Origin of the sequence: Novosphingobium capsulatum NBRC 12533 (assembly GCF_001598375.1) — a bacterium.
GTDB classification, from domain to species: Bacteria; Pseudomonadota; Alphaproteobacteria; order Sphingomonadales; family Sphingomonadaceae; genus Novosphingobium; species Novosphingobium capsulatum.
The window spans coordinates 338,580-393,076 of record NZ_BCYV01000006.1; the positions used below are offsets into that span (position 1 = coordinate 338,580).

55 protein-coding genes, 1 tRNA gene and 1 pseudogene (2 of these 57 cut by a window edge) are annotated in these 54,497 nt (G+C 66.6%); 18 read left to right on the plus strand and 39 right to left on the minus strand.

What is annotated here, in order from left to right; translation table 11 throughout:
• From SCA01S_RS05200 to SCA01S_RS22515, 11 genes are all read right to left on the minus strand, one after another.
• Positions 1 to 827, minus strand: partial view of a TonB-dependent receptor gene (locus SCA01S_RS05200; protein WP_062783730.1) — the 5' end (the start) only. The gene continues 1,237 nt to the left of window position 1, outside the view; only the first 827 of its 2,064 coding nucleotides appear in the window; it begins with the start codon at positions 825 to 827; its stop codon lies off the left edge, out of view.
• 322 nt (positions 828 to 1,149) lie between these two features.
• Entirely contained in the window at positions 1,150 to 1,563 is a 414-nt protein-coding gene (locus SCA01S_RS05205; RefSeq protein ID WP_062783537.1) for a DUF3035 domain-containing protein, read from the minus strand.
• A gap of 3 nt (positions 1,564 to 1,566) precedes the next feature.
• Positions 1,567 to 2,085: a signal peptidase II gene (lspA, locus tag SCA01S_RS05210; protein WP_062783539.1), complete on the minus strand. Its 519-nt coding sequence runs from the start codon at positions 2,083 to 2,085 to the stop codon at positions 1,567 to 1,569.
• On the minus strand, positions 2,082 to 4,838 hold the full coding sequence (ileS, locus tag SCA01S_RS05215) for an isoleucine--tRNA ligase (RefSeq protein ID WP_062783541.1): 2,757 nt from the start codon (positions 4,836 to 4,838) through the stop codon (positions 2,082 to 2,084). Before ileS ends, lspA begins: the two co-directional genes overlap by 4 nt.
• 249 nt (positions 4,839 to 5,087) lie before the next feature.
• The gene (locus SCA01S_RS05220; RefSeq protein ID WP_062783545.1) at positions 5,088 to 6,140 is read right to left on the minus strand and encodes a glycerophosphodiester phosphodiesterase family protein; all 1,053 of its coding nucleotides are present in this window, start codon (positions 6,138 to 6,140) and stop codon (positions 5,088 to 5,090) included.
• Between the two features lie 109 nt (positions 6,141 to 6,249).
• The gene (locus SCA01S_RS05225) at positions 6,250 to 7,179 is read right to left on the minus strand and encodes a bifunctional riboflavin kinase/FAD synthetase (RefSeq protein ID WP_171794908.1); all 930 of its coding nucleotides are present in this window, start codon (positions 7,177 to 7,179) and stop codon (positions 6,250 to 6,252) included.
• Entirely contained in the window at positions 7,176 to 7,688 is a 513-nt protein-coding gene (locus SCA01S_RS05230; RefSeq protein WP_062783548.1) for a dihydrofolate reductase, read from the minus strand. Before SCA01S_RS05230 ends, SCA01S_RS05225 begins: the two co-directional genes overlap by 4 nt.
• 3 nt (positions 7,689 to 7,691) lie before the next feature.
• Positions 7,692 to 8,762, minus strand: a complete 1,071-nt coding sequence (locus SCA01S_RS05235) for a 5-(carboxyamino)imidazole ribonucleotide synthase (protein ID WP_062783551.1) — start codon at positions 8,760 to 8,762, stop codon at positions 7,692 to 7,694.
• On the minus strand, positions 8,759 to 9,256 hold the full coding sequence (gene purE / locus SCA01S_RS05240) for a 5-(carboxyamino)imidazole ribonucleotide mutase (protein WP_054131784.1): 498 nt from the start codon (positions 9,254 to 9,256) through the stop codon (positions 8,759 to 8,761). Before purE ends, SCA01S_RS05235 begins: the two co-directional genes overlap by 4 nt.
• Positions 9,257 to 9,288: 32 nt before the next feature.
• Positions 9,289 to 9,975 carry a 2,3-diphosphoglycerate-dependent phosphoglycerate mutase gene (gene gpmA / locus SCA01S_RS05245; RefSeq protein ID WP_062783733.1) on the minus strand — a complete coding sequence of 229 codons (687 nt, stop codon included), beginning with the start codon at positions 9,973 to 9,975 and terminating at the stop codon, positions 9,289 to 9,291.
• Positions 9,976 to 10,050: 75 nt separating this feature from the next.
• Positions 10,051 to 10,215, minus strand: coding sequence for a hypothetical protein (locus SCA01S_RS22515; protein WP_167542861.1), 165 nt, complete (start codon positions 10,213 to 10,215; stop codon positions 10,051 to 10,053).
• A gap of 150 nt (positions 10,216 to 10,365) precedes the next feature.
• On the opposite strand from SCA01S_RS22515, the gene SCA01S_RS05250 reads away from it, so the two are divergent.
• Positions 10,366 to 10,440: transfer RNA gene (locus tag SCA01S_RS05250), tRNA-Thr, on the plus strand.
• 37 nt (positions 10,441 to 10,477) lie between these two features.
• On the opposite strand, the gene SCA01S_RS05255 is transcribed toward SCA01S_RS05250, so the two are convergent.
• Complete coding sequence (locus SCA01S_RS05255) at positions 10,478 to 10,774, minus strand: GNAT family N-acetyltransferase (RefSeq protein ID WP_022676789.1); 297 nt, start codon at positions 10,772 to 10,774, stop codon at positions 10,478 to 10,480.
• Positions 10,775 to 10,846: 72 nt separating this feature from the next.
• Here SCA01S_RS05255 and SCA01S_RS05260 point away from each other — a divergent pair, with 72 nt between their 5' ends.
• Both SCA01S_RS05260 and SCA01S_RS05265 read left to right on the plus strand, forming a co-directional pair.
• A complete protein-coding gene (locus tag SCA01S_RS05260) occupies positions 10,847 to 11,863 on the plus strand; it encodes a threonine aldolase family protein (RefSeq protein WP_062783554.1) in 1,017 nt (338 codons plus the stop codon).
• Positions 11,860 to 12,783 carry a DMT family transporter gene (locus SCA01S_RS05265; RefSeq protein ID WP_062783556.1) on the plus strand — a complete coding sequence of 308 codons (924 nt, stop codon included), beginning with the start codon at positions 11,860 to 11,862 and terminating at the stop codon, positions 12,781 to 12,783. Before SCA01S_RS05260 ends, SCA01S_RS05265 begins: the two co-directional genes overlap by 4 nt.
• Here SCA01S_RS05265 and SCA01S_RS05270 read toward each other — a convergent pair.
• On the minus strand, positions 12,693 to 13,517 hold the full coding sequence (locus SCA01S_RS05270; RefSeq protein WP_062783736.1) for a Rossmann-fold NAD(P)-binding domain-containing protein: 825 nt from the start codon (positions 13,515 to 13,517) through the stop codon (positions 12,693 to 12,695). The two genes, SCA01S_RS05265 and SCA01S_RS05270, sit on opposite strands and share 91 nt — an antisense overlap.
• 223 nt (positions 13,518 to 13,740) lie before the next feature.
• On the opposite strand from SCA01S_RS05270, the gene pepN reads away from it, so the two are divergent.
• Positions 13,741 to 16,350, plus strand: a complete 2,610-nt coding sequence (gene pepN, locus SCA01S_RS05275; RefSeq protein WP_054131787.1) for an aminopeptidase N — start codon at positions 13,741 to 13,743, stop codon at positions 16,348 to 16,350.
• Positions 16,347 to 17,108 (plus strand): peptidoglycan editing factor PgeF, encoded by a 762-nt coding sequence (pgeF, locus tag SCA01S_RS05280; protein WP_054131788.1) that lies wholly within the window; start codon positions 16,347 to 16,349, stop codon positions 17,106 to 17,108. Before pepN ends, pgeF begins: the two co-directional genes overlap by 4 nt.
• Positions 17,109 to 17,114: 6 nt before the next feature.
• On the opposite strand, the gene SCA01S_RS05285 is transcribed toward pgeF, so the two are convergent.
• The 6 genes from SCA01S_RS05285 to SCA01S_RS05310 form a co-directional block, all read right to left on the minus strand.
• Positions 17,115 to 17,540: a GNAT family acetyltransferase gene (locus tag SCA01S_RS05285; RefSeq protein ID WP_062783559.1), complete on the minus strand. Its 426-nt coding sequence runs from the start codon at positions 17,538 to 17,540 to the stop codon at positions 17,115 to 17,117.
• Between the two features lie 7 nt (positions 17,541 to 17,547).
• A complete protein-coding gene (locus tag SCA01S_RS05290; protein WP_062783562.1) occupies positions 17,548 to 18,363 on the minus strand; it encodes a siderophore-interacting protein in 816 nt (271 codons plus the stop codon).
• A 115-nt stretch (positions 18,364 to 18,478) separates the two neighbouring features.
• Positions 18,479 to 19,897 (minus strand): alpha,alpha-trehalose-phosphate synthase (UDP-forming), encoded by a 1,419-nt coding sequence (locus tag SCA01S_RS05295; RefSeq protein WP_174544783.1) that lies wholly within the window; start codon positions 19,895 to 19,897, stop codon positions 18,479 to 18,481.
• On the minus strand, positions 19,879 to 21,708 hold the full coding sequence (locus SCA01S_RS05300) for a glycoside hydrolase family 15 protein (protein ID WP_245652448.1): 1,830 nt from the start codon (positions 21,706 to 21,708) through the stop codon (positions 19,879 to 19,881). Before SCA01S_RS05300 ends, SCA01S_RS05295 begins: the two co-directional genes overlap by 19 nt.
• 11 nt (positions 21,709 to 21,719) lie before the next feature.
• Complete coding sequence (gene otsB / locus SCA01S_RS05305; RefSeq protein WP_062783568.1) at positions 21,720 to 22,493, minus strand: trehalose-phosphatase; 774 nt, start codon at positions 22,491 to 22,493, stop codon at positions 21,720 to 21,722.
• Positions 22,494 to 22,616: 123 nt separating this feature from the next.
• A complete protein-coding gene (locus SCA01S_RS05310) occupies positions 22,617 to 23,045 on the minus strand; it encodes a MerR family DNA-binding protein (protein ID WP_062783570.1) in 429 nt (142 codons plus the stop codon).
• Positions 23,046 to 23,132: 87 nt separating this feature from the next.
• Between SCA01S_RS05310 and SCA01S_RS05315 the strand changes: the two genes are divergently transcribed.
• Complete coding sequence (locus SCA01S_RS05315) at positions 23,133 to 23,873, plus strand: glutaredoxin family protein (protein ID WP_062783573.1); 741 nt, start codon at positions 23,133 to 23,135, stop codon at positions 23,871 to 23,873.
• A gap of 58 nt (positions 23,874 to 23,931) precedes the next feature.
• Here SCA01S_RS05315 and guaA read toward each other — a convergent pair whose 3' ends face one another.
• Positions 23,932 to 25,503, minus strand: a complete 1,572-nt coding sequence (gene guaA, locus SCA01S_RS05320; RefSeq protein ID WP_022676802.1) for a glutamine-hydrolyzing GMP synthase — start codon at positions 25,501 to 25,503, stop codon at positions 23,932 to 23,934.
• 623 nt (positions 25,504 to 26,126) lie between these two features.
• On the opposite strand from guaA, the gene gluQRS reads away from it, so the two are divergent.
• From gluQRS to SCA01S_RS05345, 5 genes are read left to right on the plus strand one after another with little or no spacing between them, the layout of a single operon-like run.
• Entirely contained in the window at positions 26,127 to 26,996 is an 870-nt protein-coding gene (gluQRS, locus tag SCA01S_RS05325) for a tRNA glutamyl-Q(34) synthetase GluQRS (RefSeq protein WP_245652449.1), read from the plus strand.
• Entirely contained in the window at positions 26,993 to 27,226 is a 234-nt protein-coding gene (locus tag SCA01S_RS05330) for an HIG1 domain-containing protein (RefSeq protein WP_062783576.1), read from the plus strand. Before gluQRS ends, SCA01S_RS05330 begins: the two co-directional genes overlap by 4 nt.
• Positions 27,227 to 27,244: 18 nt before the next feature.
• Entirely contained in the window at positions 27,245 to 27,805 is a 561-nt protein-coding gene (locus SCA01S_RS05335; protein ID WP_054131796.1) for a cob(I)yrinic acid a,c-diamide adenosyltransferase, read from the plus strand.
• Between the two features lie 41 nt (positions 27,806 to 27,846).
• The gene (locus SCA01S_RS05340) at positions 27,847 to 28,716 is read left to right on the plus strand and encodes a 3-hydroxyacyl-CoA dehydrogenase NAD-binding domain-containing protein (protein ID WP_062783745.1); all 870 of its coding nucleotides are present in this window, start codon (positions 27,847 to 27,849) and stop codon (positions 28,714 to 28,716) included.
• A 59-nt stretch (positions 28,717 to 28,775) separates the two neighbouring features.
• A complete protein-coding gene (locus tag SCA01S_RS05345) occupies positions 28,776 to 29,096 on the plus strand; it encodes a hypothetical protein (protein ID WP_022676806.1) in 321 nt (106 codons plus the stop codon).
• A gap of 112 nt (positions 29,097 to 29,208) precedes the next feature.
• On the opposite strand, the gene dapE is transcribed toward SCA01S_RS05345, so the two are convergent.
• The 7 genes from dapE to rpmH all read right to left on the minus strand — a co-directional run bounded on the left by dapE (position 29,209) and on the right by rpmH (position 34,558).
• Entirely contained in the window at positions 29,209 to 30,360 is a 1,152-nt protein-coding gene (gene dapE, locus SCA01S_RS05350) for a succinyl-diaminopimelate desuccinylase (RefSeq protein ID WP_157088859.1), read from the minus strand.
• Positions 30,357 to 31,025, minus strand: coding sequence for a glutathione S-transferase family protein (locus SCA01S_RS05355; RefSeq protein WP_022676808.1), 669 nt, complete (start codon positions 31,023 to 31,025; stop codon positions 30,357 to 30,359). The genes dapE and SCA01S_RS05355 overlap by 4 nt, the downstream gene beginning before the upstream one ends.
• Before the next feature lie 173 nt (positions 31,026 to 31,198).
• A complete protein-coding gene (gene yihA, locus SCA01S_RS05360) occupies positions 31,199 to 31,825 on the minus strand; it encodes a ribosome biogenesis GTP-binding protein YihA/YsxC (RefSeq protein WP_107716539.1) in 627 nt (208 codons plus the stop codon).
• A 35-nt stretch (positions 31,826 to 31,860) separates the two neighbouring features.
• A complete protein-coding gene (gene yidC / locus SCA01S_RS05365; protein ID WP_062783584.1) occupies positions 31,861 to 33,666 on the minus strand; it encodes a membrane protein insertase YidC in 1,806 nt (601 codons plus the stop codon).
• A gap of 43 nt (positions 33,667 to 33,709) precedes the next feature.
• Positions 33,710 to 33,919 carry a membrane protein insertion efficiency factor YidD gene (gene yidD, locus SCA01S_RS21660; protein WP_082208922.1) on the minus strand — a complete coding sequence of 70 codons (210 nt, stop codon included), beginning with the start codon at positions 33,917 to 33,919 and terminating at the stop codon, positions 33,710 to 33,712.
• A gap of 4 nt (positions 33,920 to 33,923) precedes the next feature.
• Positions 33,924 to 34,403 carry a ribonuclease P protein component gene (gene rnpA / locus SCA01S_RS05370; RefSeq protein ID WP_369801279.1) on the minus strand — a complete coding sequence of 160 codons (480 nt, stop codon included), beginning with the start codon at positions 34,401 to 34,403 and terminating at the stop codon, positions 33,924 to 33,926.
• 20 nt (positions 34,404 to 34,423) lie between these two features.
• Positions 34,424 to 34,558: a 50S ribosomal protein L34 gene (gene rpmH / locus SCA01S_RS05375; protein WP_028657364.1), complete on the minus strand. Its 135-nt coding sequence runs from the start codon at positions 34,556 to 34,558 to the stop codon at positions 34,424 to 34,426.
• Between the two features lie 201 nt (positions 34,559 to 34,759).
• On the opposite strand from rpmH, the gene SCA01S_RS05380 reads away from it, so the two are divergent.
• Positions 34,760 to 36,082, plus strand: coding sequence for a sensor histidine kinase (locus tag SCA01S_RS05380; protein WP_022674471.1), 1,323 nt, complete (start codon positions 34,760 to 34,762; stop codon positions 36,080 to 36,082).
• 31 nt (positions 36,083 to 36,113) lie between these two features.
• Here the strand turns inward: SCA01S_RS05380 and SCA01S_RS05385 are convergent, their stop codons facing one another.
• From SCA01S_RS05385 to SCA01S_RS05400, 4 genes are all read right to left on the minus strand, one after another.
• A complete protein-coding gene (locus SCA01S_RS05385; protein ID WP_084390781.1) occupies positions 36,114 to 37,415 on the minus strand; it encodes a serine hydrolase domain-containing protein in 1,302 nt (433 codons plus the stop codon).
• Between the two features lie 107 nt (positions 37,416 to 37,522).
• Entirely contained in the window at positions 37,523 to 39,907 is a 2,385-nt protein-coding gene (locus tag SCA01S_RS05390) for a TonB-dependent receptor (protein WP_082350092.1), read from the minus strand.
• A gap of 115 nt (positions 39,908 to 40,022) precedes the next feature.
• The gene (locus tag SCA01S_RS05395) at positions 40,023 to 41,180 is read right to left on the minus strand and encodes a helix-turn-helix transcriptional regulator (protein ID WP_062783590.1); all 1,158 of its coding nucleotides are present in this window, start codon (positions 41,178 to 41,180) and stop codon (positions 40,023 to 40,025) included.
• 101 nt (positions 41,181 to 41,281) lie between these two features.
• Complete coding sequence (locus tag SCA01S_RS05400; RefSeq protein WP_062783593.1) at positions 41,282 to 41,746, minus strand: hypothetical protein; 465 nt, start codon at positions 41,744 to 41,746, stop codon at positions 41,282 to 41,284.
• Between the two features lie 171 nt (positions 41,747 to 41,917).
• Between SCA01S_RS05400 and SCA01S_RS05405 the strand changes: the two genes are divergently transcribed.
• Positions 41,918 to 43,078, plus strand: a complete 1,161-nt coding sequence (locus tag SCA01S_RS05405; RefSeq protein ID WP_062783596.1) for an aminotransferase class I/II-fold pyridoxal phosphate-dependent enzyme — start codon at positions 41,918 to 41,920, stop codon at positions 43,076 to 43,078.
• Positions 43,079 to 43,121: 43 nt separating this feature from the next.
• Here the strand turns inward: SCA01S_RS05405 and SCA01S_RS05410 are convergent, their stop codons facing one another.
• The 3 genes from SCA01S_RS05410 to glmM form a co-directional block, all read right to left on the minus strand.
• Positions 43,122 to 44,360, minus strand: a complete 1,239-nt coding sequence (locus tag SCA01S_RS05410; protein ID WP_022675442.1) for a DUF3422 domain-containing protein — start codon at positions 44,358 to 44,360, stop codon at positions 43,122 to 43,124.
• A gap of 66 nt (positions 44,361 to 44,426) precedes the next feature.
• Positions 44,427 to 44,651: a DUF1272 domain-containing protein gene (locus tag SCA01S_RS05415; protein ID WP_022675443.1), complete on the minus strand. Its 225-nt coding sequence runs from the start codon at positions 44,649 to 44,651 to the stop codon at positions 44,427 to 44,429.
• Positions 44,652 to 44,665: 14 nt separating this feature from the next.
• Positions 44,666 to 46,006, minus strand: a complete 1,341-nt coding sequence (gene glmM / locus SCA01S_RS05420) for a phosphoglucosamine mutase (RefSeq protein ID WP_028657638.1) — start codon at positions 46,004 to 46,006, stop codon at positions 44,666 to 44,668.
• A 79-nt stretch (positions 46,007 to 46,085) separates the two neighbouring features.
• Here glmM and SCA01S_RS05425 point away from each other — a divergent pair, with 79 nt between their 5' ends.
• Complete coding sequence (locus tag SCA01S_RS05425) at positions 46,086 to 47,375, plus strand: dicarboxylate/amino acid:cation symporter (RefSeq protein ID WP_082350093.1); 1,290 nt, start codon at positions 46,086 to 46,088, stop codon at positions 47,373 to 47,375.
• A 136-nt stretch (positions 47,376 to 47,511) separates the two neighbouring features.
• Positions 47,512 to 48,126, plus strand: coding sequence for a superoxide dismutase (locus SCA01S_RS05430; protein ID WP_022675669.1), 615 nt, complete (start codon positions 47,512 to 47,514; stop codon positions 48,124 to 48,126).
• A gap of 75 nt (positions 48,127 to 48,201) precedes the next feature.
• Here SCA01S_RS05430 and SCA01S_RS05435 read toward each other — a convergent pair whose 3' ends face one another.
• The 3 genes from SCA01S_RS05435 to SCA01S_RS22085 all read right to left on the minus strand — a co-directional run bounded on the left by SCA01S_RS05435 (position 48,202) and on the right by SCA01S_RS22085 (position 50,456).
• On the minus strand, positions 48,202 to 49,473 hold the full coding sequence (locus SCA01S_RS05435) for an AI-2E family transporter (protein ID WP_245652450.1): 1,272 nt from the start codon (positions 49,471 to 49,473) through the stop codon (positions 48,202 to 48,204).
• A 187-nt stretch (positions 49,474 to 49,660) separates the two neighbouring features.
• Positions 49,661 to 50,287, minus strand: coding sequence for a sigma-70 family RNA polymerase sigma factor (locus SCA01S_RS05440; protein WP_028657704.1), 627 nt, complete (start codon positions 50,285 to 50,287; stop codon positions 49,661 to 49,663).
• The gene (locus tag SCA01S_RS22085; protein WP_157088860.1) at positions 50,280 to 50,456 is read right to left on the minus strand and encodes a NepR family anti-sigma factor; all 177 of its coding nucleotides are present in this window, start codon (positions 50,454 to 50,456) and stop codon (positions 50,280 to 50,282) included. The genes SCA01S_RS05440 and SCA01S_RS22085 overlap by 8 nt, the downstream gene beginning before the upstream one ends.
• A gap of 373 nt (positions 50,457 to 50,829) precedes the next feature.
• Here SCA01S_RS22085 and SCA01S_RS23010 point away from each other — a divergent pair, with 373 nt between their 5' ends.
• Both SCA01S_RS23010 and SCA01S_RS05445 read left to right on the plus strand, forming a co-directional pair.
• Complete coding sequence (locus tag SCA01S_RS23010; protein ID WP_327195882.1) at positions 50,830 to 51,372, plus strand: hypothetical protein; 543 nt, start codon at positions 50,830 to 50,832, stop codon at positions 51,370 to 51,372.
• Positions 51,323 to 52,534, plus strand: a complete 1,212-nt coding sequence (locus tag SCA01S_RS05445) for a CHASE domain-containing protein (RefSeq protein WP_369405405.1) — start codon at positions 51,323 to 51,325, stop codon at positions 52,532 to 52,534. The genes SCA01S_RS23010 and SCA01S_RS05445 overlap by 50 nt, the downstream gene beginning before the upstream one ends.
• 122 nt (positions 52,535 to 52,656) lie before the next feature.
• Here SCA01S_RS05445 and SCA01S_RS21665 read toward each other — a convergent pair.
• Both SCA01S_RS21665 and SCA01S_RS05455 read right to left on the minus strand, forming a co-directional pair.
• A pseudogene (locus tag SCA01S_RS21665) lies at positions 52,657 to 53,458 on the minus strand (response regulator).
• A 122-nt stretch (positions 53,459 to 53,580) separates the two neighbouring features.
• A complete protein-coding gene (locus tag SCA01S_RS05455) occupies positions 53,581 to 53,937 on the minus strand; it encodes a response regulator (protein WP_062783602.1) in 357 nt (118 codons plus the stop codon).
• 283 nt (positions 53,938 to 54,220) lie between these two features.
• Here SCA01S_RS05455 and SCA01S_RS05460 point away from each other — a divergent pair, with 283 nt between their 5' ends.
• On the plus strand, positions 54,221 to 54,497 hold the 5' portion of the coding sequence (locus tag SCA01S_RS05460) for a Crp/Fnr family transcriptional regulator (protein WP_051146283.1). It continues 416 nt past the right edge of the window; the window shows 277 of its 693 coding nt (coding positions 1-277); it begins with the start codon at positions 54,221 to 54,223; the stop codon falls past the right edge of the window.

Sequence of the window (54,497 nt, forward strand, 5' to 3'; positions counted from 1 at the left end):
CCGTAGCGCGCGTCATAGTGCGTGACGGCCAGGCCCACGTGGCTCTTGTCGCCAGGCAGGAAATACGAGCCACCAACAGAGCCGCCCCAGCCGTTGAACCAGGAGTTCTGCTGGGTGCCGAGCGGGGTGTCATAGTTGTCGGTGGTGCGCCAGAACCCGTCGGCATGCAGGGCCAGCTGGCCAGCCTTGCCATCGACCAGCGCTGCGGTTTCGACGCCCTTGTTCACCGTGGTGTAGCTGGTGCTGGCTTCGGCCGAGATCGCCTCGGTCGGCAGGGTGGTGGGCACGCGGTTGTTGATCGTGTTAACCACGCCGCCGATCGCCTGGCTGCCATAGCGCAGCGTGGCCGCGCCGCGCACCACTTCGATCGAGCGGGCCGAGAGCGGATCGATGGGAATGCCGTGGTCGGGGCCGATGTCCGACACGTCGGAGCTGGATGTGCCGTCTTCGAGCAGGCGCACGCGGTTGCTGTCCATGCCGCGAATGATCGGGCGGCTGGCGCCAGAGGCAAAGCCGGTGGACGACACGCCGGGCACATCGCGCAGGGCATCGGCAATGCTGGCACCGCCAGCGCGCGAGATCGCATCGGCATCGACGCGCGCGGAAACCGTGGGCGTATCATCGATGGTGTGGCCAAACGGCGTGGCGGTGACCACGATCGGCATGGCATTGCTGCTGCCGCCGCCCGCCGTGCCGCCATCGGCCGCGCCGTCGCTGGCAGGCGCGTCGGCCGCTGGGGCATCAGCCGCCGGCGACGGGGCATCGGCCCAGGCCACAGCAGGGGCCAGAGCCAGGACCGCTGATCCCAGCATCAGGATGGAACGCATCGAAATCTCCTCCATAAACCTTGCATGCACCCACGCTGGCGCGCTGTTGGCAGCGCCGCCTGACGCAGGCGTGGTGTTCGTCGGCCTCTCCGCCGGGTTCGTTCCCCTTGTTCGGGAACGATATAACATTTCATTGTTGCAGCCAGCAAGGGCCGCTTGCGGCGCTTTCTGGCCCTATTTTACCTGAACGTAACATGAAGCAATGTCAGGAAATGCTGCTACCGGCGTCACTTACCGCAAGGGCGGCGGCGCGGCGGGGCATGAAAAAGCCCGCCGGGAATGCCGGCGGGCCTTTTGCAAAACATGTCCTGGCGCGGCGCGATCAGCCCGGGATGGACGCGCGGGCAGCGGCGCCATCGCCCTGCGGCGCGGCGAGGATATCCTTGACCTGGGCGCCCTTGGCGACGGTCTTGGTCTGCGGATCGCCCACCGTGCTGCGGATGCCGACGGCCGAAGCGCCAGCCTTGCCCAGGGTGTCGGTCTCCACCGCGCTGCGCGGTACGGGGCCGCCGAACAGGGCATCGAGCGCCTGCTTCGACGAATCGACATCCTGCGGACGCGGCGCGCCGGGGTTGGGCGGGGTCAGCGCGAAATCGGGCGGAACGACCAGCGGCGCCTGGCGGCTGACGGCGAATTCGTCAGGGCGCACGCGGTTGAACAGCGAGCTGTTGGAGCTGCACGCAGCCAAAAAGCTCCCGGCCGAAACGAGAAAGGCAAGGGCGACGGCTTTGCGCATTACTTAAATCTCCGTTGGGCTGGGGCTGCCCGGCTCGCGCTTTTCGCGCGAAAACAGCGAACGGGCAAGCAGGATCAGCACGCCCAGCGTGATTGCCGCGTCCGCCAGGTTGAAAATCTGGAAGGGCCGAACCTCGCCGAAATGCAGATCGGCATAGTCGATCACATAGCCACGGGTGAAGCGGTCATAGATGTTGCCCAGCGCCCCGCCCAGGATCACGGCCAGGCCAGCCAGTTCGCCCATGGCCTTTTCGCGCAGCATCCAGATCGCCACGCCCAGCGCGATCAGCCCGGTCATGGCCAGCAGCGCCAGCCGGCCCTCGCTGGAACTGGCGCTCAGCAGGCCCAGCGACACGCCCAGGTTCTGCGTCCAGCGCAGGCTGAAAAAGCTGGTGATGTAGATCGCGCCCTGTTCGGGCAGGGCCAGCGGCCCGGCGATCCACGCCTTCACCCCCCGGTCCACCGCAAAGGTGGCCAGGGCCAGGGCGAACCCGGCCAGGCGGTTGCGCGTCAGCAGGCTCACGCGGCGTGCTCGTCGATGGCGGCAACCACGCTTTCGCAGCGGCCGCACAGCGCGCCGTCTTCGGTCACTTCGGGAAGGTGGCGCCAGCAACGGCCGCACTTGTGGTCATCGGTTCGGGTCACGGAAAGCTCCTGCCCACGCGCAACTGTCGCGCTGATGAACAGTTCCGCCAGGCCGCCTTCGGCTTCGGGGGCGTCGGCCGGCACGGTGACCTTGGCTTCCAGGCCCGAACCCAGCACCTTTTCGCGGCGCAGCGGCTCGATCGCCTCGTTCACGCTGGTGCGCAGCGCGCGCAGGCGTTCCCATTGCGCCGTGTCGGCCTCTGCCGCCGGCAGTTCGGGCCATTCCAGCAGGTGGACCGAGGCGCCGGGATAGCGGCTCTGCCACACTTCCTCGGCCGTGAAGACCATGACCGGCGCGCCATAGCGCACCAGCGCGTGGAACAGCACGTCGAGCACGGTGCGATAGGCGCGGCGCTTGGCATCGGCCGGCGCATCGCAATAGAGGCTGTCCTTGCGGATATCGAAGAAGAACGCCGACAGGTCTTCGTTGCAGAACTCGGTCAGGCTGCGGACATAGGTGTTGAAGTCATAGTCCGCCACGGCCTGGCGCAGGGTGGCGTCGAGCCCAGCGAGGCGCGCCAGCATGTAGCGTTCCAGTTCGGGCATGTCCTGCGGTGCCACGCGCTCGTCTTCGCTGAACCCGTCGAGCGCGCCCAGCAGATAGCGATAGGTGTTGCGCAGCTTGCGATACTGGTCGGCCACGCCGGCGAGGATTTCCTTGCCGATGCGGTGATCCTCGGTGAAGTCCACCGACAGCGCCCACAGCCGCAGGATATCGGCGCCGTAATCGCGCATCAGGTCCAGCGGGCTGATCGTGTTGCCCAGCGACTTGGACATCTTGAGGCCCTTGGCGTCCATGGTGAAGCCGTGGGTGAGCACGGCATCATAGGGCGCACGGCCGCGCGTGGCGCAGCTTTCGAGCAGCGAGGACTGGAACCAGCCGCGATGCTGGTCGCTGCCTTCCAGGTAGAGATCGGCCGGCCAGCGCAGTTCGGGCCAGCGCCCGGATTCCAGCACGAAGGCATGGGTGGAGCCGGAATCGAACCACACGTCGAGAATGTCGGTGATGCGCTCGTAATCGTCGGCACTGTAATCGGCGCCGAGGTATTCCTGCGCGCGCTCGTCGTCCCACGCGTCGACGCCTTCGGCCATGATCCCGGCGATGATCCGGGCGTTGACCGCGGGATCAGCGAGGTACTGGCCGGTCTGGCGGTTGACGAACAGGGTGATCGGCACGCCCCAGGCGCGCTGGCGCGACAGCACCCAGTCAGGCCGCCCTTCGACCATGGCGCCGATACGGTTGCGGCCCTTTTCCGGCACGAAGCGGGTGGCCGCGATCGCCGCCACGGCCTTTTCGCGCAAGCTGCCGCCTTCGCGGGCTTGGTCCATCGGCACGAACCACTGCGGCGTGCAGCGGAAGATCACCTTGGCCTTGGACCGCCACGAGTGGGGATAAGAATGCTTGTAGTCCGCGCTCGCGGCCATCAGCGCGCCCACTTCGGCCAAGGCCGCGCAGATCGGGCCATCGGGCGCGTTGAACTTGGGATTGATCACGCTGCCTTGGCCGGCCAGCCAGCCCCAGTCTTCGCGATACTTGCCATCGGCAGTGACAGCGAACTTGGGCTCGATCCCGTGCGCCTTGCACAGCTCAAAGTCGTCCTCGCCATGGTCGGGCGCCATGTGCACCAGGCCGGTGCCCGATTCGGTGGTGACGAAATCGCCGGCGAGCAGCGGGCGCGGCTCGGCAAAGAAGCCGCCCAGCGCGTGCATCGGGTGGCGGGCGACGGTGCCGGCAAGGTCAGCGCCTTTGCCGGTCCACAGCGGGGCTTCGAGTGTCAAGCCAAAGCGCGTGGCTGCCGCCTCGGCGAGCAGCGCGGCGAGCAGCACGCGCTTGTCGCCTGCCTGCACCAACACGTATTCCACCTCGGGCCCATAGGCGAGCGCCTGGTTGACCGGGATCGTCCACGGAGTGGTCGTCCAGATCACCGCATAGGCACCCTTGAGCGCTTCGATCGGCGGATCCGTGATTTCAAACGCCACGTCGATCTGGGTGGAAACGATGTCCTCGTATTCCACTTCGGCTTCGGCCAGCGCGGTCTTTTCCACCGGGCTCCACATCACCGGCTTGGCGCCGCGATAGAGCTGGCCGGATTCGGCGAACTTCAAAAGTTCGCCCACGATCGTCGCTTCGGCCTGGAAATCCATGGTCAGGTAGGGCCGGTCCCAGGCGGCGTTGATGCCCAGGCGCTTCAGCTGCTCGCGCTGCACGTCCACCCACTTCTGGGCATAGGCGCGGCATTCGGCACGGAATTCCTTCGGGGGAACCTCGTCCTTGTTCTTTTTCTTCTTGCGGTATTCTTCCTCGACCTTCCACTCGATCGGCAAGCCGTGGCAGTCCCAGCCGGGCACATAGGGCGCGTCCTTGCCCAGCAGGGTCTGGGTGCGCACCACCATGTCTTTGAGGATATGGTTCAGCGCATGGCCGATGTGCATGTCGCCATTGGCATAGGGCGGGCCATCGTGAAGGATGAACTTTTCCCGGCCTTCGCGCGCGGCGCGCAGCTGGCCATAAATGTCTTCATCCTGCCACCGCGCGAGAATCCCCGGCTCCTTTTGCGGGAGCCCGGCCTTCATGGGAAAATCGGTCTTCGGCAGGAAGACGGTCGATCGATAGTCGCGCGTTTCGGTCATGATCGGCGGGCCTTAGCGATCTGTGCGGATTCCTGCAAATGCCGGATGCAGGCAAATGCGGGCCATGCCGCTTCTCACTCCCCCTCACATCCATCATTCCACGTCACCCCGGGCTTGACCCGGGGTCCCGCTATTCTTCGACGAACAGCGCAAGGTGGCCAAAAGAAGCTGGACCCCGGATCAAGTCCGGGGTGACGAACAGGTTGGGGTTGGGGTTGGGGTTGGGAGTGGGGGCGACACTGCCTCCCATCATGGCGTATTCTCGTCGCGGTCCTGCGCGGCCACGGCCTCGGCATTGGTGCGCGCGTCCATGTCGGGGCGCAGGGCGGGGCCGACGGTCCAGAAATTGTCGATCAGCACAGTGCCGTGGAACGATGCGGGCACCTGCGGCAGTTCGCGCGCGTGGCGCAGGCCGGTGCCCAGGGCATCGCCGCTGCCTTCGCTGGCCACCGCCATGACATGGCCGCCCACGCCCTCGATCCGCTGCTGCACGCGGTTGGGCCAGCCCCACAGCGTCATCGCGCCCTTGGGAAAGCTGTCTTCGAGCGCGGCGATCATCGTGGCGCCCTGGCAGCTGGCCGGCACCAGCGAGGTCCAGCCCTTCCAGCGATAATCGTTGGTGCAGGTGCGGCTTTGGACAGGGTCGATCGTCCAGGCGCCGGGCAGCGCCTGGTTCACCGCTGCCACCAGCGCGGCATTGCCGACAAAGCCCTCGCCCAGCGTGCGTGCATCGTGGCCATTGCGCTTGAGCGCGTCGACCAGCAGCGGCACGGCGGCCACGTCGTTGCCGGGAAAGCGATAGATAAAGCGGCCGCTCGCGCTTGCGGCCAGGATCTCGTCGAGCGAGGGGATCAGCCCGCGCCCCTTGCCGCGCAGGGGAAAGGTCTTGCCGCCATCGGCGCTATAGCCATAGCCCGCGTCGAGCCGGGCCAGCCCGGCCATGGTCATCTGCGTGACCGGGCCGGTCGCCTCGGTGCGGCAACCCAGATCGGCGTCGGGATAGAGCGCGAGATGGTTGTCGGCCGTGCGCACCACGTCGATCGCCACGTAATCGGCGCCCATGCGCCGTGCGGTAAACACCGAGCGGGCGGTATCTTCCAGAATGGCATGGAGCGGGGGCAGGATTTCCCGCGCCGGGCAGGGGGCATTGCGCCCGCCCGGCTTGTAATCCTGGGTGATGCCGCCGTTGGCGATCAGCCGCGGCCGTCCGGGCGCGGCGGTGACGATCCAGCTGGCATTGACGAAGGTGAGCACCAGAAAGGCCAGCGCCCCGGTAAACAGAGCGCCCCGCAACCACACCATGCCATGTCCTTTCCACCCAGCCCGATAAGATCGGGCCCCGCGCGATCAAGCCGTGGCGGGCTGGCCTGTCAACCAGGCAGCCGCCAATCGCGTCGAAACGGAGGAAAAATCAGGCGTTTTCCAGCAGCCGGCGCGCTTCCAGGCAATCGCGCGCCATTTGCGCCACCAGCGCATCCAGGCTGTCGAACTTGGCCTCGGGGCGCAGGAAATGGTGGAAGCTGACTTCGATTTCCTGGCCATAGAGATCGCCGGTGAAATCGAAGAAGTGCGGCTCCAGCAGTTCCTTGGGCGGATCGAACGTGGGGCGGATGCCCACGTTGGCCGCACCCAGCAGCTCGCGCCCATCGCACAGGCGGCCCTTGACGGCATAGATGCCATAGGCCGGGCGCAGATACTTGCCCATGGCCAGGTTGGCGGTGGGGAAATTGATCGTGCGGCCCACTTTGTCGCCATGCTGGACAATGCCGCGAATGGCAAATGGCCGCGTCAGCAGCGCCGCCGCCGTGGCGCAATCGCCGGCCTTGAGCGCTTCACGCACGCGGCTGGATGACACCACCACGCCGTCGCGCTGCACCGGGCCAACCGCGCGGGCGGCAAGCCCGTATTGCGCGCCCAGTTCGCGCAGCACGGAGATGTTGCCGCCGCGCTGCTTGCCAAAGGTGAAATCCTCGCCGGTCACCACGCCGGCGGCGCCGATGCGATCGGCCAGCAGTTGGCCCACGAAATCCTGCGCGCTGGTCTGGGCCAGGGTGGCGTCGAATTCGAACACCAGCATGGCATCGGCGCCGGCGGCGGCGAACAGTTCCTGCCGCTGGTCGAGCGAGGTGAGGCGGAACGGCGGCGCCTTGGGATCGAAATGGCAGACCGGATGGGGATCGAACGTGGCGATCATCACCAGGCGGCCTTCGGCCCGCGCCCAGCGCACCGCTTCGGCCACCACGGCCTGGTGGCCCAGGTGGAACCCGTCGAAATTGCCCAGCGCCACGATGGCGCCGCGCCAGTTTTCAGGCACGCGCTCGCGTGCATAGAGCCGGATCATGGCGTGCTGCCTTCTTGTTGTGCATCGGCCCGTTCCAGCGTGACAAAGGCAAAGGCCGGATGGCCGGGGCCGGCCTCATGCTCGCTGCGGGCAATCTCGTGCCAGGCGGCATCGGGATAGGGCATCGTCGTATCGCCGCCAAACGCGCCATGCACCTCAGTCAATTCAAAGCGGCTGGCCAGCGGCGCAAACAGCGCGAGCATTTCCGCCCCGCCGATCACCGCGGCTTCTGCCTCATCGGCCACGCTCGCCAGCGCTTCGTCCAGGCTGTGCACCACCTGCGCGCCCGGCGCCGACCAGGCCGCATCGCGGGTCAGCACCACGTGGCGGCGGCCAGGCAGCAGGCCGGGCAGCGATTCGAAGGTCTTGCGGCCCATGATCATCGGCTTGCCCATGGTCAGGGCCTTGAATCGCTTGAGATCGGCGGGAATGTGCCAGGCGAGCTTGCCCTTGTCGCCGATCGTGCCGTCCTGGGCCCGCGCCACGATCAGGAACAACGCCGCGCCCATGGCTTACTTCACCAGCCGGGTAACATGGCCCATCTTGCGGCCCGGGCGCGTTTCCGCCTTGCCATAGAGGTGCAGGTGATTGGCCGGATCGGCCAGCAGTTGCGGCCAGGCATCGGCCGCTTCGCCGATCAGGTTGTCCATCACCGCGCCCTGGGTGACGAGTTCGGTGCTGCCCAGCGGCAGGCCGAGGATCGCGCGCACGTGATTCTCGAACTGGCTGGCGATGGCTCCTTCGATGCTCCAGTGCCCGGAATTGTGCACGCGCGGCGCCATTTCGTTGAACACCGGGCCATCCTGCGTCGCAAAGAATTCCAGCGTCAGCACGCCGACATAGTCCAGCGCGGCGGCCACTTGCTTGGCCAGCGCGCGCGCGGCGGGCACTTGCGCGGCGATCTCGGCCGGGGCGGGCACGGTGGAGCGCGCCAGGATGCCGTCTTCGTGCTCGTTGCGGGCGCTGTCCCAGAACTGCACGCTGCCATCCTGGGCGCGCACCAGGATCACCGAAAATTCGCCGAAGAACTCGACGAAGCCTTCGTAGATCAGCGGCACGGCGGGCAAGTCCAGCCCGGCGGCGTCGGCCGGCGTCATGATGCGCCACTGACCCTTGCCGTCATAGCCATCGCGCCGGGTCTTGAGAATGCCGGGGGCACCGATCGTTGCCACGGCGCGGGCAAGATCCTCCGCCCCGTCCACCTGCATCCACGGCGCCGGGCGGCCGCCCAGCGTTTCCACGAACGATTTCTCGTTCACCCGGTCCTGCGCCACTTCCAGCGCGCGCGCGGGCGGGAACAGCGCGGCATGGGGCAGGATCGCTGCCAGCGGCGCGGCCGCCACGTTCTCGAATTCATAGGTAACGACCGCGACTTGCGCGGCAAAGGCAGCCAGCGCGGCTTCATCGTCATACGTGCCCTGGGTATAGGCTGCGCTTACCTGCGCCGCGACGGATTCCGCGCGCGGTTCGGGGGCATAGACATGCGCGCAATAGCCCAGCTGCGCGGCGGCCAGGGCCATCATCCGGCCCAGTTGCCCGCCGCCCAGGATGCCGATCGTCGCGCCAGGGCCAAACGTCTTCATTGCGGACGCTCGGCCACGGCATCCGTCTGCGCCTGGCGGAACGCGATCAAGCGCTGTGCCAGCGCCGCGTCGGTCGTCGCCAGGATCGATGCCGCCAGGATGCCGGCATTGGTGGCGCCCGGCGCGCCGATCGCCAGGGTGCCCACCGGAATGCCGCCCGGCATCTGCACGATCGAGAGCAGGCTATCCATGCCCTTGAGCGCCTTGGATTCCACCGGCACGCCCAGCACCGGCAGGTGCGTCATCGACGCGACCATGCCCGGCAGGTGCGCCGCGCCGCCGGCCCCGGCGATCACCACCTTGAAGCCGGCGGTATGCGCGGTCTTGGCAAAGTCCACCAGCCGATCAGGCGTGCGATGGGCCGAAACGATGCGGCATTCGTGGGCCACCCCCAGCTTTTCCAGCACGGCGGCGGCGTTCTTCATCGTTTCCCAGTCGGACTGGCTGCCCATGATGATGGCAACCTGCGCGCCAACTTGCGCACTTTCACTCATCCCAAATCCCCCATCGGGCGTCGGTGCGCTCCTCAGCGCTCCGACAGGTAATAGCGTTCCACTTCGGCCAGGTTGTCGTCCAGTTCATAGACGATCGGCTGGCCTGTGGGGATTTCGAGGCCGGTGATATCGGCATCGGAAATGCCCGACAGGTGCTTGACCAGCGCGCGCAGCGAATTGCCATGGGCCGAAACGATCACGGTTTCCCCGGCCTTGAGCGCGGGTACGATCAGCTCTTCATAAGCCGGCAGCACGCGGGCGATGGTGTCCTTGAGGCTTTCGGTGGCGGGCACGGGAATGCCGGCATAGCGCGGATCGCTGGCCAGATCGAACGCGCTGCCTGCTTCGAGCACCGGCGGCGGAATGTCGAAGCTGCGGCGCCATACCTTGACCTGCTCGTCACCATGCTTGGCGGCGGTTTCGGCCTTGTCGAGGCCGGTCAGCCCGCCATAGTGCCGCTCGTTGAGGCGCCAGTCCTTGGTTTCGGGCACCCACAGGCGGCCGGCCGCTTCCAGCGCCAGGTGCAGCGTCTTGATCGCGCGGGTCTGGAGCGAGGTGAACGCCACGGTGGGCAGCACGCCCTTGTTTTTCAGCAGCTGGCCGGCGGCAAAGGCTTCGGCCGCGCCCTTTTCGGTCACATCCACGTCCCACCAGCCGGTGAAGCGGTTTTCCAGGTTCCATTGCGACTGGCCGTGACGAATCAGGATCAAACGGGGCATCGAGGCTTCCTGCTGCAAGAAAGGAGACAAGAGAACGCGGCCCCTAGCGGGCCGGGGGCGATTTGGAAAGGCGAGTCACGCCGATTCGCCGCCATTCTCCCCGCGCTGCGGCGCCATTTCTTCTTGGGTCTCTGAAAGCGCGCGCGCCTGTGCTTTGCGGCGGCGCAGGTTCTCGCGCAGGCGCTGGGCAAGGCGCTCTTCGCGGCGGGCGGCAGGCGATGGGGTTTTCGACAGGTTCATGGCCATGGTTCTTTGCCGCGCGAATTTTTTGCCGGCAACCCCGCTTGACTTTGCCAACCCGTGCGGCCAATAGCGCGCCTCCACCGGCGGCAAGGCCCCGATGGCACGAAGCCGAGGCGCCCGGCGCCCCGGCTTTCGCGGAAATGGTGTGCTGCTGTAGCTCAGTGGTAGAGCGCATCCTTGGTAAGGCTGAGGTCGGGAGTTCAATCCTCCCCAGCAGCACCATTTCCCGGCAAACCCAGCCAGATCAGAACGTTCGCGCTCAGGCCTGCAGGTCGGCCCATTCGGGATGGCGGCGGAACTGCGCGGCAACATAGCTGCACGCCGGCACCACTTTCCAGCCCTGCTCACGCGCGTCGGCAATAAGCGCGTCCACCAGCCGCGCGGCCACGCCGCGCCCACCGATGGCGCTGGGCACCAGGGTGTGATCGGCCACGACCACGCCGGGCGCTGCCTCGCGCCAGGTCAGCACGCCTTGCGCGGATTCGTTGGCCACGCTGGCATGATAGGCGCCGTGGCTGCCCTGGTTGTCGTGGGTGATGGAAACGGTCTGGTCCACGGCGGTTCTCCCTGCACCCTGCAACAACGGGTGGCTTGACCGCACAACGCCTTCGCAGGCAGTGCGGTTTCCATGCATTTCTTCTCTGACAACGCCGCGTCCGTCCACCCCCGCGTCTGGGCCGCGATGCAGGCCGCCGACGCGCCCGACTTTCCCTATGATGCCGATGCGCAGAGCCGCGCGCTGGACGAGGCGTTTTCCGCGCTGTTCGGCACGCCCTGCGCCGCGCTGTGGGTGGCCACCGGCACGGCGGCCAATTGCCTGGCACTGAGCGCGATGGTGCCGCCGCACGGCGCCGTGGTCTGCCACCGCGAGGCGCATATCGAGATGGACGAGGGCGGCGCGCCGGGCTTTTTCACCCATGGCGCCAAGCTGATCCTGGCCCAGGGCGATGGCGCGCTGTTGACGCCCGAAAGCATTGCCGCCGCGATCGATCCGATTCGCCCCGGTGTGCACCAGGTGCAGCCGCATGCCATCTCGATCACCCAGGCCAGCGAATATGGCCGCGCCTATCGCCCGCACGAAGTGGCCGCGATCGGCTCGCTGACACGCACGCGCGGCCTGATGCTGCACATGGATGGCGCGCGCTTTGCCAATGCCGTGGCGTTCCTCGATTGCGATCCTGCCGCGCTCACCGCGCAGGCGGGCGTCGATGCCTTGAGCTTTGGCTTCGTCAAGAACGGCGGCCTGGGGGCAGAGGCGATCGTGCTGTTCGACGAGGATCTGGCCGATGTGATCCGCTTCCGCCGCAAGCGCGCCGGGCATCTGCAATCCAAGGGCCGCTATCTGGCGGCGCAGATCTTGGCCATGCTGGAGCATGACCTGTGGCTGGCCAATGCCCGTGCCGCCAATGCCGCCGCGCAGGAACTGGCCACGGCCTGCGCCGGACGCCTGCTGCACGCGGTAGAGGCGAACGAGCTGTTCGTGACGCTGAGCGATGTGGAAAAGACCACGCTGCGCGGCATGGGGTTTGATTTCTATGATTGGCCCGCGCCAGTCGGCACGCCGGGTGCGGCCCGGCTGGTGACGGCCTGGAACAGCGATCCGGCCCATGTTGCCGCGCTGGCCCGCGCGATTCGCACGCTGTGAGCGCAGCCTCTCCCGCCCCGCCGGAAAGCCTGTGGCGGCCGCGCGTGGTTATCCCGTTCCTGGCCGTGGCGCTGATCTGGGGCTCCACCTGGCTGGTGATCAAGGGGCAGGCCGGCAGCGTGCCGCCAAGCTGGTCTGTGTGCTATCGCTTTGCCTTGGCGGCGCTGGGCACCTTTGTGCTGGCCGTGCTGCGCAGGGATCGCCTCGCGCTCGATCGCCAGGGCTGGACCCTGGCCCTGGGCATCGGCTTCTTTCACTTCACGATCAATTACCAGTTCCTTTATCCCGCCGAACAGCACCTGACATCGGGCCTGGTCGCGGTGCTCTATGCGCTGCTGATGGTACCCAATGCCGTGCTGGCCCACGTCTTTCTGGGGCAACGCGTGCCGCGCGGGTTCTGGGCCGGTTCGGCCGTGGCGCTGGCGGGGATCGCCCTGCTGGTCCTGCACGAAGTGCGCGTGGCGCCGGCTACCACCACGCCGTGGCTGGGCATCGCCATGGTGACGGTTTCCATCCTGGCGGCATCGGTGGCCAACGTCATCCAGGCCTCGGGCCCGGCGCGGGCGCGACCGGTGGTGCCGATCCTGGCCTGGGCCATGACCATCGGCGCGCTGATCGACGGACTGGTGGCGCTGGCGCTGGCCGGGCCGCCGACGGTCGACTGGACCTGGTCCTATGTCTCGGGCGTGCTCTATCTGGCGATCGTGGGTTCGGTGATCACCTTCCCGCTCTATTTCCAGCTGCTCAAAGACATGGGCGCGGGCCGCGCGGCGTATAATGGCGTGCTGGTGCCGGTGGTGGCCATGGCGCTGTCGACCGTGTTCGAGGATTATCGCTGGTCGCTGCTGGCCGCAGGTGGCTCTGCGCTGGCGATGGTCGGGCTGGTCATGGCGCTCAAGGCGCGCAACCCTTCGCGATAGGTGGGATAGACCGGGCGCCAGCCCAGCACGCGGCGCGCCTTGCCCGCGGCAATGCGCCGGCTTTCGGCATAAAACCCGCGCGCCATGGGCGAAAGCTGCGCTTCATCGGCGGTAAGCAGCGGCGGCAGGGGCAGGCCGGTAAGCCGCACGGCCTCTTCCACCACGGTGTTCTGGCTGGCCGGTTCGTCGTCGGCCAGATTATAGACGCCGGGCGGCCCGGCAAAAGCGGCGATCGTGGCGCCGGCAATGTCGTCGACATGGATGCGGCTGAACACCTGGTCGTGGGCGATGATGCGATGCGCAGTGCCCTCGCGCAGCTTGTCGATCACGCTGCGCCCCGGGCCATAGATGCCGGGCAGGCGCAGCACGCGCACGCGAGGGTCGAGCGCCTGCCACGCCAGGTCTGCCGCCACGCGCGCGGAACGCCGCCCGCCGCCGATCGGTGCGGTTTCATCCACCCAGGCGCCGCGCGCATCGCCATAGACCCCGGTGGACGACCAATAGCCGATCCACGCGCCCGGCCAGTTGGCCAATGCCGCGCCATAGGTTTCCAGCACCGGATCGCCGCCTTCGCGCGCAGGCGGCACCGAAGACAGCACATGGCTGGCCTGCGCCAAGGCGGCATTGACGGCGGCGCTGTCGGCAAAGGCGATCGTGCCGGCGCGGCCCGTGCCGCTGACCTGCCAGCCTTGGGCGCGCAGGGTCTTGGCCAGGACTTGCGCGGCATAGCCCATGCCGAAGATGAACAGGTGGCCTTCGTGCGCTGTATCTGCTTGTTCCTCGTCACCCCGGACTTGATCCGGGGTCCCGCTGTGTTTGCTATCGGTCATCGGTTGCGCGAGGCCTCCACCACCCCAGCCCCTTCTTGCGAAGCAGAGAGGGCTTAAACCCGGCAATTATCCCCTGTTTCCGATTTGCTCAATTGCCCCAAGGCCTGCGGCTTCCTAAGTCAGGGCCATGAAGGATTCAGCCAGCCAGCCGCCCGTCGTGATCCAGCGCGCCGATTATCGCCCGCCCGCCTGGCTGGTGCCCGATATCGCGCTCGATTTCCTGCTCGATCTTGCCGCCACGCAGGTGACGGCGACGCTCGATGTGGAGCGCAACGCGGCTGGCGATGGCGGGCCGCTGCGCCTCAATGGTGATGGCCTGGTGGCGCAGAGCGTCTCCGTGGATGGCGAACCGCACAGTGCCTGGACCATGGACGGCGACGATCTGGTGGTGGAACTGCCGGGCGATGCGCACCAGGTGACGATCGAAACCACGATCGATCCCACCGCCAATACCCAGCTGTCCGGCCTCTATGCCTCGGGCGGGCTGCTGTGCACGCAGTGCGAGGCCGAGGGCTTTCGCCGCATCACCTTCTTCCCCGATCGGCCCGACGTGCTCAGCCGCTACACCGTCACGCTCACGGCGGACAAGGCGGCGTTCCCGGTGCTGCTGTCGAACGGCAACCCGATGGACAGCGGCGAGGAAGACGATGGCACGCACTGGGCGATCTGGCACGATCCCTGGCCCAAGCCGTCGTACCTCTTTGCCCTGGTGGCCGGTGATCTGATTGCCACGCGTGATCGCTTCACCACCATGTCGGGGCGCGAGGTTGACCTGGCGATCTGGGTGCGCGCGGGCGATGAAACGCGCACTGCCCATGCGATGCGCGCGCTGATCGCCTCGATGGACTGGGATGAAAAGGTCTATGGCCGGGAATACGATCTCGACCTGTTCAACATCGTGGCGGTTTCCGATTTCAACGCCGGGGCGATGGAGAACAAGGGCCTCAACATCTTCAATACCCGCTATATCCTGGCCGACCCGGAAACCGCGACCGACGCGGACTACGACGGCGTCGAAGGCGTGGTGGCGCACGAGTATTTCCACAACTGGTCGGGCAACCGCGTGACCTGCCGCGACTGGTTCCAGCTGTCCCTGAAGGAAGGCTTCACCGTGCTGCGCGACCAGCAGTTCTCGGCTGATCAGGGCTCTGCCCCGGTCAAGCGGATCGAGGATGTGCGCGTGTTGCGCAGCGCCCAGTTCCCTGAGGATTCGGGGCCGCTGGCGCATCCGATCCGGCCCGATTCCTATCAGGAAATCAGCAATTTCTACACGGCAACCGTCTATAACAAGGGCGCCGAGGTGATCCGCATGATGACCGTGCTGGCCGGGCCGGAGCGGTTCCGCGCGGGGACGGACCTTTATTTCGAGCGCCATGATGGCGAGGCCGCGACCTGCGAGGATTTCGTCACCGCGATCGAGGATGGCGCCGGGCTCGACCTTAAGCAGTTTCGCCGCTGGTACGAGCAGGCCGGCACGCCGCAGGTGGACGTGGGCATGACCCACGATGCCGCCAGCGGCACGGTGACCCTGGCGTTCAAGCAGACCGTGCCGCCCACGCCGGGCCAGCCGGTCAAGCAGCCGATGGTCATCCCGCTGCGCACGGCGCTGTTCGATCGCGCCACCGGCCGCCATGGCGGCGAACACCTCATCGTGCTGGCTGATGCGGCGCAGACCTTTACCTTTGACGGCTTTGCCCAGGCGCCGGTGCTGTCGATCAACCGTGGGTTTTCGGCGCCGGTGGCGATCAATGCGCCGCAAAGCGTGGAAGACCTGGTGTTCCTCGCCGGCCACGATGACGATGCCTTTGCCCGCTATGAAGCGATGCAGCAACTGGTGGTGCAGCATCTGGTGGCAGCGGTCGAAGGGCGGCTCGATGATGCATCGCGCGAGGCTGGCCGCGCCGCGATCGGCGGGGCGCTGGGCGCGATCCTGGCCGATACCGCGCTCGATGACCTGATGCGCGGCGAACTGGTCATGCTGCCGGGCGAGGCCTATCTGGCCGAGCAGATCAATCCGGTCGATCCGGCGCGCGTCCATGCCGAACGCGAAGCACTCAAGGCCTGGCTGGGCCGTGAACTGGGCGACGCGTGGCGCGGCCTGCACGATCGCTGCACGGCGGTGCCCTATGGCCTCGACGCTGCCGCACGCGGCGCGCGCAAGCTCAAGACCCAGGCGCTGGTCTATCTCGCTGCTGCCGATCCGGTCGAGGCGGCGCAGCGCGCCAAGACGCAGTATGACGCGGCCGACAACATGACCGATCGCCAGGGCGCGCTGATGGTGCTGTGCGGGCTGGACGTGCCCGCGCGCGATGAAGCGCTGGCGCATTTCCACGCTCGCTTTGCCGAGAACCGGCTGGTGATCGACAAGTGGTTCTCGCTCCAGGCCGGCTCGCTGCACCCGCGCGCGCTCGATCATGTCCGCGCCCTGGCGCAGCATGCCGATTTCACCCTGACCAACCCCAACCGCGTGCGGGCGCTCTACATGGCCTTTGCCGCCAATGCCCAGGCGTTCCATGCGGCCGATGGCGCCGGCTATGCGCTGATTGCCGATCTGATCCTGGCACTCGATCCGATCAACGGCAACGTGGCGGCACGGTTCGTGGCGCCGCTGGGCCGCTGGCGGCGGATCGAGCCGGTGCGCGCCGCGCTGATGCGTGCCCAGTTGGAGCGGATCGCCGCCGCGCCGCGCCTGTCGCGCGATGTGCGCGAACAGGTGAGCAAGAGCCTGGACGGATGAGCGTCGAGGTTCTCACCCACCCCGCGCTGGACGGCGCCGCCCATGGTTTCCTCGGGCGGCGGGGCGGGGTTTCTGCTGGCATTCATGCCGGGCTCAACGTTGGCTGGGGCAGCGAGGATGACCCGGCCGCCACGGCCGAAAACCGCCGCCGCGCGACTGCTGCGGTGCTGCCGGGGGCCACGCTGGTCTGCGCCTATCAGGTGCATTCGGCCGATGTCATCACCGTGGACCAGCCGTGGGACGAAGCGGACCGCCCGCGTGGCGATGCGCTGGTTACCCGCCAGCGCGGCGTGCTGCTGGGCATTTTGACCGCCGATTGCGCGCCGGTGCTGTTTCACGATCCCCATGCCGGGGTGATCGGCGCGGCCCATGCCGGCTGGCGCGGCGCGTTCGATGGTGTCACCGATCGCACGGTGGCGGCGATGGAGGCTCTGGGCGCCGATCGCGCGGCGATCGTGGCGGTGGTCGGGCCCTGTATCGGCCAGAAAAGCTATGAGGTGGATGCCGGGTTCGAAGACCGCTTCCTGGCCCAGTCAGCCGAAAACGAACGCTTTTTCCGCGCGGGCAAGGCGGGTCACGCCTGGTTCGACCTGCCTGGCTATGTCGCGCATCGGCTCCACGCGTTTGGCGTGGGCGTGATCGGCATGCTGGACGAAGATACCTACGCCCAGCCCGACCGCTTCTTCTCGTTCCGCCGCGCCACCCATGCCGGAGAGCCGGGCTATGGCCGCGAGATTTCGCTGATCGGGCTGAAGTAGGGCACCTTACCGCCCGTCGAGGCGGCGGCCCAGGGTTTCCACCGCCTGGGGTTCGTATCCCAGGGCGGCATAGAAGGCCTTGGTCGCCAGGTTATCAGCGCGCACCATCAGCATCAGCTTGGGGCAGTCGCGCGCGGCAAGCCACTGTTCGGCCGCCTGCATCAGCGCGCGACCCAGGCCCTGGCGCTGAAACGCTGGGGCCACGCCCAGGTAATAGACCCAGCCGCGATGGCCGTCATAGCCGACCATGATCGTGGCCGCGGGCGTCCCCTCCTGTTCGGCCAGGATCACGGTGCAGGCCGGGTTTGCCATCGCCAGGTGATAGTCGGTGGCCGGATCGTTCCACGGCCGGGTCAGCCCCGCCGCCTGCCACAACTTGATCACGGCGTGGGCGTCGGCAGGGCCGGCTTCGCGCAAGACAGGCTGGGCCATGGCGCGGTCAGTGCCCGCCGGCCGCGTCAGCCTCGCCCAGGTTCTTGGCCGAGGAATCCGCTTGGCCCGCCACCCAATAGCCGGCCGCCTTGATCCACCGCTTGTCGAGGCCGCGCGTTTCCACCAGGTATTCGCGGGCGGCGCGGGCCACGCCGGCTTCGGCCGCAATCCACACGAAGGTGGCGGGCGGCAGGTCGATCTGCGCCAGCGCCGCGATGATCGGCGCAGGATCGGTGGCGGCCGCAGCGTCGCGATGCAGCCAGTGCGTTTCCAGCGTGGCGGCGGTGGCAAAAGTCTGTTCGTCGGCGGCGCCGGGCACGGCACCGATCACCGTGGCATGCACCCCGGCGGGCAGTTCCTCCACGCGGCGGCCGATCGCCGGCAGCGCGGTTTCATCGCCTACTAGCAGCCAATGGGCAATCGGCCCCTCGATCACCTGCGAACCGCGCGGGCCGCCGATGCGGATGGGATCGCCCACCTGGGCCGCGCGCGCCCAGTCAGACACCGGGCCGCCTTCATGGTCGAAGAAATCGATGGTCAGGGTGCCGGCGGCGGCATCGTGGTGGCGCGGCGTATAATCGCGCATGATCCGCTCATCCGGCCCGCCTTCGACGAAAACCTTGATGTGATCATCGGGCGCGCCGCTGACAAAGCCGGCCAGTTCGGGCCCTTCGGCCACGATGCGGATCATGTTGGGGGTCAGCCGCTCATGCCGGGCGATGCGCAGCGTGCGCAGCGTGGTTTCGTGGCGCATGCGGCGCAGCACCGGCGCGTCGGCAGGATCGGAGGGCGGGGTGGTGGTCTGGCTGGCTTGGCTGGTCATCGGGGTGCCTGTCTGTGCGGAGTGGGGCAGGGAATTGCTGTGAACGAGTTCTAAGATATATCTTTGATCGCTCTTTGGCAAGCCCTACCCGCATGTCAGGCCGCGACGGTCACCATCACGCCGCGCTCAACGCTGGTTCCTGCGCCTCGCCGGGATCGAGCGCGGCCATGAACTGGCCCAGCCACCACATCACGTCCTGCTCAAGCACGGTATCCATCAGCGCGCGCCAGCGTTCCTGGCGTTCGGCCAGCGGCATGGTCAGCGCCTGCCCCAGGGCATCGGCAATCTCTTCGGGGCTATAGGGATTGACCAGCACTGCCTGGCTCATCTGCGCGGCCGCTCCGGCAAAGTTCGACAGCACCAGCACGCCCGGATCGGCCGGGTCTTGCGCCGCCACGAATTCCTTGGCCACCAGGTTCATCCCGTCGCGCAGGGGCGTAACCAGGCCCACCTTGGCGGCGCGATAGACGCCGGCGAGCACATCGCGCGGATAGCCCTTGTTGACATAGCGCAGCGGCACCCATTCCACGCTGGAAAACTCGCCATTGATCCGCCCTGACAGCGAATCCAGGCTGGCGCGAATTTCCTGGTAGGTCTGCACGCTTTCGCGGCTGGGCGGGGCGATCTGCAGCAGGAAGACCTTTTCGTGCAGGTCTTCGCGTTGCGAGAGCAGGCGTTCATAGCCGATGAAGCGTTCCTGCAGGCCCTTGGAATAGTCGAGCCGGTCCACGCCCACGATCATCGCGCGGCCGCCGGCACTTTCCTCCATGCGCTGGCGCATCGCCTCGGCCACCGGGCCATTGGCGGTGTCGGCAAATTCCTGGGCGTCGATGCCGATCGGGCAGACCACCGCGCGCAGGGTGCGGCCATTCCAGGTGACGGTGTTGTCTTCGCCGATGGTCGCGTCCATCTGCGCGCGGACGTAATCGATGAAGCTTTCCAGCCAATCCTGGGTGTGAAAGCCCACCACATCATAGCCGAACAGCGATTCGACCAGCTCCTGGTGATTGGGCAGCGACACCATCAGCCGCATCGGCGGCCAGGGGATGTGCAGGAAAAAGCCGATGCGGTTGGCCACGCCCCGTTCGCGCAGGCGCTGGCCCAGCGGGATCAGGTGGTAATCGTGCACCCACACCAGATCGTCCTTGGCGATCAGCGGCAGCAGCGTATCGGCAAAGCGGGTGTTGACGCGTTCATAGCCATCGACGAACCCGCGCTCGAACTCGGCCAGGCTCACGCGATAGTGGAACAGCGGCCACAGCGTGCGGTTGGCAAAGCCATCGTAGTATTCGTGGATGTCCTGCGGTTCCAGATCGACCGTGGCGGTGGTGACGCCGGCCGATTTCTGGAAATTGATATGGCCGGTAAAGCTTTCGGTCTCCCCGCCCGACCAGCCGAACCAGATGCCGTCGCTTTCGCGCAGCACGGTGGACAATGCGACGGTCAGTCCGCCCTGGTTGCCCGGCTCATCCTCACTGGGCGGCTGGACACGGTTCGAGACGACGATCAGGCGCTTCACCTTATGGCACTCCATGGCTTGCTCAGCAGGCCGGCACAGTTGATCATGCCAACGAGCGAGTAGGTCTGCGGGTAATTGCCCCACAGCTCCCCGGAAACGGGGTCGATATCTTCTGACAGCAGCCCGGCCGCGGTGCGGCGGGCCAGCATTTCTTCGAACAGTTCGCGCCCTTCCGGCGCCCGCCCGGTGGCATGGAGCGCTTCGATCAGCCAGAACGTGCAGACGTTGAAGGCGGTCGTCGGCAAGCCGAAATCATCCTCGCTGGCATAGCGCAGCATATGGCTGCCACGGCGCAGGCCTTCTTCCACCGCGCGCAAGGTGCCCTGGAAACGCGGATCGTCGGGCGGCAGGAAGCGCATGTCGAGCAACTGGATCAGGCTCGCGTCGAGATCGTCACCGCCGAACGTGGCGGAAAAGCGCTGGGTATCCGGGCGCCAGGCGCGCGTCTCGATCGTGGCGCGGATGGCATCGGCGCGGTTCTGCCAGAAATCGGCGCGTTCGGGCAGGCCCAGTTCGGCCGCGATGTTGGCCAGCCGGTCGCAGGCGGCCCAGCACATCGCCGCCGAATAGGTGTGTACATCGGCGCGGGTGCGAAACTCCCACAGGCCCGCGTCGGGCTGGTCATGCACCTGGAAGGCGCGCTCGCCTACCGCTTCCAGCGCTTCGAAATCGGCCATGCCGGCCATGCGATAGAGCCGGCGGTCGATGAACGCCTGGGTGTTGCACAGCACGATCTGGCCATAGGCATCGTGCTGGATCTGTTCATAGGCCTGGTTGCCCACGCGCACCGGCCCCATGCCGCGATAGCCGGGCAGCCCTTGCGCCTCCCACTCGGTCAGCTTGTCTTCGCCGCCCAGGCCATAGAGCGGCTGGATATGGCCGCCGCGCGCGCCTTCCACCACATTGCGCAGATATTCGAGATAGCCTTCCAGCACATCGAGTGCGCCCAGGCGATTGAGCGCCTGGATCGTGTAATAGGCATCGCGAATCCAGCAGAAGCGATAGTCCCAGTTGCGCCCGGAATCGGCGTGTTCGGGAATCGAGGTGGTCAGTGCCGCCACGATCGCCCCGGTTTCCTCGAACTGGCACAGCTTGAGCGTGATGGCGCTGCGGATCACCGCATCCTGCCATTCCAGCTGGGTGGCCAGGCCCCGGGTCCAGTGCCGCCACTCGGCGATGGTGCGCGCCAGCATTTCTTCCAGGCCATGGCCCAGATCGTTGGCAAAGCTTTCGTCCGGCCCCAGGAAGAAATGCAGCGTGCGCTCCACCCGGAACGATCGCTCGTCGTTCACCCAGCCGATCGGCGCATCGGTGGACAGGCGCAGAGTCAGGTCTTGCAACAGATAGCGGATATGGTGCGAACCGCTGGTGCGCGCCGGGACGGTGGCGCCCCATTCGCTGGCCGGCCGCAGCGCCACGCGGATGCGCGGGCTGCCCGCCAGGCGCCGCACGATGCGGGCAAATGCCACCGGCCGATACATGCGCCCGTGGTTCTTGTAGCGCGGGCAGAAATCGACCACCTCGATGGCGCCGCCCTGGGCATCGGTGTGGGTGGTGATCAGCACCGGAGTATTGCGGATATAGTGCTGCCGCGTCGCGACCACGTCATCCAGGGTGATCGACCAGAAGCCCTTGGCCGCCGGATCGCCCGGCGCCTTGTCATCAAGCAGCGCGCAAAACGTCGGGTCGCCATCGAGCCGCGGCACGCAGCCCCAGACCAGGTTGCCGCTGCGATCGATCATCCCGGCCACCTGGCAATTGCCGATCGGCCAAAGATCGACGCTGGCGGCGTGGCTGTTGTCTTCGGTCATTTCCGTCTCTTGCATGCGTGCCTGGGTCATTCCGGCACCTCCGCCGTGCCATCGGCAAAGGCGCGCAGGAACGCGCGCACCGCATGCGGCGAAGGCAATGCCAAGGTTGCGGCCGTGCTGCTGCCGTTGAGCGCCCGTTCGCCCACCAGCACGCCATGGCCGCCCAGCGCGCGGGCAGCGGCAAACCCGGCCTCGTCGGTCAGGTCATCGCCAAAGAACACCGGCCGCGTGCCGATCATGCCCTTGCGCGCCATCAGGCGGCGTACCGCCTGCCCCTTGTCGCCGCCGGGCATGCGCAGTTCCACCAGGTCCTTGCCGTGCTGGATCTTGAGGGCGTGGCTATCAGCCAGTTGCACCGCCATGGTTTCGGCCTGTTGGCGCGCTTGCGGCGCCAGGCGCCAGTGAAACGCCACGCCGTATGACTTTTCCTCGACCAGGCAGCCCGGCCAGGTTTGCGCCAGGCCATGAAACGCGCTGGCCACGTCATTCAACACGGCCAGGCGTTCGGGCCGCGCCCATACTTCGTTCCAGCGGTATTCGAGGCCATGACTGCCGGTCACGGGCAGCGCCTGGGCAATCGGGCCGAGAATGCGGTCGATCTGTTCGAGCGAACGCCCGCTGACCATGGCCAACCGCCCATCCAGACGCTCGGCCAGATCGCGCAGCAGCGCCCGCGTCGGGCCATCGGCGCGCACGGCTTCAGGGTCGTCGGCCAGCTCCAGCAGGGTGCCGTCGATATCGAGAAACACGGTCGCGCCTTCGAGCAAGCCGGGGCGCGGCGCAGGCAGTGTGGCGGGCATGGTGGCGGTAAAAGGAATGGGGGCGCTCCTTGGCTGTGGCTGTCGGCTGACGCGCCTTATCAATCGCCAAAACCCCCTTTGGTTCCCGTTTGTCGCCTGACGTGATCGGCAAGTAATTGTTTTTTAACGATCGAATGCTGCCAGAATAGGGCAGGGTCCGGCCTCGCCAGCATGGCATGCCTGCGCCAGGTGTTGCAGCGCGGCGCGCGCTTCTTCCAGCGCGGCGATCCTGGCGTCGAGCGTGGCGATCTGCTGCGCCGCCAATGCGCGCACGCGGGCACGATCGCTCGTGGCATCCAGCGCGAGCAGTTCGCTGATCTGCTCCAGCGTAAACCCGGCGGCCTGGGCAGCGCGGATGAAGCGCAAGCGGCGCACGTGGCTTTCGTCATAACGGCGGATAGCGCCGCCGGCACCATCCCCGCGCTCGGGCGTTTCGAGTATCCCGCGCCGCTGGTAATAGCGCACGGTTTCCACGCCCACTTCTGCCGCGCTGGCCAGGCTGGCGATCGTCAGGCGGCCGGGCGGTGAAGAAGCAGCATTTTGCGCAGGCATCCCTTGACTCCGTACCATGGTGCGGACCCTATATGGGGTGCAGCTGCGCTGTTTCCAGCCGGTGTCCGTTGTAAAAAGGCCGCTGCTATGACCACTCCCGCCCCCCGCGCCGTCCTCTATCGCATGGTGATGGACAAGCATATTTGCCCATTCGGCCTCAAGGCCAGGCACTTGCTGCGCCAGCGCGGCTTTGCGGTGGAAGACCACTGGCTGCGCACGCGCGCGGAAACCGATGCGTTCAAGGCGGCGCACGATGTGCGCACCACACCGCAGGTGTTTATCGATGGCGAGCGGATCGGCGGCTATGATGATCTGCGCCGGCATTTCGGCCTTGCGGTGCCCGATCCCAAGGCCACCAGCTATACGCCCGTCGCGGTGCTCTTTGCCCTTGCCGCGCTGATGGCGCTGGCCGCCAGCCAGGCCGCGTTTGGCACGCCGTTGACCCTGCGCGCGGGGGAATGGTTCGTGGGCATGAGCATGGCCGTGCTGGCCCTGCTAAAGCTGCAGGATCTCGATCGCTTCGCCACGATGTTCCTGGGCTATGACCTGCTCGCCCAGCGCTGGGTGCCCTATGCCAGCATCTATCCCTTTGCCGAGGCGCTGGCCGGCGTGCTGATGATCGCCGGGGTGTGGACCTGGCTGTCGGTGCCAGTGGCGCTGTTCATCGGCACGATCGGCGCGGTCTCGGTCTTCAAGGCCGTCTATGTCGACCGCCGCGAGCTGAAATGCGCCTGCGTCGGCGGATCGAGCAACGTGCCGTTGGGCTTCGTCTCGCTGACCGAAAACCTCGCCATGGTGGCCATGGCGCTGTGGATGTTGCTGCACTGACGCCACGAAAAAGGGTGCCGGAACCTATGGTTCGCGGCACCCTTTGGTGTGGATCAGATCATTCCCACTCGATCGTGCCGGGCGGCTTTGACGTATAGTCATAGACCACGCGGTTGATGCCCTTGACCTCGTTGACGATGCGCGTCGCCACGCGGCTGAGGAAGCCGGCGTCGAAGGGATAGATATCGGCGGTCATGCCATCGGTCGAGGTAACCGCGCGCAGGGCGCACACCGAATCGTAGGTGCGATGGTCGCCCATCACGCCCACGGTGCGCACCGGCAGCAACACGGCAAAGGCCTGCCAGATCGCGTCATAGAGCCCGGCGTTGCGGATCTCTTCGAGATAGATCGCGTCGGCCTTGCGCAGGATGTCGCAGCGCTCGCGCGTCACTTCGCCGGGGATGCGGATGGCCAGGCCCGGCCCGGGGAACGGGTGGCGGCCCACGAAGATATCGGGCAGGCCCAGTTCGCGGCCCAGTGCGCGCACTTCGTCCTTGAACAGTTCGCGCAAGGGCTCGACCAGCTTCATGTTCATGCGTTCGGGCAGGCCACCCACGTTGTGGTGGCTCTTGATCGTCACCGAAGGCCCGCCGGTGAACGAAACGCTTTCGATCACATCCGGATAGAGCGTGCCCTGCGCGAGGAAATCGGCGCCACCCACCTTGCGCGCCTCGGCCTCGAACACGTCGATGAAGGTCTTGCCGATGAACTTGCGCTTGGCCTCGGGGTCGGTCACCCCTTCCAGGCCCTTGAGGAACAGCGTCGACACATCCACGTGGACCAGCGGGATGTGGTAGTGGTTGCGGAACAGCGAGACGACCTGCTCCGCCTCGCCCAGACGCATCAGGCCATGGTCGACGAACACGCAGGTCAGCTGGTCACCGATCGCCTCGTGGATCAGCACGGCGGCAACGGCCGAATCGACCCCGCCGGAAAGGCCGCAGATCACGCGGGCATCGCCCACCTGTGCGCGGATTTCGGCGATCTTGGTCTTGCGGAATTCGGCCATGGTCCAATCGCCGGTGCAACCGCAGACGTGGCGCACGAAATTGGCGATCAGCTTGCCGCCATCGGGGGTGTGGACCACCTCGGGGTGGAACTGGGTGCCGTAATACTTCTTTTCGTCGTTGGCGATGACGGCAAACGGGGCGCCATCGGACACTGCCACGATGCGGAAGCCCGGCGCAAACTGCGTCACCTTGTCGCCGTGGCTCATCCACACCTGGTGGCGTTCGCCCACGGTCCACAGCCCATCGAACAGCACGCAAGGCTCGGTCACGGTCAGGAACGCCCGGCCGAATTCGCCCGAATCGCCGGGCTGCACTTCGCCACCCAACTGATGGCTCATCACCTGCTGGCCATAGCAGATGCCCAGGATCGGCAAGCCACTGTCGAACAGCACCTGCGGCGCGCGCGGGCTGCCATCGGCGGGCACGCTGGCGGGCGAGCCCGAGAGGATGATGCCCTTGGGCTTCATGCGGTGGAATGCCGCCTCGGCCTGGGTGAACGGGGCGATTTCGGAATAGACGCCGGCCTCGCGCACGCGGCGTGCGATCAGCTGCGTCACCTGGCTGCCAAAATCGACGATGAGGATCGATTCGGGGGCCGATTCTTCGGGCTGGATAGTCATGGCTGGCCGATAAGGAAGGCGGGCCAGACTGTCCAGCACTTGGCCAGCCGCAGGCGTAAATTCTGCGCCGCGCCCCACAGTGTGGCGTCATGGCCGCGTAATGTGGCAAAACTGTTGCGCATATGCCACGATAACTACGGTTGCACGATGTGGATTGCGTTTTTCGCAACTGCTGGCGCCAGGATCGCACTTGTAACAAAACCGCCTCGTCTTATGTGGGCGTCAGTTCGCGGCTCCGAGCCTTACCCTGCCGGCGCGACGGACTGAGAGGATCCTGCAAGGTTTAACAATAAACTTTGCAATTCGCAGGAAATCAGGAGCACACCATGCGCAAGATCGCAACCGTTGTGCTGCCGCTCATCCTCGCCGCTGGTCTCAGCGGCGCGATGTTCACTGCCACGCTTGTCTAAGCGCTGGCGGCAGCACTGATATATGTCTGGTCGGTCCTCTCAAGCGACCATGGCATATCTTTGAGATAGTAAGTAAAGCCCCGCAGCGCGATGTCACCGCATCGCGGCGGGTCTTAAAGCGGCGGTCCGGTGGGGCCGCCGTTTTGCGTTTCGGACAATTGTGTCTTATGGGATACACTTGTTCCTCTGGGGAAACCTTCTACCCATCCGGCGATGATCGCTGCTTCCGCCATGCCTTCTGCCGTCACGCGTTTCGCCCCCAGCCCCAATGGTCCGCTGCATCTCGGGCACGCCTGGGCCGCGCTCGTGGCGCACGATCGCGCGCATGCCGATGGCGGCACGTTCCTGCTGCGGATCGAGGATATCGACGGCGCGCGCAGCCGGCCCGAACTGGCCGCGGCGTTCCGCGCCGACCTCGCCTGGCTCGGCCTGTCATGGCACGAAGTCTTGCCGCAGTCGCAGCGCGTGGCGCATTACCGCCAAGCCGCCGATGCCCTGCGCGCAGCGGGGCTACTCTATCCGTGCCGCTGCACCCGGGCAGAGATTGCCGCTGCCGCCACGACCCAGGGGCCGGACGGGCCGATCTACCCCGGCACCTGCCGCCAGCACCCGGTGGCGCGCGGCCCGGACGTGGCCTGGCGGCTGGACATGGCCAAGGCCACCGCGCTAGCCGGGCCGCTTTGCTGGGTGGACGAGCGGCGCGGAGAGCAGCGCGCCACGCCAGAGATGTTTGGCGATGTCGTGCTATGGCGCAAGGATGCGCCGGCATCCTATCACCTCGCCGCCACGGTGGACGATGCCGCTGACGGGGTGAGCGTGGTCACGCGCGGGATCGACCTGTTCCGGGCCAGCCACGTGCACCGGCTGCTGCAGGCGCTGCTTGGCCTGCCGGTGCCGCGCTGGCACCACCATGCCGTGCTGATCGGCGCGGATGGCCGCAAGCTCGCCAAGCGTCGCGATGCACCGGGCCTGGCAGAGCGGCGCCTGGCCGGGGAAGATGGCATGGCGCTGGCCGCCGCACTGCGCGCTGGCCTTTTTGACACTGGCATTTGCCTGGCAGACACCATAGACCTGTCGCCATGACCTATGTGCTCATACCCCTGCTGATCGTGCTCATGGCGCTGACCGTCTGGTCGCTGCTGCGCGGCGTGGTTGCCTTCCTGCGCACCACGCGCGAGGGCCTGGAGCGGGGGGACGAGGGCGTGCGCGACATGCAGCTGTTGCAGAACCGCATGATGTTCAACCGCATCAAGTTTCAGGGGCTGGCCATCGTCGTGGTCATCGTGCTGCTGATGGTCGGCGGCAAGAACTGAACAGGTTCGTTCCATTTCATGGTAAAGCTGAACAAGATCTACACCCGTACGGGTGACGATGGCACGACCGGGCTGGTCGATGGCTCGCGCCGCGGCAAGCACGAGCCGCGCATGGCCGCGATCGGCGAGGTGGACGAGGCCAACAGCGCGCTCGGCCTGGCCGCACTGGTCGTGCCGCCCGATGCCGGCGCGGAATTGACGCGCATCCAGAACGACCTGTTCGACCTCGGCGCCGATCTGGCCACGCCCGGCAGCGATTTCGCTCCTGGCGAGATGACGCTGCGCGTAGTGCCGGGGCAGGTTGCCTGGCTCGAGGCGATGATCGACGCGCGCAATGCCGCGCTGCCGCCACTTACCAGCTTCATCCTGCCCGGCGGCAGCGAGGCGGCCGCGCGCGTGCACCTGGCCCGCGCGATCACTCGCCGCGCCGAACGCGCCGCCGTGGCGCTCGCCGCGCAAGAGCCGGTCAACCCGGCGGCGCTTGCCTATCTCAATCGGCTGTCGGATTATCTGTTCGTGCTGGCCCGCGCGCTCAATGCCGGGCGCGATCCGTTGTGGGTGCCGGGCGCCAGCCGCTGATCATCAGCAGGGCTGATCAATCGTGTGAAAGGATAGTGGGCATGCAGACCGTAGCCGTGATCGGGGCCGGGCAGATGGGTGCAGGCATTGCGCAGGTCATGGCCCAGGCCGGGCTGGCCGTGCTGCTGGCCGACGTGAACCTGGCCGCCGCCGAAAAAGGCCGTGACAAGATCGCCAAGGCGCTCGCGCGCCTGGTCGCCAAGGACAAGATCGCCGCCGCTGATGCCGATGCGATCGTGGCGCGCATCACCCCGGTGGGTGACTATGCGCCGATGGCCGCGGCGGACCTGATCGTGGAAGCTGCGACCGAGCGGGAAGATATCAAGCAGAAGATCTTTGCCGCCGCTGGCGCCGTGCTGGCGCAGCATGCCATCCTGGCGAGCAATACCAGCTCGATCCCGATCACCCGCATGGCAGCGGCCTCGCCCGATCCGGCGCGTTTCATCGGGCTGCATTTCTTCAACCCCGTGCCGGTGATGAACCTGGTCGAGGTGATCCCGGGCCTCGCCACCTCGGCCGCCACGCTTGATACGATGCGCGGGCTGGTCGGGCGGCTCAACAAGGAGCTGGTGCTCTCGCAGGACGAGGCCGGCTTCATCGTCAACCGCGTGCTGATGCCGATGCTCAACGAAGCGGCCTTCGTGCTGGGCAGCGGCACCGCCAGCATCGTCGATATCGACAAGGCCTGCCGCCTCGGCCTCAACCATCCGATGGGGCCGCTGGAACTGGCTGATTTCATCGGGCTGGATACCTGCGTGGAAATTATCCGCGTGCTGCATTCCAGCACGGGCGACAGCAAGTATCGCCCCGCGCCGCTCCTGGTGAAATATGTCGAGGCTGGCTGGCACGGCCGCAAGACCGGGCGCGGGTTCTATGACTATAGCGGCGAGATGCCTGTCCCCACGCGGTAGGCAAGTGCGGGGGAACGGGGCGCCGCGCGGCGCGTAGTTCCGGCAAAGGAGTGACGCGCATGAGCAAGGCAATCCCCGATCTCGCCCCCGAGGCGCACAACCAGGAACAGGACGATTCGTCGTCCCAGGCCCAGACCCTGGCCGATGAAGCGCTGGGCCGTGCCACCGCCGTGCTGGGCGCCGCCGAAGACAGCGAACGCGTGTCTGGCGATGGCGACGAGCCCGGCTCAACCCCCGATCTGGTCGATCACATGAAGCAGATGGTCTCTTCGGGCCGGATCGACATGGGCGCCTATCGCGGCGAGCGCAACGACGACGACGAGGAAGGCGGCCTGGGCGAAGCGGGCATCGACGACGATACCCCGCGCGGCGCGGAATAAGGCTTGCCGGGCGCTGTGATAGCGCCCTTCGACAAGCTCAGGGCGAACGGAACCATAAGGACAATCCCGGTTCCGTTCGGGCTGAGCTTGTCGAAGCCTTGAGGCTTACAATTCAGGCCGATGGTTGTTGGAGCGCCGCCAAGGCAATGCGGCGATAGATTCGCGCCAGCACGCGCAGGTCTTCCATCGCCACGGCCTCGTCCTTCTTGTGCATGGTCGCATTGCACAGGCCGAATTCCACCACCGGGCATAGCGCGCGCAGGAAACGCGCATCCGATGTGCCGCCGGTGGTCGACAGTTCCGGCGTGACGCCGGTCTCGGTCTCCACTGCCTGCGCGATCAGCGTGGAAAAATCGCCGGGCAGGGTGATGAAGCTTTCGCCCGAAATAACCGCCCGCGCCGTGCCGCCATGGCGGATGGCGATGGCGCTGACGCGATCGACCAGCCCCTGGCCGGTGTGCAGGTCGTTGAAGCGGATCGACAGCCGGGCGCGCGCCTGGGCGGGGATCACGTTGGTGGCGGGGTTGCCCACCTCGATATCGGTGATTTCCAGGTTGGACGGCTGAAACCAGTCGCTGCCTTCGTCCAGCACCAGGGCATGGAGTTCGGCCAGCATGGCGATGAGCCGGGGAATGGGATTGTCCGCGAGGTGCGGATAGGCGACATGGCCCTGCGCGCCATCGACGGTGAGCCAGATATTGACCGAGCCGCGCCGGCCGATCTTCATCATGTCGCCCAGTCGGTTGACCGAGGTGGGCTCTCCCACCAGGCACAGGTCGGGCAGGCTGCCCTCTCCTGCATCAGCCAGCGCGCGCATGCGCTCGATCAGGGCGGCCGTGCCATAGCGTGCCGGGCCTTCCTCGTCGCCGGTGATGATCAGGCTGATCGTGCCGGCCTCTTGCGGGATTTCCGCCAGCGCCGCGACGAAGGCGGCGATCGCGCCTTTCATGTCCACCGCGCCACGGCCATAGAGCAGTTCGCCGCGCCGCTCGGCGGTGAACGGCGCGCTGCTCCAGCCCTGGCCCGGCGGCACCACGTCAAGATGGCCGGCAAAGGCGAAGTGGCGGCTGCCGGCCGGGCCCTGGCGGATCGCGAACAGGTTCTCCACCGGCCCGTCGGGCGCTTCGCCCTCGACAAAGCGGTGCACGGCAAAGCCCATGGGCACGACCATGGCTTGCAGCACGTCGAACACGCTGCCGGTGGCCGGCGTCACACTGGGGCAGTCGATCAGGCGTTCGGTCAGGACAACGGGATCGGCGCTCATGTGTGGCTGGCTTCCTCGAACTGTTCGATGGTCCATTCTTCGTCTTCCGCTGCCTCGATCCAGGCCTGCATCCACGGATGCTCCCACAGCGCCTGCATATAGGCGACGGCAAAGCCGGGCACGCCCACGCCATAGGTGACGAAGCGCGAGACCACCGGGGCATAGATGATGTCGGCCGCGCTGAACGTACCGAACAGGAACGGGCCGCCCTGGCCAAAACGGGCGCGCGCCTCGGCCCACAGCTGCAGGATGCGCACGATATCGGCGCGCACATCGTCGCGCACCTCGGGCTGGGCCTGCCGGCGGCGGATGTTCATCGGCATGTGGCCGCGCAGCGCGAAATAGCCTGAATGCATTTCCGCCACCATCGATCGCGCCATGGCGCGGGCGGCATCGTCCTTGGGCCAGAAGCGATCGCGGCCGACCTTGTCGGCCAGGTAATCGATGATCGCCAAACTGTCCCACACCACGGCGTCGCCATCCCACAGGATCGGCACTTTGCCCGATGACGGCGCCAGATTGGCATCGCGGCGCTTGGCCTCGTCCCAATCATCGCCATAGAGCGGAACGGTGATTTCCTCGAAAGCCAGGCCCGATTGCTTGGCGGCCAGCCAGCCGCGCAACGACCAGCTGGAATAATTCTTGTTGCCGATGACCAGCTTCATGCGGGGCCTTTCGCGTGGGGCGTGGCCTTTCCGCCTAAAGCCTGGGGGGCGGGCTGTCGAGTGGCCCCTCCGTCAGCCCTGCGGGCTGCCACCTCCCCATCAGGGATGGGGAGGATCGTGATCCTCCCTGCCGCCGGCGGGGAGGGGACCGCCGCGAAGCGGTGGTGGAGGGGTCAGACCGCCGCGTCGTCCAGCACGGCGCCGCGCAGGGCGGCGATGCCCAGGCCCTTTTCCGACGAGGTCACGCTGACCTCGGGGTGGGCGGCGATGTGCTTGCGCGCGATAGTCTGGGTCTCTGCCACCACGTCGGCCAGTTCGCTGGCCTTGATCTTGTCTGCCTTGGTCAGGACCACGCGATAGCCCACGGCCGCTTCGTCGAGCATCTGCATCATTTCGGTATCGACCGTCTTGATGCCGTGGCGGCTGTCAACCAGCAGCAGCGTGCGCTTGAGCACCACGCGGCCGCGCAGATAGTCGCGCACCAGGCGGCGCCACTGCTCCACCACCTTGGGCGGCGCCTTGGCAAAGCCATAGCCGGGCATGTCGACCAGGCGGAACAGGGTGGGGGTGCCCACCTCGAAATAGTTCAGTTCCTGCGTGCGGCCCGGCGTGACCGAGGTGCGCGCCAGCGACTTGCGCCCGGTGAGGGCATTGAGCAGCGAGGATTTGCCCACGTTGGAGCGGCCGCAAAAGGCGATCTCGGGAAAGTCCGGCTCGGGCAGGAATTTGAGTTCAGGGGCGGATTTGAGAAACTCCACGCGGCCGGAAAAGAGCGCGCGGGCGCGCTCTTCCAGGGCCATCAGGCGCAGGCCTTCTTCGTCGGGACCGGTGACGCTCACTTCTTTTTCGGCTTTGCTGTAATGGTGGCGTCGCGCGCGGCGGCGCGATCGAGGTTCTGCTGGTCCTTGGCTGCCTGCGCCTTGAGCTGCGGATGGCGGCTATAGAGATAGCGCTGCTGGCCGATGGTGAGCAGGTTGGAGGTGATCCAGTAGAGCAGCAGGCCCGAGGCAAACGGCGCCATGACGAACATCATCATCCACGGCATCAGGCCCATGATCTGTTGCTGTGCCGGGTCCATCGCGGCGGGTTGCAGCTTGAACTGCGCCCACATCGTCACGCCCAGGATGATCGCCAGCACGCCGATGCCAAGATAGGCGGGCGGGGTGAACGGCAGCAGGCCGAACAGGTTGAGCACGTGGAGCGGATCGGGCGCGGACAAGTCCTTGATCCACAGCACGAAGGGCTGGTGGCGCATTTCGATGGTCAGCACCAGCACCTTGTAGAGCGCAAAGAACACCGGGATCTGCAGGAAGATCGGCAGGCAGCCGGCCAGCGGGTTCACGCGCTCTTCCTTGTAGAGCTTCATGATTTCCTGCTGGGCCTGGGCCTTGTCGTCCTTGTAGCGTTCCTGGATCGCCTTCATCTTGGGCTGGAGCGCGCGCATCGCCGCCATCGAGGCGAACTGGCGCTGCGCCACCGGGAACATCATGCCGCGCACCAGCAGGGTGAGCAGGATGATGGCCAGGCCGAAGTTCTTGACGCCATGGAACAGCGAATCGAGCAGCCAGAAGATCGGCTTTTCGAACCAGCGGAACCAGCCCCAGTCGATCGACAGCGACAGGTGCGTCACGCCCTGGTTTTCATAAGCTTCCAGGACGTTGTTTTCCTTGGCGCCGGCAAACAGGCGCAGGGTCTGGCTCTGCGTCTGGCCAGGAGCCACGCTGGCGGCCGGCCAGATCAGGTCAGCGGCAAACAGGTTGTTGCCCAGTGCGCGGAAATCGGCGGCGGGCTTGGCCGCGCCATCGGCCGGGATCAGCGCCGAAAGCCAATAGATGTCGGTAAAGCCGATCCAGTTGGCCGCGCCTGCCGGCGTGATCGAGCCGACCTTGGCGACATCGGTGTAGTTGTTGGAGAAATTGACCGAGCCATCGAACGCGCCGATCGGGCCGGAATGGACCTGCCAGGTATCCTGGCTCATCGTCTTGTCGGTGCGGTTGATGCGGGCAAACGGCGCGACCGAGGCAGCCGTGGGCGCGGCGTTGGTCACGCTCTGCGTCACGGTCAGCATGTAATTCTGGTCGATCGCGTAGCGCAGGCTGAAGGTTTGCCCGGTGGGGTTGCGCCAGGTCAGCGTGACCGGGGTGGCCGGCGTCAGCTTGGTACCTTGCGCGGTGAACACGGTCTGCCCGTTGGGCGCGGCCACGCCGTTCTGCCCCAGCCAGCCGACCTGGGCAAAATGCTGCGCCGGGGTGCCGGCGGGCGAGAACAGGCGCACCGGCGGGCTGTTCTTGTCGATCGTTTCGCGATGGCGCACCAGCGTCAGGTCATCGACCACGCCGCCGACCAGGTTGATCGAGCCCTTGAGGCCCGGCGCATCGATCGGCACGCGGTTGCCGGCGGCCAGTTCCTGGGCCAGATCCTTTTGCTCCAGCGCCACGTCGGCCGGGGCCTGCAGCCCGCCTTCGCGGGTGGGCTTGGCCGGCGGGCCGCTGCTGGCGGGCGCGGCCACGGGCGCCTGGCTCGCCATGGCGGCCGGCTTGCCCTTGGGCTGCGGATAGAAATAGGCGATGCCATAATCCCAGCCGATCAGCAGCAGGCCCATCAGGACCACCGCCAGGATCAGGTTGCGCTGTTTCTCCACTGTGCCTCGCGTTCGTTGAATCAAGCTGTTTGGGAAGGGGTGTTCAGGGGACGGGATCGTACCCGCAGCCACCCCAGGGATGGCAGCGCAATAGCCGCAAGGCGGCAAGCCAGCTACCCTTAATCGCACCATGCTTGGTCCACGCCTCGATCGCATATTGCGAGCACGAGGGGGCAAAGCGGCACGAAGGTGGCAAGACGCGGGATGGGCCAAGCTGCCAGCCCCGGGCGATGAGGATGAGCAGGCGCTTCATGGGCTCAGCGGCCGTAGGCGGGCTTGGGTTCGCGCGGTGGGCCGCGCCTGGTGCCGGGCTTTCCGCCCGATTTGCCGCCAGGCTTGCGGGGCGGATCGCCCTTGCCGGCAGCAGCGCGCGACAGGGCCTGGCCCAGTTCGCTGCGCAGCAGGGCGAAATCGCGCTCCACCCCGTTTTCGCGGCCGATTAGCACATGATCGGCGCCGGCAATGCCGTGGGCGGGCAGCAGTTCGCGCAGCAGCGCGCGAAAGCGCCGCTTCATGCGGTTGCGCGCCACGGCGTTGCCGATCTTCTTGGTGACGGTCACCCCGAATCGCAGCGAGCCATCGGCGCGCGACAAGGGGTTCACCAAAAGCACGAATCCGGGCCTTGCGACCCGGATTCCGCGATTGGCGGCGAGAAAATCCGCACGCCGGGCCATCGTCGCCAAGCGGGCACTGCGCCGAGGAGAGCGGGCCGGATCGGCCCCGGTCTCAACCGACATGGTGCCCGAAGGGCGCGCGATCAGGCCGAGAGGTTCTTGCGGCCGCGGGCGCGACGAGCGCGCAGCACCTTGCGACCACCGACGGTGGCCATGCGGGCGCGGAAGCCGTGGCGGCGGGCACGCACGAGGTTGCTGGGCTGGAAAGTGCGCTTCATGGTTCAGCTCTTCTTCTTGTCTGGCGAATCGGTATAACAGGCACGCCGCCGCAACCGACGCCGAGCCGAAATCAGGGGTGCGCCGATAAGCGAGGGCGCGCCATCCGTCAAGCATTTGCCGAGGCGCGATTGTGCCACGCGGGCGCAAACCCCAATGAAAATGCCATTGGCGAAATTCGCGCAAGGTTCTAGGGCAGAGCCATGGTTGCCGACGAAACCGGGCAGGCCCAAAGCTGGGGCCGCATATGGCGCCGCAAGCCGGCCTGGCTGACACTGGCGCTGTTTGCCGTGCTGGCGCTGGCGCTGCTGGGTACCTTTGCCCTGATCTTCACCACGGTCGATGCCGAGCGCGTGCAGCGCGAGCAGGCGGCGCGCACCAGCGCGGTGCTGGCCGCGCTCGATGGCATCGTGGCGGCCACGCTTAACGGCGAAACCGGGCAGCGCGGCTATTACATCACCTATGACCGCCGCTATCTGGTGCCTTATACGCAGGGCCATGCCGCCTATGAGGCGGAAATCCGCGCGCTGCGCCGCCGCCTGGGCCAGGGCATCGATCCGCAGCAGGCCGCCCTGGTGGATGAGATCGAGCGCCTGGGCGATGCCAAGTGGGCCGAAATGGCCGGCACGGTGGAACTGGTGCGGCGTGGCGAACTGGTCGAGGCACGGGTGCGCACCCTGTCTGACGAGGGGCAACTGGCGATGGAGGCCCTGCGCCAGGCCGTGGGCCGGCTGGAACGTACCGAGCGCGCGCGGCTGGATGCCGCGACCGACAGTGCTGCCATGGCCGAGGCGCGCGTCATACCCTCGCTGGGCCTGCTGGCGGTGATCATCACCATCGCGCTGATCCTGGGGCTGTGGCAGGTGATCCGCACTGCCCAGGCGCAGGCAGCCGCTGCCAATGCCGCGCTGATCGCCGAGGCGCGCGACCGCGCCGACCTGCTGGCGCGCGAGCTTAATCATCGCGTAAAGAACCTGTTCGCGGTGATCCTGGCGATCGTGAAGATGTCGGCCCGGGGCGATACCGCCGCGGCCCCGGCGGTGGACCGCATTGCCAAGCGCATCCACGCCCTGGTCACCGCGCACGATGTGACGCAGGGGCGCCACGATGGCGATGGCGAGGTGGACCTGGCCGATCTGGTCACCAAGGCGATCGCGCCCTACCGCTCTGACAGCGAACGCTGCAACCTTTCGGGCGGGACACTGGTGGTGTCGGGCCGCCACGCCGTGCCGCTGGGCCTGGTGCTGCACGAATTGGTGACCAATGCCGTCAAGTATGGCGCCTGGTCGGCCCCGGGCGGACTGCTCGAGGTGCGCTGGGAACACCATGCGGCAGACAAGACCGTGCGCCTGGTGTGGCAGGAACGCGCCGCCGCGCCGCTGGTGCTGCCCGAAGACGGCGTGCCGGCGCGCGAAGGCTTTGGCTCGGCGCTGATCCGCAGTTCCGAACGCCAGCTTGACGGGCGCATCGTGCGGCGCTTTTCGCCCGAGGGGATCATGGTGGAGATTACGTTCCCCCACGCATGATCCCGCCGGATCATCCCTTGGGCGCCTGGCCTTACGGCTTGGGCGCGGTGGCTGACCAGTTCACCAGCGTCTTGAAATAGGCCAGCGTCTCTTCCAGCGCGCGATTGCCCAGGTCCGATCCTTCGGGCGGGAAGAAGCTGAGCTTGACGATCACCGTGCGCGTGGCGGGGTGGACGTAGATGAACTGCCCCTGGAGGCCGAGCGCGGTATAGGCGCCGGTATCGTCGACCTTCCACCACTGGAAGCCATAGCCGGAGCGGGCGAAGGGATCGGTCACGCTGGCCGGCGGGGGCGGCGTGCCGGGATCGGCATTGGGCACCATCGCGGTTGCCTGGTGGACCCAGTCCGCCGGCAGGATCTGGCGGCCGTTGAACTTGCCCTCGTCCAGCATCATCTGCCCCAGGCGGGCAAAATCGCGCAGCGTGGCGTTATAGCCCATGCCGTTAAGCTCGCGCCCCACGCCCGGCGCGCCATCGGCCAGCCAGAAGCCATAGGATTCCATGCCCATCGGCTGCCACAGGGTGTTGGTCATGTAGGTGGCCAGCGGCTGCTTGGTCGCGCGTTCGAGAATCCAGCCCAGCACGCTGGTATCGAGCGTGGAATAGTTGAAGTGGCTGCCCGGCTTCCATTTGCGGCCCAGGCGTGGCGCGGTGTCGGCAAAGCGTTCGGTGTTGGCGACGATGGCGTTGAGGAAGATCTTGGCGGCCACGCTGGGCGTTGCGCCAAAGTCATAGCGTTCCTCGTAATCCACGCCCGAACGCATCTGGAGCAGCTGGCGGATCGTCACCCCGTCATAGCCCGACCCCTTGAGTTCGGGGACATAGTCGGTGGCGGGCTGGTCGATCGACTTGATGAAGCCCTGGTTGACCGCGATGCCGACCATGATCGAGGTGATCGACTTGGCCATCGAGAACGAGATGTAGTGCGTGCTGGCATCGGTGTTGTTGCGATAGCTTTCGTGCACGATCCTGCCGTCGCGCATCACCAGCAGGGCATTGGTGAAAGTGCGGTCTTCCCACTGGTCCTCGGTCATTTTCGTGGTGCCGAGCACGGCATCGGGCAGGGCCTGGTCCACGCGGGGCAGCGCGGCGATCGGGCCGGAACGCGGCACCGGTCGGGTCTGGAACAGCTGATCCATGGTGTGGAAGGTCAGCATGTTTTCCGGCGCTTCGAGCATGTGGGTGCGCGCGGCGGCCAGGTTGGGCGGTACCTGGCCATTGGGCAGGACATGGGGCGGCGCGGTTTGCGCCAGGGCGGGCGTGGCGAATGCCTGGGCCAGGGCGAGGGTGGCGCTGGCCAGCGCGAGCGCGGCCTTCTTGCGGGGGAAAACCATGGGGAAGCAGCCTTTGCAGCAGGGAAGGAACAAGGGGAAAAGTGGCCGGAAGCATCAGGGTGCTTCCGGCCCAGTGCAGGGGGTGCCCCTTGGCGGGGCACCCGGCATTACTGGCGCATCAGCAGGGTGAGGCCGAACGTGCGCGGGCGCTGTGACAGGTTGCGATAGGTGCCAACGCCGCTCACCTCGATCGAGCGGGACAGGATCGTGGTTTCGTTGGTCAGGTTGTCGACAAACAGCGAGAGATCATAGGCGCCCTTGCGCAGCCCGGCGCGCAGGCTGGCATAGTGCACCTGGGGCAGGGCATAGGCGCCGGGATCATAGCTGCTGGTGCTGCTGTCGGTGACGGCCGACATCCTGGCCTTGCTCTTGTACGAATAGTCGGCGCGCAGATAGGCCGTGGCGCTGCCGACCGGCGCTTCATAATTGGCGCCGATCGTGGCCGTCCACGGATGGGTTTCCAGGTGATCACCCACTGCGGCGATCAGCTGGCCGGCCTGGGGATTGGGCTGGCCGCTGACATTCTGGGTCAGGTGCGCGTCGGTATAGGCCAGCGTTCCATCCAGGGTGAACGCGGGGCTGATCCGGGCCGTCGCCTGGATGTCGAAGCCCTGGCTGCGTGCCTTGCCCAGGTTGGCAGTGAACTGCGCGCCGCAATGCTGGAGATAGACGTTCTGCTGAATGTTGCTCCAATCCACGTGGTAGGCGCTGGCTGCCAGGCTTACCCCGCCCACGCGCGTCTTGGCGCCGGCTTCATAGCTCCACAGGCTGTCGGACTTGTAGGTGCTGGGCACATTGGCAAAGCCATAGTTGGCAAGGTCCGTCCCGCACTGGCTGAGCGGCACCGGCGCATTGGTGCCGCCGATGCGATAGCCCTTGGCCGCCGTGGCATAAATCAGCGTGGTTGGCGTGGCCTGCCAGTTGAGCGCGAACTTGGGCGTGACCGGGTTTTCGCTGACCGACTGCTGGTCCTGCAACTGATAGCCCGAGACCGGACCCTGGAACAGCGAATTGCCTTCGAACTTGGTGTGCGCCACGCGCACCCCGGCGGTTACCTTGAGAGTGTCGGTCAGCTTGAGCGACCCTTCGGCAAAACCGGCCAGCTGTTCGTCGGCGCCGCGTCCGCTCCCCGCCAGCGAATAGAGCCCATCGACCAGCGGCACGCCGAGCACCACTTCGGGCGGCACGCCGCCAAAAATGTCGGCAAAGTTGGGATCATAGACCTGTTCGGCGAAATGCTGGACCGACTTGGCATAAAAGCCGCCGATCACCCAGGTGAAGCGCGCATTGGCGTTGGTGGATTGCAGGCGCACTTCCTGGGTGAACGTGCGCTGGTCGTTGCGCATATAGGCCAGGGCCTTGTGATCGGTGCCGACCCAGGGCGTGCCGGCAAAGACCGCCGGCCAGATTGTGGAATAGTCGATCTCGCCGCTTTGATCGCGCACATAGTAAGAGGTGTTGCTGATCAACTGCGCGCCGCCGAGATCGGCGCTGATGTTGAGCGCGGGCAGATAGAAGCGATCGCGATCGGGCGAGCCATTGGGCGCCCCGCTGACGTACTGGCCCTTGCTGGGGTTGGACAGCGCCTTGTAGCCTGGATCGCTGGGAGCGAGGCCGTTGTTTTCCCACCATGGGCTGGTGTCGTTGTTGACGCGCTTTTGATAATAGAGCGACGGAGTGATTTCCACGCCATCGACCGGCGCCCACTTGAGCGCAAAGCGCGCCACTTGCGTCCAGCTGGAATTGACGTTCTTGAGATAGGGCGCGTTGGTCAGGATGGGATTGGCATCCTGCCGATCGATCCACCCGCCATCGTGGCGATACCACACGCTGGCTGCCAGCCCGAGCTTGTCGCGCACCAGCGGCGCTGAAATCGATACGCCCAGTTCGCCCGAGGCGGCGCCGCCCTGCGTGGCCGAGGCTTCGGCCCGGCCATAGATATGCGTGTCGGTAAGGCTGGGCTGGGTGGTGATGAAGCGCACCGTGCCGCCTTCCGAACCAGCGCCGAACAGCGTGCCCTGCGGCCCGCGCAGCACTTCCACGCGCGCCAGATCGAACACCGCGGGAAAGGCGTTGGTGGTGGAATAGCCCACGACGCGGCTCTGGATCGGGGTATCGTCGATATAGACGCCGGTGGTGGCGGCCCCGACGGTGGAACTGATGCCGCGAATGGCGATGTTGGTCTGGTTGCCGAAGCCGTTGGGATCGAACTGGATGCCCGGCGTCTGCCGCACGACGCCCGAAATGTCCTTGATGCCGCGCGCATCGAGCGAGGCTTGGCTGAGCGCGGTGACCGATTGCGGCACTTTGCTCAGCGATTCGGCGCGGCGGGTGGCCGTGACCACGATTTCGCCGGGGGCGGCATCGGCGCTTGTTGCAGTTGCCGGCGTGCCGCTGCCATCCTGCGCCAGTGCTGGCCCGCTGCTCCAGGCCAGGGCCATGGCCAGGGCCACGGGAGCGCCTGCGAACGAATGGAAATGTCTGGGCTGCATCTTCTATCCCTCACGCTGCGGCGGTTTGGAACGCGTCCGTTCCGCCTTGTCGCGGGGGATGATGGGGCCAGAGGTTACGGCCCTGCACCTCCCATATGGGATATAGTCTGCGATCTCAGTTTGGGCGTGGCGGAACGGGTACCGGGGGCAGGGTGCCGTTGCCCTGGGCCGAGAGCGAATGCAGGATCAGGCGAACGAGATCGGCCTGGCGCCCGGTGCCGGTCTTGCCGAACAGCTGCTTGAGCTGGATGCGCGCAGTGCCGGTGGTAATACCGCGGCGGGCGGCATATTCGCTGACCGTGTCGCCCGCGGCTAGGGCAGCGGCCAGTTGCGCTTCTGCTCCCGTCAGGCGGAACAGGCGCGCCAGGGCTGATGGCATGATCTGGACGCGGCGTTCCGGCGCCGCGATCAGCAGCAGCACTTCATCGCGCGCGGCTGCACCGATGCCGGCCTGGTTGGCCCCAGACACGGCCCGCACATGCAGCGGATCGTCTCCCGGGCTGCCCAATGCCAGCACATCGGCATGGCCGGTGGCGGCATCGGCAACCAGCGCCTTGAGCGCGGCATTGGCTTGCGCGTTGTGCGCGGTCAGCATGCCGTTGCGCACGCCCAGGTGCCGGTTATAGGCGAGGAGCGTCTCGGCTACCGGATTGCTCCATGCCATGCGCAGCGTGCGATCGCAGCTGGTCATGGCCAGGTCGGTGGCGCTGATCGCCTGTTCCAGCGTGCGCACCCGCGCCGCGTTTTCCGAGGTTTTGAGCCACAGGCTGACCGCCTGGCTGAGGTGGGGCTGCAACTGCTGCAGAAATTCCACCTCGCCGGCGTTGACGTCGCGGTCGTCACCGGGCTTGCGATGGAACACCAGCGAGAAATGGCTGTTCGGGCTGAGGCCGAAATCGACCCAGAACGCCGGCCCCAATCCGCAGCGCGCCAACCCTTCGCGCATGGCGCGATGTTCGTTTTCGGAATGATCCAGGCTTTGGAAATCACTGCCGATCCCGGTATCGGGATGGCGCAGCGCGCGTTGGCGATGAAAGCGGGGATTGGCGCCGGAATTGGCCCAGGAATCGTGAATGGCCGCATGGCGCAACGATACCGAATCCCGCGCCGTCCAGACCTGTTGCAGGCAGGAGCGGGCCGAAGACAGCACCTGCGCCACCACGCTTTCCAGGCCCATGCGATCGCGCAACGTATCGAGCACGACCTGCCAGCGCGCCTCATGCTCTACCGAGCCGTAGAGGTCGAGCAGCAGCGAAGAGTCCGAATGCGTCATGGGCAGCCTGGTCCGGGCTATGTCAGGATGTTGCTGTACCCCATGCCCGCTGCCAAGGCAAAGGGTCGCTGTTGCCTACCAGGCCCGTGGCGGCGGGGCGTTCAGCCCTGCGGCGCGGCGACCAGGCCGACGATGCCAAGCGCCAGCGCAACGACGATCATGGCAAGCGCCAGGCGCCGCCGCCGTCGCAGCGCACGGGCGGCGCGGCCATGGCTGCCCGTGCGCTGCGAGGCGGCCTGCCAATCCCATCCCTGGCCATCGATCCATTTGCGGATTTCCTGCCCGGCCAAGGTCCACACGCCGGCCGCCAGCAGGGCGCAGGCCAGCGCGACCAGCGCCAGCGGCGCGGCAGGAATACCGGCGCCGGTGGCGGTTCGGCATTGTGCCAGGCTGGCGCGTGCCTGGGCCGTGGTGCAAGGGCCGCTGGCATTAACCGTGTCCAGCGGGTTTCCGGCAAGGTCGGTGGTCTGCGCGGCGTTGACCGGCGCGGCCGGCCCGGCGGGAATGCCGTTGTCCTGGCTCTGCCCCGCCGTGGCGGCGTCTCGGTGTTGCCCAGAGTGTGCCATCGATCATCGCCTGTTGCGTGGTGTTACCGGCAAGGCAGGTGCCTGATACCCGCCAAACCGCCGATGGCGGGCAGATTACGGCTGGTTCATCCGCCTGTCAGTCCCGCAGGTTCCGCCATCACCATGGGTGGATATACCCGCCGCCCGAATCGTGTTACCCGCACGGCCCCCATGACTGCACAGATCGAACCCTTTCACGCCATTGCCGTTTCCACCCTAGCGCACCGCATTGCGGCCGATGCGGCTGCGGCCGGCCGGCCGGTGATCCACATGGAATTCGGCCAGCCCTCCACCAGCGCGCCCGCTGCCGCGATTGCCCGTGCCCATCACGTGCTGGATACCCAGGCGCAGGGCTATTGGGAAAGCCAGGCGCTGAAAGAGCGCATTGCCCGGCATTACCATGAAACCGCCGGCGTCACGGTCGATCCGTCGCAAGTCGTGCTGACCTGTGGTGCCTCGCCAGCCCTGGTCATGGCGCTGACCCTGCGCTTTGCCCCCGGTGCGCGGGTGGCGATCGCCCGGCCCGGCTATGTGGCCTATCGCAATACCTTGCGTGCGCTGCACATGGAGCCGGTCGAACTGGTGTGTGGCCCGCAGGAACGCTTCAACGTCACTGCTGCCGCCTTGGCCGCGATGGAGCCGGCGCCTGACGGGTTGATCCTGGCCAGCCCGGCCAACCCCACTGGCACGGTGATCGCACCCGATGAACTGGCGGCCATCGTCCAGGTCTGCCAGACACGCGGCATCTCGGTGATCAGCGACGAGATCTATCACGGCCTCACCTATGACGGTGCGCAGGCGCAGACCCTGCTTGCCGTCGATCCCGAGGCGGTGATCATCAACAGCTTTTCCAAGTACTTCTCGATGCCGGGCTGGCGCCTTGGCTGGCTGGTGGTGCCGCCCGCACTGGTCGACCAGGCGCGCGCGCGGATGGGCAACCTGTTCCTTACCCCGCCGGTGCTCAGCCAGAATGCCGGCCTGGTGGCGTTCGAATGCCAGGACGAGTTACAGGGCCATGTCGCCGCCTATGCGCGCAACCGCCAACTCGTGCTCGATGCCCTGCCGGCGCTGGGCCTGGCCCGCATCGCGCCGCCTGATGGCGCATTCTATGTCTGGGCCGATATCGGCCACCTGACCGACGATTCGATGGCGTTCTGCCTCAAGCTGCTGGAAGATACCGGCGTGGCCACGGCACCGGGCATTGATTTCGATCCGGTCGAAGGGCGCCGCTTCTTCCGCATCAGCTTTGCCGTTTCCACCGCCGAGGTGGAAGACGCGCTGGCGCGGATGAAGCCGTGGTTTGCCGCGCGGATGGCCGAAGCAGCGGTCTGACATACTATTGGTGATATTCATACTATCACCAATAGCGCTAATATCACGGTGAGGGGTGATCGAGTACCTGGCGGCGGGCATGGCGCAGTGCCAGCCAGGTCGCCAGCATCACCAGCGGGGTGATTACCCCCACGGCCAGGCGCGCATCGAAGTGCACCAGGCTTTCCCCGCCTTCCAGCACGTGGCCGATCAGCGCCGTGGCATAATAGCTGATCCCCACCACCGACAGCCCCTCGACCAGGTGTTGCAGGCGCAACTGGCGGACCGCGCTGCGTTCGAGCGAGGCGAGCAGCGCGCCGTTCTGGTTTTCGATGCGGGTTTCGATCCGCGCACGCAGCAGCGCGGTGAACTGCCCGGCGCGCGCCGCCACCTGGCGTTCACGACGGGAAAACGCGGCGCAAGTGCGCACCGCCGGCAGGAAGCGGCGCTGGGTAAATTCGCCCAGCGAGAGAAAGCCGGGAATCGGCCGCGGCGCTAGATCGGCCAGCCGTTCTTCCACCAGCAGGGCATAGGCGGCAGTGGCGCTCATGCGGTAGTCGGTGGCACTGGCCACAGCGGCGATCGCCAGCGACAGGCCGGAAAGCTGGTCCATCAGGTCATCGTCGCGCACATCGTCGCGGGTCAGCGCCTCGCCCAGGCGGCGCAGGTCTGCTTCGGCCTGGTCCAGCCGGGGCCAGGCCGCGCGCGCCACCGGCAGGCCGAGCAGCGCCAGGTTGCGATAGCTGCTCAATTCCTGCAACCGCTGCACCGCGCGGGTCAGGTCGCCCCCTTCCAACCCGCATGCGGCCACCAGCATGCGGCCATAGCCATCCTCGCCGATGTGAAAGTCTGACCAGATGCGCATCGGGCCGGCCACGTGGCACGAGACCAGGTCATCGTGCACTAGGCCCATGGCCGGCATCACCTGGGCGGCATCGGCTTCGTCTGCCACGATCACCAGCCGCGTGGCGCGCACCGTCGCGCCGGGCAGGCTTTCCATCCAGGCAGTCGCATCGGCAAGATCGACGTCGCATGGGGCAAACAGCGTCTGGGTGCTGGCCTCGCTATGCCGTTCCCAGGTGAACGACACGCCACCGGCCAGGGTGCCCGAAACGTGGCGACGATCGGCGCGGCGCACCTCGCCACCTTCGGGCATGGCTGCCCAGGCTGCCCATTCGGCATCGCGGGCGGCATCGTCCACCAGCCGCACCTGCTGCACCACCTGCATCGGCGCGCGCAGCACGGGCCAGCGACGCAGATGCATCTCGTTCACGATCTGCCGACGCCATTCGTGTTCGTGCATGGCTGTTGCCCTCTTCCCTGGCGCGATCATGCGCGCAGGGGAGGGGGCGTGCAAGTATGCTAGGGTCTAAGGCTTGTAGCGCCGTTCGCGCGCGGGCGGGTACTTGGCGTGGAGCGCCTTGGCCCGCGTTGGGCGGTCCATCAGTTCGCCCTGGCAATTGGGGCAGCGGTCATCGAGGTCTTCGGCGCATTCGGCGCAGAACGTGCATTCCATCGAGCAGATGAAAGCGCCGGGCGCTTCGGCGGGAAGCTCGGTGCCGCAGTTCTGGCAATCGGGGTGCATGGCAAGCATGTCTGGTTCTCCGCTCAGGCCGCAGCCTTGCGCACGGCATTGCAGATGGCGTCGACCACTTCAGCCACTTCCTCGGCATCGTCGGCCTCGGCCATGACGCGGATCACTGGCTCGGTGCCCGAAGGGCGGATGACCAGGCGGCCGCGGCCAGCTAGCCGCGCCTCGGCCTGGGCGATGGCCTCCTGCACGCTTTCGGCCTCGAGCGGCTTGCCGCCGGCAAAGCGCACGTTCTTGAGCAGTTGCGGCACGGGATCGAACAGGTGCAGCGTCTGGCTGGCCGGCTTGCCGCTGGAAACCAGCGCGGCCAGCACCTGCAACGCCGCGATCGTGCCATCGCCGGTGGTGGCGTGATCGGTCAGGATCATGTGGCCTGACTGTTCGCCACCCACGTTGAACCCGCCCTCGCGCATCTTTTCCAGCACGTGGCGATCGCCCACGGCGGTGCGCACCAGGTCCAGGCCCTTGCTGCGCAGGAAGCGTTCGAGGCCCAGGTTTGACATCACAGTGGCGACCACGCCGCCGCCGGTCAGCGCGCCGCGTGCGGCGAGTTGGCTGCCGATCAGCGCCATGATCTGGTCGCCATCGACCGTCTGGCCCTTTTCATCGACCACGATCAGGCGGTCGGCATCGCCATCGAGGGCGATGCCGATGTCGGCGCGCACTTCGCGCACCTTGGCTTTGATCGCGTCGAGATGGGTGGACCCGACATTGAGGTTGATGTTCTTGCCATTGGGTTCCACCCCGATGGCGATCACTTCGGCGCCGAGTTCCCACAGCGCCGAGGGCGCCACGGTATAGGCCGCGCCATTGGCGCAATCGACCACGATGCGCAGCCCGTCGAGGCGCAGGTTGTGCGGCAGCGAGGCCTTGACCGCGTGGATATAGCGGCCACGCGCATCCTCGATGCGGCGGGCACGCCCCACTTCGCTGGCCGGCGCCAGGTCGAGCTCATCCTCCAGCATGGCCTCGATCGCCAGTTCGTCTTCATCGGAAAGCTTGAAGCCATCCGGGCCGAACAGCTTGATGCCGTTGTCTTCGAACGGGTTGTGGCTGGCCGAGATCATCACGCCGACATCGGCGCGCATTTCGCGCGTGAGCATGGCGACAGCGGGCGTCGGCATCGGGCCGAGCAGGACCACGTCCATGCCCACGCTGGTGAACCCGGCGGTCATCGCGTTTTCCAGCATATAGCCCGACAGGCGGGTGTCCTTGCCGATCACCACGCGATGGCGATGATCGCCCCGCTGGAAATAGGTGCCGGCGGCCTGGCCCACTTTCATGGCGGTTGCCGCGGTCATCACCCCGGCATTGGTCCGGCCCCGGATGCCATCGGTGCCGAAGAATTTTCGTCCCATCGCGAAGATCTTGTCCCTTTGCCTGGCGCCACCAAGGCGCCATTGCATGTGCCTCCTACACCATTATTCTCACCATGGCATGAACCAAGCGATTACCGATCCGTCATCCGCTCCCGAAGGGGGCCTTCCGCCCATGGCCCATGTGCCGGCCCTGTGGATTTTCCTGGGGCTGGTCGGCGGGCTGGCGCTGGGCCTGGCGCTCGCCTTTGCCGCGCCGGCCGCGCTGCCGCCGATCCTGGCCGTGGCCGGGCCGGTCGGCGATCTGTGGCTGCGCGCGCTGCGGGCCACGATCATGCCGCTGGTGGTCGCGCTGCTGTTCACCGGCGTGGTGCAGACCGTAGCGGCGGCCCGCGCCGGGGCCATGGCCCGGCGCGCGCTGGCCTGGTTCATGGTCGTGCTGGTGGGCGGATCGGCCATGGCCGGGCTGTTCACGCCCACGCTGTTGGCGCTGGTGCCGATCCCGCAAGGCGCGGGCGCGGCGCTGCGCGCCAATGTCGGCGCGGCGGCCGCGGGCACGGCCACGACCATGCCGGCGTTCGGCGATTTCATCACCTCGATGGTGCCGGTCAACGTGTTCACGTCCGCAGCGGCCGATGCGGTCCTGCCGGTGATCCTGTTCACCGGGGTGTTCGCCATGGCCGCGACGCGGCTGCGCAGTGCCCAACGGCAAATCTTGACGGTCTTTTTCGAAGGCATTGCCGGGGCGATGCTGGTGGTGATCGGCTGGGTGCTGTGGTGCGGGCCGGTGGGCGTTTTCGCGCTTAGCCTGGTGGTGGCGGCCAAGAGCGGAACTGCCGCGATCGGCGCGTTGGCGCACTATGTGATGATCGTGGCCCTGACCGGCACGGTGGTGTTCCTCGCGGCCTATCCGCTGGCGGTGCTGGGCGGGCGCCTGCCGCTGATCCGCTTTGCCCGCGCGATGCTGCCGGCGCAGGCGCTGGCACTGTCCACCCAGTCTTCGCTCGCCTCGCTGCCGGCCATGCTCAATGCCTGCCGCACGCTGGGCCTGCGCGATGCGACCAGCGAACTGGTCTTGCCACTGGCCGTGGCGCTGTTTCGCGGCACCGGGCCGGCCATGAACTTTGCCGTGGCGATCTATGTGGCGCACTGGTTTGGCGTGCCGGTGGATGGCTGGCACATGCTGGCCGGCTTTGCCGTGGCCAGCGTGATGAGCTTTGGCGCGGTGAGCCTGCCGGGCACGATCAGCTTCGTTACCTCGATCGGCCCGATCGCGCTGGCCATGGGCGTGCCGGTAGAGCCGCTCGCGCTGCTGGTGGCGGTGGAAATGCTGCCCGATCTGATGCGCACGCTGGGCAATGTGACGATGGACGTGGCGGTGACGGCCGCCGTGGCCGCGCACGAGGATTGATCAGTTTGCGCTTGCAGCACGATCAGAAAAATTTACTGGAAATCGCTGTCAAATGCCATAGGCCGCAATGGCAACCGATGCCCGCCTGAGGCGTTGGTTTGGCATTGCCGATTTTCCCTGACGAAACGGAGCGACCATGGCGATTTCCCTTCTCCCGCTGCCCTATGCCGACAGCGCGCTGGACCCCACGATCTCGGCAGTGACCCTGCAGACCCACCACGGCAAGCATCACAAGGCCTATGTCGACAAGACCAATGCCGCCATCGACGGCACCGATCTGGCCGACAAGAGCCTGGAAGACATCGTGGCCGCCGCACAGGCCAAGGGTGACAAGGGCCTGTTCAACAACTCTGCCCAGACCTGGAACCACGGTTTCTACTGGCACAGCCTGACCCCGGAAACCAGCGAACCCACCGGCGACCTTGCTGCCGCGATCGAAGCCTCGTTCGGCTCGCTCGATGCGCTCAAGGCTGAACTGGCCGCGCAGGGCGCCGCGCACTTTGCCTCGGGCTGGGTGTGGCTGGTGGCCAAGGATGGCAAGCTGGTGGTCGAACAGACCCACGACGCTGCCACCTATTCCGACCTCGGCGGCAACCCGCTGCTGGTGATCGACCTGTGGGAACACGCCTACTACGTCGATTACAAGAACCTGCGTCCCGACTATCTCAAGGGCGTGATCGAAAAGCACCTGAACTGGGGCTTTGCCGCCGAAAACCTCGGCCGCGGTTCGCTCTGGGCCTATCCGGCCTGATCATCGCACCGCGATGACGACATGAAAAAGGGCAGGCCGCGCGGCCTGCCCTTTTTTGTATGCGGCGCGGTTGGGTCAGGCGCCTTGTGGCGTGCGCGGGGGCAACGGGCGGCCGGTCTCGTCACTGGCCATGTCACCCTCGTGCCCGGCATAGTCTTCGGGATGGCGCAGTTCATCCTGCGCGATCAGGCCCGGCTGGAACAGCGGCTCGCCAAACAGGAAGCCGACCAGGTTCGGCCGGCCCAGGTGATCGACCAGGGCCGTGAGCGTCAGCAGGATCGGCACCGAGAGCAGCGCCCCCAGCGTGCCCCAGATCCACGAGAAATAGCTGATCGAGATCAGGATCGAGACCGGATTGAGCGTGAGCCGCGCGCCCAGGATCGAGGGCGTGACGAAGTTGGCCTCCACCGCATGCAGGCCGAGGAACGCCAGCGCCGGCAGCAGGCCAAGCGCCACTGTGCTGGCCGTGCCGACACCGACCAGGGTGAGCAGCGCGACCATGACCAGTGGCCCGACATAGGGCAGGAAATTGAGCACGAAGGCGAGCCCGCCCCACATGATCGGCGCAGAAAAGCCGAATGCCCACGATCCTGCGGCCACGATCGTGCCCACGCCCAGGTTGATCTGCGCGACGGTGAGAATGTACGAGGCGACGCGATCCTGCACCGCGCGGATCACGCGGGCGATGCGGACCGAGGCGCCAAAGCTGTGGCGATCGAACAGCAGGCGCCGCTTGGTGCGGATGCGCGATTCGATCATGAAAAAGGTCAGCAGGAAGGTCAGCAGCACTTCGATCAGCACGCTGGGCGTGGCGAAGGCCACCTGCTCGATCACCGAAGGCGTTGCCACCACCACTTCGCGCGTGGCGGTCGAGCCGGTGAGGCGCGCGATCTGGCGGTTGATGTCATTCATCCACGCCAGGTTGCTGCGCAGTTCGGCAAAGCGCAGCGAGACGCGGCGCGCCATGGCCGGCACCTGGTCCACCATGTCGTAGGCCGGCTGCAGGATCAGCGACAGCGCGACGACCACCACCGCGATCAGCAGCAGCAGGGCCAGAAACGAAGCAAGCATGTTGGGCAGGCCCAGCCGCACCAGGCGATCCGCCGCCGGGGCCAGCACGATCGTCAGCACGATCGCGGTGACCGGGGGCAGGAACACGACTGATCCGATCGACAGCACGAATGGCAGGCCAAAGAACAGCCCCAGCCCCAGCAACAGCAGGATGGCCGATTGCAGGCGGGCTTGCTGCGTCTGCACCCCCGGTTCGGCGTGCAAGAGCGCATCCGGCGCGGCAGGCGGCGCGGCGGAGAGGGGGTCGGGATCGTTGATGGAATCGCTGCTGGACAAGGGGGCCACGGCCTGAATCTGGCGGTGATTCGCCTTTCGCTGTCTTGGGCTTGCGCCGGGGCGCAATCAAGGGGCTGGCGGTAATGCGGCCGCGCTTTGCCGCGTGACTGGTGCAGTGCTGCCCAGGCCCAGGCAGGGGCGGCCCCAGCCCGATCGCGGGCCGGGGCCAGAACCGCCAGCGTAACCGTCAGTGGCCAGACTGAACCGTGGTATCAAGCTCGTGCATGATCGCATCGTGTGCCACGGCATCGCCCGTGCTGCGACGCGGCAGCTGCCCGGTATCGATCATCTGCGCAAGGGCAGCGCGGGCGCGGCCGACGCGGCTCTTGATCGTGCCCACGGCGCATTGGCAAATCTGCGCGGCTTCTTCGTAGGAGAAACCACCGGCGCCGACGAGCAGCAGGGCCTCGCGCCGCTCGGGCGGGAGGGTGAGCAGTGCGCGGTGCATGTCCGACAAGTGCAGCGGGCTTTCCTGCCCGGCGGGCGCGACCAGCACGCGTTCGGCCACCGTCTCGTCATACTCCGCGCGAAAGCGGTTGCGGCGCATGTCGGTGAGATAGGCATTGCGCAGGATGACGAAGGTCCAGGCGCGCATCGAAGTGCCCGGCTCGAACCGTTCCTGCGCGGCCCAGGCCTTGAGCAGGGTTTCCTGCACCAGGTCGTCGGCCAGGTCGGGACGGCCGCACAGACCACGCGCAAAGGCGCGCAGGTGCGGAATGACACCGGTCAGTTCGCGTTTGAAAGCAACGGCGTTGCGGGCGGAGGCAGCGGTATCGCCCTTGGTGTCTGCCGACGGGCGTGGGGCATCAGCCATGCGCATCGCCGTCCAGCTTGTCGAGCAACTGCGCGAAGCTGTCGGGCAAGGGTTCTTCTACGACGGAATCGTAGAGTTTGCGCAAACCGTCCGCCCACTCGGGCGAGTTCGCCCGCGCGCTGGTGCGACGTCGGGTCCCCGGGTTTTTCATAGGTTTATCTTTCGACATTCGCTTTCGGCTTCGCCTCCCCCCATGGGTCTTGCGGATGAACGGATCGGATGTGCCTGGCGCGGCTGGCCGTTTGTCCATGCATAGACCATGGGGCCGCCAGAATCACAGGTGCCCGATGTCTTGGGTTATCGGTCTTGGGTTGTTGCGCATGTGGAACGAAACCGCTCGCAATCGGTTCCCGCAAAATCACCAAGACCGTGCCGGAAGCCCGGCGCGGCGTCCTGCGCTGTGAAAACCACATAATTGTCGGCCAGTTGCGGGCACAGGTGCTTGCGCCGTGCGTTGCATCGGGCATGATCAGGCGGCATGGGCTACGCAGGCGCACGCCGCACGTTTTGGGTATGGCAAGGTAAAGGGATCGCACGGGCACGTGGAGAAACTGCTCTCCCAGAAAAATCTGGCCCCAAGATGGTACGAGCGCTTTCCGCGGGCCTTGCCGGTGGGAATCTTCACGCTGACCATGGCTGTGACCGCGCTCAGCGTTTTCGCGATCGAGCGCGCGGACCGTCAGCGCGAGATTGCCCAGCTGGACAAGGTGGCCCAGGAGGTCTCGTCCGGGCTTGAACGGCGTGCCAACGGCAACGCCGCCTATCTGCGTTCCGCCGCCGCCCTGTTCGCCACGCGCCGCTCGGTCGAAGCCTCGCTGTTCCGCTCTTTCGTCGGCCAGCTGCAGATGGAAGGCAGCGCCAGCGGCGTCAACGGCATCGGCTGGGGGTATGCGCGTGGCGAGCGAAGACGTGCCCATGGTCGAGCGCGTGATGCGCAGCGGCGGCGGCCATGCAGACGGTGCGCCCATGCTGCCAACGCCGCCGTTTGCGGTGCGGCCAGCCGATTTTGCCAAGCGTGGCTATGCCGTGCCCGTCATGTACCTGGTGCCCGAAACCGCGCGCAACCGCCAGTCGATCGGCTTTGACATGGCCAGCGATCCGGTGCGCCGCATCGCTATGGATCGCGCCGAGCTGGAAGAGCGGCCGATCGTTTCGGGCAAGCTGCAACTGGTGCATGCCGGCCATGTCAGCGACCAGGTTGGCTTTGTCATGTACATGCCGGTGTTCGGCGCCAGCCGCGATGACGGCAGCCGCACCCTGCGCGGGTTCGTGTTCACGCCATTTGCCGCTGACGAATTCCTGCGGACCTCGCTGCCAACCGATCCTGATACGCCGCTGGGCGTGCGCCTCTACGATGGGACCGAAACCAATGCCGATCTGCTTGCGCAAGAAAGCCCGGCCGCGCGGTCGGGCCGGGTGGTGCGCCGCTGGGTCGATGTGGCGGGCCGGCGCTGGCTGCTGGTGGTGGAAGCGCCGCCGGCTATGGTGCTGAGCATGCTGTCGGTCATGACGCTGCTGTTCGGCCTGCTGGTGGCAACGCTGCTGCTGGTCCTTGCGCGGCTGGTCAGCCAGCAGGTCGCCGAAGATCGCGTGGCCCTGGCCTGGTTCGAACAGCAATCCTCGATCCGCGATTCGCTGACGCGCGAATTGAACCACCGCGTGAAGAACACGCTGGCCAACGTGCTGTCGATCATCGCGTTGACCCGCCGCCGCGCGCGCGATCTCGACAGCTTTGTCGAAAGCCTGGAAGGGCGCATCCGCGCGCTTTCCGCCACGCACGATCTGCTCACCCAGTCGGATTGGGGCGCCACGCCGGTAGACTTGGTGATCCGCGCCGAACTGGCTCCCTATGCGCAGGGCGCCGACCACCATGTCGACATGGGCGGGCCCGATGTGCAACTGGCGCCCAACGATGCGTTGTCTTTGGGCCTGGCGATTCACGAACTGGCGACCAACGCTGCCAAGTATGGCGCGCTCAGCGTGCCGGGTGGCCGTGTCGAGGTGCGCTGGGAACTGGCGGGCGAAACCACCGCGCGCATTTCCTGGCGGGAGCATGGCGGGCCGGCGATCGATCCCAAGGCGGGGCGCAAGCGCGGCTTTGGCACCGACCTGATCGAAAAGATCGTCGCCCATGAACTGCGCAATCCGGTGGACCTGCGGTTCGAAGCCGATGGTGTGCGCTGCACCCTGATCATTCCGGTGCGCGAGCGTGGCTCTTTTGCCATCCGCGAGGGCCGGCCGGTCTAAGGCCGGTTCATCAAGGGCGCCGCCCGCGAGCGCGGAAATGGCGCATGAAAAAGGCCGGACCAAATTGGTCCGGCCTTTCCCGAGGGAACTGTTAGAGCACCCCTGGCGGGGTGGCCGCTGGATCAGGAGAGCGGGCGGCTGGAGCCGAAGAACAGCGCCTGGCTTGATCGCGGCACGCACGGTCGCTTCCTGGAACGGCTTGGTGATGAGGTAGGTCGGCTCGGGCCGGTCACCGGTCAGCAGGCGTTCGGGATAGGCGGTGATGAAAATCACCGGCACATCGACCAGCTTGAGGATATCGTCCACCGCGTCGAGGCCCGAAGAACCATCGGCCAGCTGGATATCGGCGAGCACCAGGCCCGGCGTTTCGCGGCTGGCAATGTCGCGCGCTTGGGTGCGGGTGGCGGCCATGCCGCACACGTCGTGGCCCAGCGAGCGGACGAGGTCTTCCAGCTGCATCGAGATCAGCGGCTCGTCTTCGATGATCAGCACGCTGGTCGAGGACTCGCGGTCGATTTCCTCGATCGCTTCCTGCACCAGGGCTTCGACATCGGCCGGCGTGCGGTCGAGAATTTCGGCCACTTCGGCAACCGAGAAATCTTCGAGCGTGACCAGCAGCAGCGCCTGGCGGTTGGCCGGCGTAATGTGTGCCAGGCGTTCCTGCGCGGCGGTTTCGTGCAGGCCCAGATCGCTACCGCCGGAATGATCCAGGGTATCGACGAACGCACTCGACCAGACCTTGTTGAAGGCTCGATAGAGCGCCACGCGGCCTTCGCCGATGGCACTGCGCAGGTCTGCATCGGCAAGAGCCGCTTCCAGCGTGGCACGCACAAAGGCATCGCCGGTCTGCTGGCTTCCGGTCAAAGCCCGGGCATAGCGGCGCAGATAGGGAAGATTGGTAGCTACTTTGGCGCCCAGCGACATTTAAACCCCTTCCTGGATACGCAATGCACCCCTCAATGCCTTACGCCGGTTTCGGTTCCCGAACCAATATGCGTTTTTGCATCGACGGGTGCGGCATGCAGATAGGCACGCCGCTGCACCGCTCACTTTTGCGGATCGAACACACCGGTGGCCCAATCAGCCAGTTCCCAAACGCCGACCGGCTTGGGAAAGCGCGGCACGCCCGCCAGCGAGGCCGGGATCATGCCCGAATCTGCCCCGGAAATCAGCGCCACGGTACAATCTTGTGCGACGAGGTGCAGCGCCAGCGGCGCGGAATGGCCATCGGGCAGGCGCAGGTCGAGCAGGGCAGCCCGCGGCGTCTCTTGCGCGACCAGGGCTTCGGCTTCGGCAATGTCCACGGCCACGGCCACGCGAAATCCGCGTTCGGTCAGCTCGTCCTCGATTTCCATCGCAACCAGCACGTTGTCTTCCAGCACCAGAATGTAATCGGCAATCATTGCAACGCGCTCCGGCGCGCAGGCAGCGGGTGGGGGGCTTGGCTGGCCTGCGGCGGCGCGCTCTATCCGGGAACCGGGAACTCGTTTATGTCATTTGACATAGCCGTGGGACCGGACATGCCCGATCATGGCGCCCAACAGGGTGGCCGTTGCCGGGTAGGCAGGAGTGTAAGACAGCGTGCACAGAGGAGGCGGAAGCGCCGGCGGCGGCCAGGGTGCCGTAGATATCCGGCAATTGAATCAACCGTGCCGTACCTGTCCGCTGCGCGATCGGCCCGGGCTGGTGGCCCCCGATACGGCGCAGCGCGAATGGATCGAGCGCCATCGCAGTGGCGAACGCAGCGTGGCGCGCGGCGAGGAAGTGCTGCGCCAGGGTGCGCCGGGCGATCGGCTCTTCACCGTGCTGGAAGGCGTGTTGATGCGCTATCGCCTGCTCGAGGATGGGCGCCGGCAGGTGGTCAACATCATGTTTCCGGGCGATCTGGTCGGTCTGCAGGCCGCATTCGATGGCGAGATGAGCCATGGCGTCACCGCGCTCACCGATACGCGGCTGTGCATGT

What these genes read in the sequence shown, in the direction of transcription:
- SCA01S_RS05440 (WP_028657704.1), bottom strand. Translation starts at nt 50,287, where the DNA reads ATGGCTGATGCCCCACGCCCGTCGGCAGACACCAAGGGCGATACCGCT.
- SCA01S_RS05315 (WP_062783573.1), top strand. Translation starts at nt 23,133, where the DNA reads ATGACCACTCCCGCCCCCCGCGCCGTCCTCTATCGCATGGTGATGGAC.
- SCA01S_RS05340 (WP_062783745.1), top strand. Translation starts at nt 27,847, where the DNA reads ATGCAGACCGTAGCCGTGATCGGGGCCGGGCAGATGGGTGCAGGCATT.
- rpmH (WP_028657364.1), bottom strand. Translation starts at nt 34,558, where the DNA reads ATGAAGCGCACTTTCCAGCCCAGCAACCTCGTGCGTGCCCGCCGCCAC.
- SCA01S_RS05295 (WP_174544783.1), bottom strand. Translation starts at nt 19,897, where the DNA reads ATGGAGTGCCATAAGGTGAAGCGCCTGATCGTCGTCTCGAACCGTGTC.
- otsB (WP_062783568.1), bottom strand. Translation starts at nt 22,493, where the DNA reads ATGCCCGCCACACTGCCTGCGCCGCGCCCCGGCTTGCTCGAAGGCGCG.
- SCA01S_RS05335 (WP_054131796.1), top strand. Translation starts at nt 27,245, where the DNA reads ATGGTAAAGCTGAACAAGATCTACACCCGTACGGGTGACGATGGCACG.
- SCA01S_RS05400 (WP_062783593.1), bottom strand. Translation starts at nt 41,746, where the DNA reads ATGGCACACTCTGGGCAACACCGAGACGCCGCCACGGCGGGGCAGAGC.
- glmM (WP_028657638.1), bottom strand. Translation starts at nt 46,006, where the DNA reads ATGGGACGAAAATTCTTCGGCACCGATGGCATCCGGGGCCGGACCAAT.
- SCA01S_RS05405 (WP_062783596.1), top strand. Translation starts at nt 41,918, where the DNA reads ATGACTGCACAGATCGAACCCTTTCACGCCATTGCCGTTTCCACCCTA.
- pepN (WP_054131787.1), top strand. Translation starts at nt 13,741, where the DNA reads ATGAAGGATTCAGCCAGCCAGCCGCCCGTCGTGATCCAGCGCGCCGAT.
- yihA (WP_107716539.1), bottom strand. Translation starts at nt 31,825, where the DNA reads ATGGCCCTGGAAGAGCGCGCCCGCGCGCTCTTTTCCGGCCGCGTGGAG.
- guaA (WP_022676802.1), bottom strand. Translation starts at nt 25,503, where the DNA reads ATGACTATCCAGCCCGAAGAATCGGCCCCCGAATCGATCCTCATCGTC.
- pgeF (WP_054131788.1), top strand. Translation starts at nt 16,347, where the DNA reads ATGAGCGTCGAGGTTCTCACCCACCCCGCGCTGGACGGCGCCGCCCAT.
- SCA01S_RS05205 (WP_062783537.1), bottom strand. Translation starts at nt 1,563, where the DNA reads ATGCGCAAAGCCGTCGCCCTTGCCTTTCTCGTTTCGGCCGGGAGCTTT.
- gpmA (WP_062783733.1), bottom strand. Translation starts at nt 9,975, where the DNA reads ATGCCCCGTTTGATCCTGATTCGTCACGGCCAGTCGCAATGGAACCTG.
- yidD (WP_082208922.1), bottom strand. Translation starts at nt 33,919, where the DNA reads ATGAAGCGCCTGCTCATCCTCATCGCCCGGGGCTGGCAGCTTGGCCCA.
- SCA01S_RS22085 (WP_157088860.1), bottom strand. Translation starts at nt 50,456, where the DNA reads ATGTCGAAAGATAAACCTATGAAAAACCCGGGGACCCGACGTCGCACC.
- SCA01S_RS05260 (WP_062783554.1), top strand. Translation starts at nt 10,847, where the DNA reads ATGCATTTCTTCTCTGACAACGCCGCGTCCGTCCACCCCCGCGTCTGG.
- SCA01S_RS05285 (WP_062783559.1), bottom strand. Translation starts at nt 17,540, where the DNA reads ATGGCCCAGCCTGTCTTGCGCGAAGCCGGCCCTGCCGACGCCCACGCC.
- SCA01S_RS05270 (WP_062783736.1), bottom strand. Translation starts at nt 13,517, where the DNA reads ATGGGCTATGCCGCGCAAGTCCTGGCCAAGACCCTGCGCGCCCAAGGC.
- SCA01S_RS05390 (WP_082350092.1), bottom strand. Translation starts at nt 39,907, where the DNA reads ATGCAGCCCAGACATTTCCATTCGTTCGCAGGCGCTCCCGTGGCCCTG.
- SCA01S_RS05395 (WP_062783590.1), bottom strand. Translation starts at nt 41,180, where the DNA reads ATGACGCATTCGGACTCTTCGCTGCTGCTCGACCTCTACGGCTCGGTA.
- SCA01S_RS05410 (WP_022675442.1), bottom strand. Translation starts at nt 44,360, where the DNA reads ATGCACGAACACGAATGGCGTCGGCAGATCGTGAACGAGATGCATCTG.
- gluQRS (WP_245652449.1), top strand. Translation starts at nt 26,127, where the DNA reads ATGATCGCTGCTTCCGCCATGCCTTCTGCCGTCACGCGTTTCGCCCCC.
- SCA01S_RS05455 (WP_062783602.1), bottom strand. Translation starts at nt 53,937, where the DNA reads ATGATTGCCGATTACATTCTGGTGCTGGAAGACAACGTGCTGGTTGCG.
- SCA01S_RS05230 (WP_062783548.1), bottom strand. Translation starts at nt 7,688, where the DNA reads ATGGGCGCGGCGTTGTTCCTGATCGTGGCGCGGGCCCAGGACGGCACG.
- rnpA (WP_369801279.1), bottom strand. Translation starts at nt 34,403, where the DNA reads ATGTCGGTTGAGACCGGGGCCGATCCGGCCCGCTCTCCTCGGCGCAGT.
- SCA01S_RS05415 (WP_022675443.1), bottom strand. Translation starts at nt 44,651, where the DNA reads ATGCTTGCCATGCACCCCGATTGCCAGAACTGCGGCACCGAGCTTCCC.
- SCA01S_RS05310 (WP_062783570.1), bottom strand. Translation starts at nt 23,045, where the DNA reads ATGCCTGCGCAAAATGCTGCTTCTTCACCGCCCGGCCGCCTGACGATC.
- SCA01S_RS05290 (WP_062783562.1), bottom strand. Translation starts at nt 18,363, where the DNA reads ATGACCAGCCAAGCCAGCCAGACCACCACCCCGCCCTCCGATCCTGCC.
- SCA01S_RS05430 (WP_022675669.1), top strand. Translation starts at nt 47,512, where the DNA reads ATGGCGATTTCCCTTCTCCCGCTGCCCTATGCCGACAGCGCGCTGGAC.
- SCA01S_RS05355 (WP_022676808.1), bottom strand. Translation starts at nt 31,025, where the DNA reads ATGAAGCTGGTCATCGGCAACAAGAATTATTCCAGCTGGTCGTTGCGC.
- SCA01S_RS05385 (WP_084390781.1), bottom strand. Translation starts at nt 37,415, where the DNA reads ATGGTTTTCCCCCGCAAGAAGGCCGCGCTCGCGCTGGCCAGCGCCACC.
- SCA01S_RS05330 (WP_062783576.1), top strand. Translation starts at nt 26,993, where the DNA reads ATGACCTATGTGCTCATACCCCTGCTGATCGTGCTCATGGCGCTGACC.
- SCA01S_RS05225 (WP_171794908.1), bottom strand. Translation starts at nt 7,179, where the DNA reads ATGATCCGGCTCTATGCACGCGAGCGCGTGCCTGAAAACTGGCGCGGC.
- SCA01S_RS05425 (WP_082350093.1), top strand. Translation starts at nt 46,086, where the DNA reads ATGAACCAAGCGATTACCGATCCGTCATCCGCTCCCGAAGGGGGCCTT.
- ileS (WP_062783541.1), bottom strand. Translation starts at nt 4,838, where the DNA reads ATGACCGAAACGCGCGACTATCGATCGACCGTCTTCCTGCCGAAGACC.
- SCA01S_RS05380 (WP_022674471.1), top strand. Translation starts at nt 34,760, where the DNA reads ATGGTTGCCGACGAAACCGGGCAGGCCCAAAGCTGGGGCCGCATATGG.
- SCA01S_RS22515 (WP_167542861.1), bottom strand. Translation starts at nt 10,215, where the DNA reads ATGAACCTGTCGAAAACCCCATCGCCTGCCGCCCGCCGCGAAGAGCGC.
- SCA01S_RS05235 (WP_062783551.1), bottom strand. Translation starts at nt 8,762, where the DNA reads ATGAAGACGTTTGGCCCTGGCGCGACGATCGGCATCCTGGGCGGCGGG.
- SCA01S_RS05300 (WP_245652448.1), bottom strand. Translation starts at nt 21,708, where the DNA reads ATGCAAGAGACGGAAATGACCGAAGACAACAGCCACGCCGCCAGCGTC.
- purE (WP_054131784.1), bottom strand. Translation starts at nt 9,256, where the DNA reads ATGAGTGAAAGTGCGCAAGTTGGCGCGCAGGTTGCCATCATCATGGGC.
- SCA01S_RS05345 (WP_022676806.1), top strand. Translation starts at nt 28,776, where the DNA reads ATGAGCAAGGCAATCCCCGATCTCGCCCCCGAGGCGCACAACCAGGAA.
- dapE (WP_157088859.1), bottom strand. Translation starts at nt 30,360, where the DNA reads ATGAGCGCCGATCCCGTTGTCCTGACCGAACGCCTGATCGACTGCCCC.
- SCA01S_RS05220 (WP_062783545.1), bottom strand. Translation starts at nt 6,140, where the DNA reads ATGGTGTGGTTGCGGGGCGCTCTGTTTACCGGGGCGCTGGCCTTTCTG.
- SCA01S_RS05445 (WP_369405405.1), top strand. Translation starts at nt 51,323, where the DNA reads ATGTACCTGGTGCCCGAAACCGCGCGCAACCGCCAGTCGATCGGCTTT.